The organism is Sideroxydans sp., assembly GCF_054604835.1.
Genome location: NZ_JBTSFG010000002.1, coordinates 57672 through 114219, shown reverse-complemented (window position 1 = coordinate 114219; position 56548 = coordinate 57672). Strand labels below are relative to the sequence as shown.

General features: G+C 58.8%; 53 protein-coding genes, 1 pseudogene and 1 riboswitch (1 of these 55 running past the window's edge). Of the genes and pseudogenes, 40 read left to right on the top strand and 14 right to left on the bottom strand.

All coding sequences use genetic code 11. The features are described 5' to 3' along the window. Window positions 1-118, top strand: the final stretch of a protein-coding gene (locus tag ACYCZ5_RS03875; protein ID WP_461543464.1) for a serine/threonine-protein kinase. It extends 860 nt beyond the left edge of the window; the window shows 118 of its 978 coding nt (coding positions 861-978); the start codon falls outside the window, past its left edge; the stop codon is at window positions 116-118. Window positions 119-602: 484 nt separating this feature from the next. On the opposite strand, the gene ACYCZ5_RS03870 is transcribed toward ACYCZ5_RS03875, so the two are convergent. Further along, window positions 603-1526, bottom strand: coding sequence for a hypothetical protein (locus tag ACYCZ5_RS03870; protein ID WP_461543463.1), 924 nt, complete (start codon window positions 1524-1526; stop codon window positions 603-605). Between the two features lie 565 nt (window positions 1527-2091). Continuing rightward, window positions 2092-2204, top strand: a riboswitch (guanidine-I (ykkC/yxkD leader). Window positions 2205-2260: 56 nt separating this feature from the next. On the opposite strand from ACYCZ5_RS03870, the gene ACYCZ5_RS03865 reads away from it, so the two are divergent. The 12 genes from ACYCZ5_RS03865 to ACYCZ5_RS03810 all read left to right on the top strand — a co-directional run bounded on the left by ACYCZ5_RS03865 (window position 2261) and on the right by ACYCZ5_RS03810 (window position 16208). Then, window positions 2261-3079, top strand: coding sequence for an ABC transporter permease (locus ACYCZ5_RS03865; RefSeq protein WP_461543462.1), 819 nt, complete (start codon window positions 2261-2263; stop codon window positions 3077-3079). Window positions 3080-3084: 5 nt separating this feature from the next. After that, window positions 3085-3939, top strand: coding sequence for an ABC transporter ATP-binding protein (locus ACYCZ5_RS03860; protein WP_461543461.1), 855 nt, complete (start codon window positions 3085-3087; stop codon window positions 3937-3939). Window positions 3940-3950: 11 nt separating this feature from the next. Beyond that, complete coding sequence (locus tag ACYCZ5_RS03855; protein WP_461543460.1) at window positions 3951-4679, top strand: urea amidolyase associated protein UAAP1; 729 nt, start codon at window positions 3951-3953, stop codon at window positions 4677-4679. 14 nt (window positions 4680-4693) lie between these two features. Beyond that, window positions 4694-5341, top strand: a complete 648-nt coding sequence (locus tag ACYCZ5_RS03850) for an urea amidolyase associated protein UAAP2 (RefSeq protein WP_461543459.1) — start codon at window positions 4694-4696, stop codon at window positions 5339-5341. A gap of 71 nt (window positions 5342-5412) precedes the next feature. Continuing rightward, a complete protein-coding gene (gene uca, locus ACYCZ5_RS03845) occupies window positions 5413-9036 on the top strand; it encodes an urea carboxylase (protein ID WP_461543458.1) in 3624 nt (1207 codons plus the stop codon). 1 nt (window position 9037) lies between these two features. After that, complete coding sequence (gene atzF / locus ACYCZ5_RS03840; RefSeq protein ID WP_461543457.1) at window positions 9038-10801, top strand: allophanate hydrolase; 1764 nt, start codon at window positions 9038-9040, stop codon at window positions 10799-10801. A 1-nt stretch (window position 10802) separates the two neighbouring features. Then, window positions 10803-11648 carry a sugar phosphate isomerase/epimerase family protein gene (locus tag ACYCZ5_RS03835; protein ID WP_461543456.1) on the top strand — a complete coding sequence of 282 codons (846 nt, stop codon included), beginning with the start codon at window positions 10803-10805 and terminating at the stop codon, window positions 11646-11648. Between the two features lie 199 nt (window positions 11649-11847). Next, on the top strand, window positions 11848-12828 hold the full coding sequence (locus tag ACYCZ5_RS03830) for an ABC transporter substrate-binding protein (protein ID WP_461543455.1): 981 nt from the start codon (window positions 11848-11850) through the stop codon (window positions 12826-12828). A gap of 61 nt (window positions 12829-12889) precedes the next feature. Next, complete coding sequence (locus tag ACYCZ5_RS03825) at window positions 12890-13900, top strand: fatty acid desaturase (protein WP_461543454.1); 1011 nt, start codon at window positions 12890-12892, stop codon at window positions 13898-13900. 7 nt (window positions 13901-13907) lie between these two features. Next, complete coding sequence (locus ACYCZ5_RS03820) at window positions 13908-14807, top strand: DMT family transporter (protein ID WP_461543453.1); 900 nt, start codon at window positions 13908-13910, stop codon at window positions 14805-14807. Next, a complete protein-coding gene (locus ACYCZ5_RS03815) occupies window positions 14791-15429 on the top strand; it encodes a cysteine hydrolase family protein (RefSeq protein WP_461543452.1) in 639 nt (212 codons plus the stop codon). Before ACYCZ5_RS03820 ends, ACYCZ5_RS03815 begins: the two co-directional genes overlap by 17 nt. Continuing rightward, entirely contained in the window at window positions 15426-16208 is a 783-nt protein-coding gene (locus tag ACYCZ5_RS03810) for an N-acyl homoserine lactonase family protein (protein WP_461543451.1), read from the top strand. Before ACYCZ5_RS03815 ends, ACYCZ5_RS03810 begins: the two co-directional genes overlap by 4 nt. A 75-nt stretch (window positions 16209-16283) precedes the next feature. On the opposite strand, the gene ACYCZ5_RS03805 is transcribed toward ACYCZ5_RS03810, so the two are convergent. The 4 genes from ACYCZ5_RS03805 to ACYCZ5_RS03790 form a co-directional block, all read right to left on the bottom strand. Beyond that, on the bottom strand, window positions 16284-16559 hold the full coding sequence (locus ACYCZ5_RS03805; protein WP_461543450.1) for a hypothetical protein: 276 nt from the start codon (window positions 16557-16559) through the stop codon (window positions 16284-16286). A gap of 92 nt (window positions 16560-16651) precedes the next feature. Beyond that, window positions 16652-18034 (bottom strand): ammonium transporter, encoded by a 1383-nt coding sequence (locus ACYCZ5_RS03800; RefSeq protein WP_461543449.1) that lies wholly within the window; start codon window positions 18032-18034, stop codon window positions 16652-16654. A gap of 10 nt (window positions 18035-18044) precedes the next feature. Continuing rightward, the gene (gene glnK / locus ACYCZ5_RS03795; RefSeq protein WP_459722455.1) at window positions 18045-18383 is read right to left on the bottom strand and encodes a P-II family nitrogen regulator; all 339 of its coding nucleotides are present in this window, start codon (window positions 18381-18383) and stop codon (window positions 18045-18047) included. A gap of 44 nt (window positions 18384-18427) precedes the next feature. After that, complete coding sequence (locus ACYCZ5_RS03790) at window positions 18428-19174, bottom strand: TorF family putative porin (RefSeq protein ID WP_461543448.1); 747 nt, start codon at window positions 19172-19174, stop codon at window positions 18428-18430. 232 nt (window positions 19175-19406) lie between these two features. Between ACYCZ5_RS03790 and ACYCZ5_RS03785 the strand changes: the two genes are divergently transcribed. Together ACYCZ5_RS03785 and ACYCZ5_RS03780 are read left to right on the top strand one after the other, a co-directional pair. Then, the gene (locus ACYCZ5_RS03785) at window positions 19407-19619 is read left to right on the top strand and encodes an accessory factor UbiK family protein (RefSeq protein WP_461543447.1); all 213 of its coding nucleotides are present in this window, start codon (window positions 19407-19409) and stop codon (window positions 19617-19619) included. A 6-nt stretch (window positions 19620-19625) separates the two neighbouring features. Continuing rightward, window positions 19626-21122 (top strand): YifB family Mg chelatase-like AAA ATPase, encoded by a 1497-nt coding sequence (locus tag ACYCZ5_RS03780; RefSeq protein WP_461543446.1) that lies wholly within the window; start codon window positions 19626-19628, stop codon window positions 21120-21122. Window positions 21123-21155: 33 nt separating this feature from the next. Here ACYCZ5_RS03780 and ACYCZ5_RS03775 read toward each other — a convergent pair whose 3' ends face one another. Together ACYCZ5_RS03775 and ACYCZ5_RS03770 are read right to left on the bottom strand one after the other, a co-directional pair. After that, entirely contained in the window at window positions 21156-21557 is a 402-nt protein-coding gene (locus ACYCZ5_RS03775; RefSeq protein ID WP_461543445.1) for a bacteriohemerythrin, read from the bottom strand. A 42-nt stretch (window positions 21558-21599) separates the two neighbouring features. Further along, window positions 21600-22055, bottom strand: coding sequence for a bacteriohemerythrin (locus ACYCZ5_RS03770; protein WP_461543444.1), 456 nt, complete (start codon window positions 22053-22055; stop codon window positions 21600-21602). 192 nt (window positions 22056-22247) lie between these two features. On the opposite strand from ACYCZ5_RS03770, the gene metH reads away from it, so the two are divergent. From metH to mpl, 11 genes and pseudogenes are all read left to right on the top strand, one after another. After that, window positions 22248-25925 (top strand): methionine synthase, encoded by a 3678-nt coding sequence (gene metH, locus ACYCZ5_RS03765; RefSeq protein WP_461543443.1) that lies wholly within the window; start codon window positions 22248-22250, stop codon window positions 25923-25925. 3 nt (window positions 25926-25928) lie between these two features. Next, window positions 25929-26204 (top strand): GIY-YIG nuclease family protein, encoded by a 276-nt coding sequence (locus ACYCZ5_RS03760; RefSeq protein WP_461543810.1) that lies wholly within the window; start codon window positions 25929-25931, stop codon window positions 26202-26204. Between the two features lie 26 nt (window positions 26205-26230). After that, window positions 26231-26554 (top strand): annotated as a pseudogene (locus ACYCZ5_RS03755) (FKBP-type peptidyl-prolyl cis-trans isomerase); the annotation flags it as partial. Between the two features lie 30 nt (window positions 26555-26584). Continuing rightward, window positions 26585-26917, top strand: a complete 333-nt coding sequence (locus tag ACYCZ5_RS03750; protein ID WP_461543809.1) for an FKBP-type peptidyl-prolyl cis-trans isomerase — start codon at window positions 26585-26587, stop codon at window positions 26915-26917. Then, a complete protein-coding gene (locus tag ACYCZ5_RS03745) occupies window positions 26918-27370 on the top strand; it encodes an FKBP-type peptidyl-prolyl cis-trans isomerase (RefSeq protein WP_461543442.1) in 453 nt (150 codons plus the stop codon). A 61-nt stretch (window positions 27371-27431) separates the two neighbouring features. Further along, a complete protein-coding gene (locus ACYCZ5_RS03740; RefSeq protein ID WP_461543441.1) occupies window positions 27432-28013 on the top strand; it encodes a 2-oxoacid:acceptor oxidoreductase family protein in 582 nt (193 codons plus the stop codon). Beyond that, entirely contained in the window at window positions 28006-29262 is a 1257-nt protein-coding gene (gene porA, locus ACYCZ5_RS03735; RefSeq protein ID WP_461543440.1) for a pyruvate ferredoxin oxidoreductase, read from the top strand. The genes ACYCZ5_RS03740 and porA overlap by 8 nt, the downstream gene beginning before the upstream one ends. Before the next feature lie 10 nt (window positions 29263-29272). Further along, window positions 29273-30280, top strand: a complete 1008-nt coding sequence (locus ACYCZ5_RS03730) for a thiamine pyrophosphate-dependent enzyme (protein ID WP_461543439.1) — start codon at window positions 29273-29275, stop codon at window positions 30278-30280. Next, window positions 30273-31898, top strand: a complete 1626-nt coding sequence (locus ACYCZ5_RS03725) for an NAD(P)-binding protein (RefSeq protein WP_461543438.1) — start codon at window positions 30273-30275, stop codon at window positions 31896-31898. Before ACYCZ5_RS03730 ends, ACYCZ5_RS03725 begins: the two co-directional genes overlap by 8 nt. Before the next feature lie 12 nt (window positions 31899-31910). Next, window positions 31911-32264: a DMT family protein gene (locus ACYCZ5_RS03720; RefSeq protein ID WP_461543437.1), complete on the top strand. Its 354-nt coding sequence runs from the start codon at window positions 31911-31913 to the stop codon at window positions 32262-32264. Between the two features lie 3 nt (window positions 32265-32267). Continuing rightward, entirely contained in the window at window positions 32268-33605 is a 1338-nt protein-coding gene (gene mpl / locus ACYCZ5_RS03715; protein WP_461543436.1) for a UDP-N-acetylmuramate:L-alanyl-gamma-D-glutamyl-meso-diaminopimelate ligase, read from the top strand. A gap of 4 nt (window positions 33606-33609) precedes the next feature. Here the strand turns inward: mpl and ACYCZ5_RS03710 are convergent, their stop codons facing one another. From ACYCZ5_RS03710 to ACYCZ5_RS03690, 5 genes are read right to left on the bottom strand one after another with little or no spacing between them, the layout of a single operon-like run. After that, a complete protein-coding gene (locus ACYCZ5_RS03710; protein ID WP_461543435.1) occupies window positions 33610-34506 on the bottom strand; it encodes an adenylate/guanylate cyclase domain-containing protein in 897 nt (298 codons plus the stop codon). After that, on the bottom strand, window positions 34506-35663 hold the full coding sequence (locus ACYCZ5_RS03705; protein WP_461543434.1) for an FAD-dependent monooxygenase: 1158 nt from the start codon (window positions 35661-35663) through the stop codon (window positions 34506-34508). Before ACYCZ5_RS03705 ends, ACYCZ5_RS03710 begins: the two co-directional genes overlap by 1 nt. Continuing rightward, entirely contained in the window at window positions 35656-36960 is a 1305-nt protein-coding gene (locus tag ACYCZ5_RS03700) for an aminopeptidase P N-terminal domain-containing protein (protein WP_461543433.1), read from the bottom strand. The genes ACYCZ5_RS03705 and ACYCZ5_RS03700 overlap by 8 nt, the downstream gene beginning before the upstream one ends. Further along, the gene (gene murU / locus ACYCZ5_RS03695; RefSeq protein ID WP_461543432.1) at window positions 36953-37666 is read right to left on the bottom strand and encodes an N-acetylmuramate alpha-1-phosphate uridylyltransferase MurU; all 714 of its coding nucleotides are present in this window, start codon (window positions 37664-37666) and stop codon (window positions 36953-36955) included. The genes ACYCZ5_RS03700 and murU overlap by 8 nt, the downstream gene beginning before the upstream one ends. 3 nt (window positions 37667-37669) lie before the next feature. Next, entirely contained in the window at window positions 37670-38653 is a 984-nt protein-coding gene (locus tag ACYCZ5_RS03690; RefSeq protein WP_461543431.1) for an aminoglycoside phosphotransferase family protein, read from the bottom strand. Window positions 38654-38712: 59 nt separating this feature from the next. Here ACYCZ5_RS03690 and ACYCZ5_RS03685 point away from each other — a divergent pair, with 59 nt between their 5' ends. The 9 genes from ACYCZ5_RS03685 to hemB all read left to right on the top strand — a co-directional run bounded on the left by ACYCZ5_RS03685 (window position 38713) and on the right by hemB (window position 48564). Then, window positions 38713-40923: an LPS-assembly protein LptD gene (locus ACYCZ5_RS03685; protein WP_461543430.1), complete on the top strand. Its 2211-nt coding sequence runs from the start codon at window positions 38713-38715 to the stop codon at window positions 40921-40923. Window positions 40924-40945: 22 nt separating this feature from the next. Continuing rightward, window positions 40946-42238, top strand: a complete 1293-nt coding sequence (locus ACYCZ5_RS03680; RefSeq protein WP_461543429.1) for a peptidylprolyl isomerase — start codon at window positions 40946-40948, stop codon at window positions 42236-42238. Between the two features lies 1 nt (window position 42239). Then, complete coding sequence (pdxA, locus tag ACYCZ5_RS03675; RefSeq protein WP_461543428.1) at window positions 42240-43211, top strand: 4-hydroxythreonine-4-phosphate dehydrogenase PdxA; 972 nt, start codon at window positions 42240-42242, stop codon at window positions 43209-43211. After that, window positions 43198-43986, top strand: a complete 789-nt coding sequence (gene rsmA, locus ACYCZ5_RS03670) for a 16S rRNA (adenine(1518)-N(6)/adenine(1519)-N(6))-dimethyltransferase RsmA (RefSeq protein ID WP_461543427.1) — start codon at window positions 43198-43200, stop codon at window positions 43984-43986. Before pdxA ends, rsmA begins: the two co-directional genes overlap by 14 nt. 66 nt (window positions 43987-44052) lie before the next feature. Further along, on the top strand, window positions 44053-44889 hold the full coding sequence (gene thiD / locus ACYCZ5_RS03665) for a bifunctional hydroxymethylpyrimidine kinase/phosphomethylpyrimidine kinase (RefSeq protein ID WP_461543426.1): 837 nt from the start codon (window positions 44053-44055) through the stop codon (window positions 44887-44889). Beyond that, entirely contained in the window at window positions 44861-45508 is a 648-nt protein-coding gene (gene thiE / locus ACYCZ5_RS03660) for a thiamine phosphate synthase (RefSeq protein WP_461543425.1), read from the top strand. Before thiD ends, thiE begins: the two co-directional genes overlap by 29 nt. Next, window positions 45505-46788: a glutamate-1-semialdehyde 2,1-aminomutase gene (gene hemL, locus ACYCZ5_RS03655; RefSeq protein WP_461543424.1), complete on the top strand. Its 1284-nt coding sequence runs from the start codon at window positions 45505-45507 to the stop codon at window positions 46786-46788. Before thiE ends, hemL begins: the two co-directional genes overlap by 4 nt. After that, a complete protein-coding gene (gene yihA / locus ACYCZ5_RS03650; protein WP_461543423.1) occupies window positions 46788-47381 on the top strand; it encodes a ribosome biogenesis GTP-binding protein YihA/YsxC in 594 nt (197 codons plus the stop codon). Before hemL ends, yihA begins: the two co-directional genes overlap by 1 nt. A 175-nt stretch (window positions 47382-47556) precedes the next feature. Beyond that, window positions 47557-48564, top strand: coding sequence for a porphobilinogen synthase (hemB, locus tag ACYCZ5_RS03645; protein WP_461543422.1), 1008 nt, complete (start codon window positions 47557-47559; stop codon window positions 48562-48564). Here hemB and ACYCZ5_RS03640 read toward each other — a convergent pair. Together ACYCZ5_RS03640 and ACYCZ5_RS03635 are read right to left on the bottom strand one after the other, a co-directional pair. Beyond that, window positions 48553-49113 (bottom strand): hypothetical protein, encoded by a 561-nt coding sequence (locus ACYCZ5_RS03640; protein WP_461543421.1) that lies wholly within the window; start codon window positions 49111-49113, stop codon window positions 48553-48555. The two genes, hemB and ACYCZ5_RS03640, sit on opposite strands and share 12 nt — an antisense overlap. 32 nt (window positions 49114-49145) lie before the next feature. After that, window positions 49146-51458 carry a penicillin-binding protein 1A gene (locus tag ACYCZ5_RS03635; RefSeq protein ID WP_461543420.1) on the bottom strand — a complete coding sequence of 771 codons (2313 nt, stop codon included), beginning with the start codon at window positions 51456-51458 and terminating at the stop codon, window positions 49146-49148. A gap of 140 nt (window positions 51459-51598) precedes the next feature. Between ACYCZ5_RS03635 and ACYCZ5_RS03630 the strand changes: the two genes are divergently transcribed. From ACYCZ5_RS03630 to pilQ, 5 genes are read left to right on the top strand one after another with little or no spacing between them, the layout of a single operon-like run. Further along, a complete protein-coding gene (locus ACYCZ5_RS03630) occupies window positions 51599-52699 on the top strand; it encodes a pilus assembly protein PilM (RefSeq protein WP_461543419.1) in 1101 nt (366 codons plus the stop codon). Beyond that, complete coding sequence (locus ACYCZ5_RS03625; RefSeq protein WP_461543418.1) at window positions 52696-53277, top strand: PilN domain-containing protein; 582 nt, start codon at window positions 52696-52698, stop codon at window positions 53275-53277. Before ACYCZ5_RS03630 ends, ACYCZ5_RS03625 begins: the two co-directional genes overlap by 4 nt. A gap of 7 nt (window positions 53278-53284) precedes the next feature. Beyond that, complete coding sequence (locus tag ACYCZ5_RS03620) at window positions 53285-53920, top strand: type IV pilus inner membrane component PilO (RefSeq protein WP_461543808.1); 636 nt, start codon at window positions 53285-53287, stop codon at window positions 53918-53920. Next, on the top strand, window positions 53917-54429 hold the full coding sequence (locus ACYCZ5_RS03615) for a pilus assembly protein PilP (RefSeq protein ID WP_461543417.1): 513 nt from the start codon (window positions 53917-53919) through the stop codon (window positions 54427-54429). Before ACYCZ5_RS03620 ends, ACYCZ5_RS03615 begins: the two co-directional genes overlap by 4 nt. Before the next feature lie 13 nt (window positions 54430-54442). After that, window positions 54443-56506, top strand: a complete 2064-nt coding sequence (gene pilQ / locus ACYCZ5_RS03610) for a type IV pilus secretin PilQ (protein WP_461543416.1) — start codon at window positions 54443-54445, stop codon at window positions 56504-56506. The last annotated feature ends 42 nt before the right edge of the window (window positions 56507-56548 follow it).

Here is a 56548-nt window from a genome sequence, read left to right as displayed (position 1 = left end):
GCAGACACAGGCCGAGCTGTCGAACTACATGTCACAGTCCAGAGTGTTCTCGCGCAGTGTGTTTTCGAGGAGCGGGTTTTCCAGGAGTACGGTGCCGGATACTTATGGGGGCGGGTAGAGCGTTATGCGCATCCGTTCGTGCTTTCGACGTGTTACTAATGCCCGTTCGTCCTGAGTAGGCCGAAGGCCGTATCGAAGGATGAATGGGTTCAGCAGGCGTAGGATGGGTGGAGCGTAGCGATACCCATCAATCAAAATCAACTTCAAAACCGTCGGGGGTTGCCCGACAGCAAGTTACTTTTCTTGTCTTGCCAAGAAAAGTAACCAAAAGAAGGCGCCCCCGGTTTACCGCCCCTTCGGGGTTCCCTGCGTTGCTCGACTGGTCAGGCGGCTGCGGAACTCGCGCTCCGCGCTCAGACAGTCCTCGCCGAAATCCCCTGACCAGCCTGCGCTACTCGGCGGCGCACAGGGGAATCAAAAGCTGAACTTCAAAAACACATGGTGGGCGTTGCCCACCATGTGCCTACTTCAAAAAGCGATGCTGTGACATAAACGTGCTCCGAGGAGTAGGTGCCGGATTCGTATGTGGGGTAGCGTTACGCTCAGGGGCGTGCGGCTTCTTGCGCGTCTACTGCGGCATCGGGTTGGTGAGCATCAAAATATAGGAGAAGATGCGAGTACCTAAAAGCCAGTTTTGAATTGACAGCTTGTTGATGCACATGCAGTTGCTCCTCAACAAATTCCCGCGCCTTCAAGTAAAGCTCTTTGTGATGCGATTGAGTAACAGCCTGTCTGAACTGGTCCCCTAGATAATGCAGGATCCAAATGCCATCGGCGTCCTGAGCAAGCATTCCTAAACACAGCTCGGCTAAGCCTCGATTGTTCGAGGAATATGCGTCTTGCTCTTGGTTGTTTTTGTGGGCTTGAAGGAAGCCGATGACCCGCTGACTGACGACGATTCGCGGATACTGTGCGTACATGCTCTCCAATTCGTATGCGCGGGCTACAGCTGCACCATAGAGTTCGCCAGGGCGTATTTCGACACCCCATGCGACATCAATTGCGCCTCGGATGGGATGTCGAGTCGCAAGGCCCATGAAACAAAGGCTTCCAGCGGAACCGAAGATATTGAATATGCCATTGAGTGGGCACTTGATGTCCTTGTCTCCCAAACAAACGAAGGACACCAATCCATCAGACCATCTCTGGGTCGTGACGCGGGCGCGAAGCATCTCATCCCATAGCGCTTTTTGGTCGGGAGATAACGATGCCCGGAAAGGTGATTCTGGCGATTCACGCTGCCCCTCGCGCAGCATGTCATCTGTGCGGTCTTGCAATTTCAGTATTGCCCCGACGCTGTCTTTGAGTGTGCCGATGAATTTCTTGTGATCTTCTTCTGTTTTGAATACCGGCAGCAACCCCTGCCCCTTTAGTGCGTCGCTTTGGCCAAGGAGGTCAATGAAACTGATGAGGTAGTTATAGGCAGTCCACTGCTCGGAGGGCTTACTGGAATCGGCGGTCGTCATGTGCTTGTTTAGGCCCTACGTAAATTTGACGCCAAAAGAGTCTAATAATCTGGGTACTCAAATGTACCGGAGTCGAATTGTTTTGACTATGGTGGGCAGCTTGCTGCCCACCATCGGATTTTGACCTTTGCTTTTGCTTCCCCTGTGCGCCGCCGAGTAGCGCAGACTGGTCAGGGGATTTCGGCGAGGACTGTCTGAGCGCGTAGCGCGAGTTCCGCAGCCGCCTGACCAGTCGAGCAACGCAGGGAACCCACGAAGTGGGCGGCAAACCGGGGTCGCCTTTTCTTTGGCTACTTTCTTTTGGCGAAGCAAAAGAAAGTAGCTTGCTGTCGGGCAACAACCCCCGACGGTTTTGCTTTTAATTGATGGGCATCACCACGATCAACCCATCCTCCCACCTAAGCAACACGCCCCGCCCACTTCTGGTGCGCAGCCCCTTCCCATGCACTGCTATCAGGCAACCCAAAATCCAGCCCCGACGTAACCCGCTGTATCTACAAGCATGAAGAAGCTGGCACACATCCTGCTGTATAGCCATCGAGGGTGCTGATCATGTCGATCAGTCACTTGTGAGAACTAGGGTTCCGATCGCCGAGTTGTAAAACGGTGATGTCTGGTCCGAGAGTTCTCGGTCTTGTCGGAGACAAGGCTCCACGGAGGGATAAAAGCCCGGGAGGATGTGACCACGTTACGGTTGGCACCCTCCCGGGCTTTGTTATTTTCAGGAGTGTGTCATGTCGTCACGTAACAAGATTCTCGCCAAGTGGGACAGCATCTGGGTGATACGCGGGGAGTTGAGCCGCCGCACCTATCTGCTGTTCGCGCTGTTCGGCATGCTGGTGCCGCTGGCCGCATGGTGGGGGCTATCCGTCAGCGGCTGGATGGACAAGGTGTTCATGCCGGGGCCGATGGATGTGTTGTCCCGCGCCTATACCTGGCTCATGGAAGACGAGCTGTCGCACGACATCTGGATCAGCACCTATCGCGTCATGGCCGGCTTCGCCCTGTCTGCCGTGCTGGCCATCCCCATCGGTTTGATGATCGGCACTTACCGTCCGGTGCAGGCCATGCTGGAACCGCTCACCGATTTCATCCGCTACATGCCGGCCGTTGCGTTCATCCCGCTTGTGATGCTGTGGGTCGGCATCGACGAGAGTTCCAAGATCGCCATCATCTTCATCGGTACCTTCTTCCAGATGATCCTGATGGTGGCAGAAGACGTGCGCCGTGTGCCCATCACCCAGATCGAGGCCGCGCAGACCATGGGCGCGAGCCGCGGTGAGATCGTGTCGCTGGTGATCGTGCCGTCGGCCAAGCCCGCCTTGCTCGACACCTTGCGCGTGACCATGGGCTGGGCGTGGACCTATCTGGTGGTGGCTGAGCTGGTCGCCGCCAACTCCGGCCTCGGCTATTCCATCCTGCGCGCACAGCGCTTCATGCAGACCGACAAGATCTTCGCCGGCATCATTTTGATCGGCCTTATCGGTCTGACCATCGACCAGTTGTTCCGCTGGCTGCACCGCAGGAACTTCCCCTGGATGTACAAGAAATAAGGCGAATGATGACGACCAAGATCAACATACAGGCAGCACACAAGACCTTCGGCAGCGGCGACAAGGCCATCGTCGCTCTGCAGGAAGTGAACCTCGAGATCGGCAGCAACGAGTTCGTCACTTTCGTCGGCGCATCGGGCTGCGGCAAGTCCACGCTGCTGCGCTGCATCGGCGGACTGGAGAGCTTGTCTTCCGGCAGCATCAAGGTGGATGGCATGGACATCAACGGGCCCGGCGTGGACCGCGCCATGGTGTTCCAGCACTACAGCCTGTACCCGTGGCTGACGGTGACGGAGAATATCAAGTTCAGCCGACAGTTGCGTGCCGGGCGCGAGAACCTCACTTCATCGGATGTCGAAGCCGCCTCCGGGCGTGCTGATGCCCTGATCAATCTGATGGGCCTCAACCATGTGCGCGACGCCTATCCCAACCAACTCTCCGGCGGTATGCAGCAGCGCGTCGCCATCGCGCGTGCCCTGCTGCCGCGTCCGCAGATCCTGTTGATGGACGAGCCGTTCGGTGCACTCGACGCGCAGACGCGCGAAGTGATGCACGACATGATCCTGCACGTCTCCAAGCTGGAGAAGACCACCATCGTATTCGTCACCCATGACGTGGAAGAAGCCATCTATCTGGGACAGCGTGTGGTGGTGATGGCGCCGCGTCCGGGCCGGGTCGACAGCATCTATGAAGTCGATCTGCCGGCGCAGCGCGACCAGGACATGAAGCTGGCGCCCGGCTTCCTGCAACAGAAGAAAGCCATCCTGACCCGCATCCGCGAGACCGCCGGCATGCGCACCGACCTCGAACTGCTGGAACGTATGACCCAGCAGGCCGCACAACAGAACGACATGCAATGAGGAATGAAGAAATGACCGAACCCTTATCCAAAACCAATCTGCTGTGGGAAGAGACGCTTCCCGGCGGTGCGCATTGGTCCTTCGTGATGAAGCGCGGCACCGCGCTGCGCCTCACCGACGTGGAAGGCGGTGCCAACCTGAGCGCACTGTTCTACAACAAGGACGAGAAACTGGAACGCTACAACATGCCGGACACGCTGAAGGCGCAGCACACCGCGCACCTCACCACCGGCTTCGTGCTGTATTCCGACATGGGGCGCGTGCTGGCTTCGGTCATCGGCGACAGCGTGGGCTGGCACGACACCATCAGCGGCATGAGCAATGCTGCGCTGGTGGAGAAGAAATATGGCAAGGCTACTTACCAGCAGGCGCGCAACGACATGCATCGCAATGCGCGCGACAGCATGCTGATCGAACTGGGCAAGTGGGGATTGGGCAAGTGCGACATCGTGCCCAACGCGAATTTCTTCAGCAAGGTGAGTGCCGACGATGCGGGTGCCATGCACTACGCAGTGAACCACTCCCCAGCGGGCGGCTACGTCGAGTTGCGTTTCGAGATGGACGTACTGGTGGTGTTGAGCGCGACCCAGCATCCGCTCGACCCGAACCCCGAATACGCCCCCAAGCCGGTGTTGCTGCAGGCATGGCGCTGCGGCACGCCGGACGAACAAGACCTGTGCCGCAACTTCCGTCCCGAGAACGTGCGCGGCTTCTATAACACCGAACTGTTGTTCCGTTGAGCGCAGGAGAGAACATGAGCATCGTTGAAAGCAAACTGAACCCGCAACAGGCCAGCTATGACCTGGTGCTGCCCGCCGGCGAATCCTGGTTGCATGAAGTGAAGCGCGGACAGGTGTTCCGCATCCTCGACCTGGAAGGCAATCAGGCCGTGGACACCCTGTTCTACAGCGCACGCGAACCGGAAGAGCGCTACAGCGCAGTGGACACCATCCGCGAGCAGGGCAACCTCTACCTCACTGCCGGCACCAAGCTGATGTCCACCGAAGGCAATGTGCTGATGACCATCGTCGCCGACACCTGTGGTCGTCACGACACGCTGGGTGGTGCCTGCGCGGCCGAGAGCAACTCGGTGCGTTACGCCATCGACAAGAAATACATGCACAGCTGCCGCGACAGTTTCCTGCACGCGCTGGGCCATTGCGATTGCGGCATGGACAAGCGCGACCTCACCGCCAACGTGAATTTCTTCATGAACGTGCCGGTGACACCGCAGGGCGAGCTGACCTTCGCCGACGGCATCTCCGCAGCCGGCAAGTATGTCGAGATGCGCGCCGAGATGGATGTGTTCGTGCTGATCTCCAACTGCCCGCAACTGAACAACCCGTGCAACGCCTACAACCCGACGCCGGTGCAGCTGCTGATCTGGGACGCCGCTGCTTGATGAATCCGCGCATCCGGACGACCGGATGCCTGACCAACACGCAGGACGACCTGCGACTCAGGTGAGTAACCATGTTCGATAAAGTCTTGATAGCCAATCGCGGCGCGATCGCCTGCCGCATCATCCGCACCCTGAACAAGATGGGTGTCCGTTCCGTGGCGGTTTACTCGGAAGCCGATGCGCGTTCACTGCATGTGCAGATGGCGGACGAAGCCGTATGCATCGGTACCGCGGCAGCGGCCGACAGTTATCTGCGCGGCGAACACATCCTCGAAGTCGCGCTGAAGACCGGTGCGCAGGCCATCCATCCCGGTTACGGCTTCCTGTCCGAGAACGCGGGTTTCGCCGAACAGTGCGCACAAGCAGGCGTAACGTTCATCGGCCCGACACCGGACCAGATGCGCCGTTTCGGTCTGAAACACACCGCACGCGAGATCGCCGAACAGAACGGCGTGCCCTTGCTGCCCGGCAGCGGACTGCTGAGCGATGTTGGCCATGCACATGCCGAGGCTTCGCGCATCGGCTATCCGGTGATGATCAAGAGCACCGCGGGCGGCGGCGGCATCGGCATGCGTCTGTGCTGGAGCGCGGACGAACTGAGCGAGGCCTTTCAGTCGGTGGAACGTCTGGCACGCGCCAACTTCAAGGACGCCGGTATCTATCTGGAGAAATACGTCGAGCATGCACGCCATATCGAAGTGCAGTTGTTCGGTGACGGCAAAGGCGGCGTGATCGCGCTGGGTGAGCGCGACTGTTCGGTGCAGCGCCGTAACCAGAAAGTGATCGAAGAGACCCCCGCACCCAACATCACGCCCGAAGTCAGAAAGCATCTGCTGGATACCGCCGTGCGTTTGGGCAAAGCTGTGGGCTACCAGTCGGCAGGTACGGTGGAGTTCGTGTTCGATGCCTTGAGCGGCGAGTTCTACTTCCTCGAAGTGAACACGCGCTTGCAGGTGGAGCACGGCGTTACCGAGGAAGTGACCGGCGTCGATCTGGTCGAGTGGATGGTGTTGCAGGCCGCGGGCGAGCTGCCTGCACTGGACAGTGTCGAGATCAAGCCCAAGGGTTCGTCCATCCAGGTGCGCCTGTATGCGGAAGACCCGAATAAGAACTTCCAGCCTTCCAGCGGCGTGTTGAGCGGGGTCGAGTTCTCCGCCAATGCACGCAACGAGACCTGGGTGGAACGCGGCAGCGAAGTGCCGCCCTACTACGACCCGATGATCGCCAAGATCATCGTCAAGGCGATGAACCGCGAATCCGCGCTGGAGAAGATGAGTGCGGTACTGGCCGAGACGCGCGTGGACGGCATCGAGACCAATCTCGATTACCTGCGCCAGATCGTGGCCGATCAGGTGTTCGCCGAAGGTCGCCAGACCACGCGCTACCTGAACGGCTTCCACTATCTGCCGCATAGCATCGACGTGCTGGAGCCCGGTGTGCAGAGCAGCATACAAGACCATCCCGGCCGTCTCGGTTACTGGAACATCGGCGTCCCGCCTTCGGGCCCGATGGATGCGCTGGCGTTCCGTTTGAGCAATCAACTGGTGGGCAACGCTGCCGACGCAGCCGGACTGGAACTGACCGTATCCGGCCCGACGCTGAGATTCAACAAGGACACAGTCATTGCGCTGGCTGGTGCGGATATGAAAGCCGAACTGGACGGCGCGCCGCTGGCGTTCTGGCAGAGCCACGCAGTAAAGGCCGGCAGCGTGCTGCGTCTGGGCGCGGTGCAGGGCGGCGGTTGTCGCAGCTATCTGGCGGTGGCGGGTGGCTTCGATGTGCCGGACTATCTGGGCAGCAAATCAACCTTCACCCTGGGTCAATTCGGCGGTCACGGCGGGCGCACTTTACGCACCGGTGACGTGCTGCATCTGGGTGCGAGCACTGAAAAGTATGTGGCGCGTGCGCTACCGTCCGAGCTGTTGCCGACCTACAGCAAGCAATGGGAGATCGGCGTGTTGTACGGGCCGCATGGTGCGCCTGATTTCTTCACCCCGGCTGACATCGAGACCTTCTTCGCCACCGACTGGGAAGTGCATTACAACTCCAGCCGTACCGGCGTGCGCTTGATCGGTCCTAAACCGGAATGGGCGCGGCAGGATGGCGGCGAGGCGGGTCTGCATCCGTCCAACATCCACGACAACGCCTATGCCATCGGCGCGGTGGATTTCACCGGTGACATGCCGGTCATCCTCGGGCCGGACGGCCCCAGCTTGGGCGGCTTCGTGTGCCCGGTCACCATCGTGCATGCCGAGTTGTGGAAGATGGGTCAACTGCGTCCGGGCGACACGGTGCGTTTCCGCTTCATGTCTTTGGAGCAAGCCAACCATCTGGAGCAATTGCAGGACGCGACCATCGCGCAATTGAGATTGCCGCAGAAGCAGGCGGCCTATCCCGCCGCGCAGGAGATGGGCAGCCCCATCGTGCACACCGTCCCAGCCAAGGGCGAGCAGGTGCAAGTGGTGTATCGCCAATCCGGCGACCGCAATCTGCTCATCGAATACGGCCCGTTGGTGCTCGATCTTAATCTGCGTTTCCGCGTGCATGCATTGATGGAATGGGTGCAAGGCGCGGTGAGCGACGGCAAGTTGCCCGGCATCCTAGATCTGACACCGGGCATCCGTTCGCTGCAGATCCATTTCGACAGCCGCGAACTGGCGCGCGATGCGCTGGTGAAGATGTTGATCAAGGCCGAGAAAAAACTGCCACCTATCGAGGACATGCGCGTGCCGACCCGCATCGTGCATCTGCCGCTCTCCTGGGACGATCCATCCACCAAGCTGGCGATCGAGAAATACATGCAGTCGGTGCGCAAGGATGCGCCTTGGTGCCCGAGCAACATCGAGTTCATCCGCCGCATCAACGGTATCGAGGACATCGAGACTGTGAAGAACATCGTGTTCGAAGCCAGCTATCTGGTGATGGGTCTGGGCGATGTGTACCTCGGCGCACCGGTGGCGACACCGCTCGATCCGCGCCATCGTCTGGTCACCACCAAATACAACCCGGCCCGTACCTGGACGCCGGAGAACGCGGTCGGCATCGGCGGCGCTTACATGTGCGTGTACGGGATGGAAGGCCCCGGCGGTTACCAGTTCGTCGGCCGCACCATCCAGATGTGGAACCGCTACAAGCAGACGCGGGACTTCAAGGAAGGCAAGCCCTGGCTGCTGCGCTTCTTCGACCAGATCCGTTTCTATCCGGTGTCGGAGCAGGAGTTGCTCAAGATGCGCGAGGATTTCATCGCGGGCCGTTTCCAGCTCAAGGTGGAAGAGAGCACTTTCAGCCTGAAGGATTACAACCAGTATCTGCAGGACAACGATAAAGAGATCAGCGCGTTCCGCGACACGCAGCGTGCGGCGTTCGCCGCCGAGCGCGAGATGTGGAAGGCTAACGGTCAGGCCGAGTATGCGAGCGACAGCAATGTGGCAGAGGCAGGGGCCGACAGCGAACTCGACCTGCCACCCGGCAGCCGTGCCGTCGCCGCGCATGTGGCCGGCAACGTGTGGGCGATCCCGGCGGAAGTCGGCAGCAAGGTGAAGGCGGGCGACACGCTGGTGGTGATCGAGTCGATGAAGATGGAGATCGCGGTGGTCGCGCCGTGTGACGGCGAAGTGATCCAGATGAGTTGCCGCACCGGCGGTCAGGTATCTGCCGGGCAAGACCTGCTGGTGATCCAAAGCGAGGAGGGCTGAGATGAGACTCGACTTGAACATCGCCACCCTGCGCCGCCGCTATCTGGCCGGCGAACTGCAAGTGATGCAACTGATGCAGGACATCGTCGCGCGCATCGGTGATGATCCGCACCATGTGTGGATCCATCGTCTGCCGTTGGAAGAGATTGAAAAGTATGTGACCGCATTGCAGGACAAAGACCCTGCTGAACTTCCGCTGTACGGCATCCCGTTCGCGATCAAGGACAATATCGATCTGGCCGGTGCGCCGACCACGGCGGGCTGTGACGAGTATGCCTATCATCCGCAACGTCATGCGACGGTGGTGCGCGAGCTGATCAACGCAGGTGCCATTCCCATCGGCAAGACCAATCTCGACCAGTTCGCCACCGGCTTGAACGGCACGCGTTCACCGCATGGCGCATGTCGCAATGCCATTAACCCCGACTACATCTCTGGCGGTTCCAGCTCCGGTTCGGCGGTGGCGGTCGCTTTGGGACAGGTGAGTTTCAGTCTGGGAACGGACACCGCCGGTTCGGGCCGCGTACCGGCCGCATTCAATAATCTGGTCGGCGTGAAGCCTACGCGCGGCTGGCTTTCCACGCGCGGTGTGGTGCCAGCCTGTCGTTCACTGGATTGTGTGTCCATCTTTGCCTTGAACACAGAAGATGCATCCACCGTGTTGTCGGTCGCAACGATGCTGGACGAACAGGATGCGTATTCGCGTCAGGCGCTCACCTATGGTTTCGATTTTGGCCGTGCCGAATCCTTCTGCTTTGGTGTGCCGCGTGAGGATCAATTGCAGTTCTTCGGCAATCCGGACGCGGCAGCACTGTTCCAGAAAAGTGTCGCGGCGATGGAGGCTATCGGCGGGCAGAAAGTGGAGATCGACTTCCTGCCCTTCCTGAAATCTGCGCGGTTGTTGTACGAGGGCCCCTGGGTGGCAGAACGCTATGCCGCGATTCGTGAATTCTTCGATGCGCATGCCGATGCGATCAATCCGGTGGTGCGCGAGATCATCGCAGGCGCAAAGAAGTTCTCCGCTGCCGACACCTTTGACGGCATGTACAAACTGGAAGCCTTGCGCGCAGAAGCCGCCATGACTTGGGGCAAGATCGACTGTCTGCTGACGCCGACCGCGGGCACCATTTATCGCATAGAAGAGATGGAAGCGGACCCGATCAAGCTGAACGCGAATCTGGGTTACTACACCAACTTCATGAACCTGCTCGATTGCGCGGCGGTCGCGGTGCCCGCCGGTTTCCAGCAAGATGGTTTACCGTTCGGTATCACCTTGGTAGCCCCTGCGCATCAGGACATCCCATTACTGCATCTGGCAGAACGTTTGAGCCACGGTGCAACTAGCGAGGTGACTATGCCTCAGGCCCAAGGCAGCCGTGTGCGCGTCGCAGTGTGCGGCGCACACCTGGCAGGTCTACCGCTCAATCATCAACTCACCAGTCGCGGTGCACATCTGGTGGCACGCACGCACAGCAGCCCGGATTACAAATTCTATGCCTTGCCCGGCGGCCCGCCGTATCGGCCCGGCATGGTGCGCGTGCCGCAGGGCGGCAAGGCCATCGAAGTGGAAGTGTGGGAGATGGCAGACCGCGAATTCGGTTCTTTCGTGGCGGGCATCCCTGTCCCGCTCGGCATCGGCACGCTTAAGTTGGCGGATGGCTCATCCGTGACTGGTTTCATCTGTGAGCAGTATGCCGTGCAAGACGCGGAAGACATCACCCACTTCGGCGGCTGGCGCGCCTATATGGCACAGCGCGGAGCCTGAGATGGAACTGCAACTGTTCAAGACACTGTGGGGGCATCAGGGCGCGCTGGATGAGTCGGCGCGTCAAGCGCTCGACGCAGGCTTCGTCGGTCTGGAAGGCAATGCCGACAATCTGCCGCGCGATGAATTGCGTGCAGTGTTGCAATCGCGCAACCTCGCTTACATCCAGGAGATCGTCACCGGCGGCAACTATGTGCCGCGTCGGCATGACACGGTGCTGGAGCACATCGCCGATGTGGAACGACAGTTGCAACTGGGAAGTTCACTCGACCCGCAATGGGTGACGGTGATCGGCGGCTGCGATGCTTGGACGCTGGAACAGAGCGTGCGTTTCTTCGGTGAATCGCAGGAGATCGCGGCGCGCATGGGCATCGCCTGCAGCTTTGAGACACATCGTAGTCGCTCGCTGTTCAATCCGTGGATCACCTTGTCGGTGTTGCAGCAATTGCCGGAATTGAAGCTCACCTGCGACTTCAGTCATTGGGTGGTGGTGATGGAACGGCAACTGGATGACGACTGGGATGCCGTGCTCGAAGTCGCCAAGCATGCCCATCACATCCACGCGCGCGTCGGTTATGACCAGGGGCCGCAAGTGCCGCATCCGGCTGCGCCGGAATATGCAGGCGCACTGGCTTCGCACCAACGCTATTGGGAAGCGATCTGGGCTGCACAGCAAGCCAGCGGCAGAACGCATTCCACCATGACACCCGAGTTCGGACCGGACGGGTATCTGCATACCTTGCCTTTCACGTACCAACCAGTCGCGGATCTGTGGGAGGTAAATGCGTGGATGGGCAACACGGAACGGGAACATTTCCAAACATGGGAAAGGGGTATCACACCTTAGAAGTCCAACATCGTGCATAGGCCGGAAAGATGCCCGAAGTGGGTGCACGAATAGCAGTTTCAGGAAGTGGCAGTACCGGCGAAACAGGCCAGAACGCCGCACAGCAAGGTTGGCATGCAATCTGCTGTGAAAGGTATGTAGTTCAGTAGGGGAATCAACGCCCTTGCGTAACGGTTGGTTAATTTTAATAGGAGATCAAATGATGGATATCAAGAAACTCGTCGCAGCTGTGGCATTGCTGGTTGCTTCATTCTCGGCAGGTGCAGCGACACCGGTCAAGATCGCTTTGACTACCTGGATCGGTTACTCGCCGTTCTATGTGGCCGAAGGCATGGACATGTACAAGAAGCAGGGACTAAAAGTCACACTGCAAACTTTTGCAGATCCGGCCATGCTGCCTTCAGCAGTTGCCGGCAAGGCCGTGGATGGCGCATTGATGACTTATGACCAAGTGATCGGTGCTGCTGCACAAGGTCAGGCGTTCAAGGTGGTGATGCCGATCGACTACTCCAACGGCGGCGATGCTGTGCTGGCAGATATGTCGATCAACAAGATCACCGACCTGCGCGGCAAGAAGGTCGCTTATGCACCGTTGTCTCCTTCCGACTTCCTGATCTCTTATGCACTGAAGATCAACGGCATGAGCGACAAGGACATCAGCCCCATCAACATGACACCGGAAGCGATCCCTTCCGCGATGGCTTCCAAGGCGGTGCCGGCCGGTACGACCTATGAGCCGAACGTATCGCAGATCCTCGGTATGGGTGACGGCAAGCAGTTCCACGTGATCTATTCCTCGAAAGAAGCGCCCGGTCTGATCGCCGACGTGCTGGTGTTCGACGAGGCTTACATCAAGAAGAACGGCAAGCAGATCACTTCGCTGATCAAAGCCTATCTGGACGGTCTGGCCTACATGAAGTCGCATCCGAAAGAAGCTTCCGAGATCATTGGCAAAGCTATCGGTGTGTCGGGCAAGGAAGTGCTGGAGCAACTGGAAGGCGTGTACAACATCCCGCTGAAAGAGATGGCGCTGCCGTTCAAGCCGGGCAAAGACACCAAGTCTTATTTCGTCAGCGGTGAAGTGATCAACGAGATCCTGATGAAGAGCGGTCAGATCAAGAAGCCGGTCGCGATCGCTACCACCATCGACGACACCTTCGTTAAAGCAGTGATGAAGTAATGAAGTGAATCGCCCTTCCTTCCGTCTGCGGCAGGAAGGGTGTTTATGCAAAGGAGCACTCATGCGTTCGCGCATCTTTCGCCATGCAGATGGTGTTATTCCAAATTCGATCGCCATCACGTATGCCCTGATCGGCTACGGGGTCGGCTTGTGGTTGATGACGAGCAGCAACTTGGCAGTGGCATCGTTGGCCACGCTGTGGTTCGCCCACGCGCTCATCATCTCCGCATATCTGTTTCATGAGTTCGCCCACGACACGATATTTGCGCGCCACGACGCGAATTCATGGGGGGGTGTGTTGATGACTTGGCTCACCGGCAGCTGCTATGCGCGCTATGAGCATCTGCGTCACAAACACGTGCGCCATCATGTCGATCGCGCCGACGTCATCAGTCTGGATACCAAGGCGCTGATCCAGTCTCTGCCTGCTTCACTCCGCCGCTTCATGTTGTTGCTGGAGTGGCTGTACATCCCGGCAGTCGAGTTGCTGATGCACGCCTTCGTAATCGCTCTGCCGTTCCTGCGCGAAGAACGGCGCGCGGACCGCAGGCGCGTCGCGCTCATCTTGCTGCTGCGCGGCATCGCGTTCGCTGCGCTGGCGTATCACTCGATGCAGGCGCTGCTGCTGTATGTGCTCGCCTACCTGATCATGGTCACCGTGCTGCGTTTCGCCGATGCCTTCCAGCATACCTATGACGCGTATGCCATTCTGGAGAGCGACAAGGTGCCGGACGACAAGCTGCGCGACAAACCCTACGAGCAGGGCAACACCTATTCCAATCTGGTCAGCGTGCGCTGGCCGTGGCTGAACCTGCTGATCCTCAATTTCCCCTACCACAATGCACACCACGAACAGCTGGCCGTGCCCTGGTACCGTCTGCCCGCCCTGCACCAGAAGTTGTACGGCGACAGCAACGGACAAGTGATCCCGATGGCGAAGCTGCTGCTGCCGTTCCATCGGCATCGCGTGACGCGTGTGCTGTCCGACGATTACGGCGTGGTCGATACCACTGCCGGCAAGGCGGACGGTTTCATCGGCGCGGTATCGGTCTCCTTTCTGACTGCGGTGTGAGATCGCGATGACCGCATTACAAACGCCACGCGAGGGCCTGGCGATCAGCTCGCTATTGGTCGGCGCGCTGTTCTGGGGCATGTTGTGGTGGCCGCTGAAAGCGCTGGACGTGATCGGCGTCGCTGGCAGCATCGTGCAGGTGTTCGCCTATGGACTCGCCGCCCTGCTGCTGTTGCCGTTCGCCTTGCGCAGCTATGCACAATGGCGCGACCAGCTCGGGCTGCTGGCGATCATCCTGCTGATGGGCGGCTGGGCCAACGCCTCGCTGGTCACCTCGCTCACCGAAGGCAGCGTGGTGCGCGTGATGCTGCTGTTCTTCCTCGCGCCGGTGTGGACCATCATCGCGGCGCGCATCTTTCTCGGCGAGGCGTTCACGCGTCTGCGCCTCCTCTCGCTGGCACTGGCGCTGGCCGGCTTGGTGGCGACGCTGGGCGGACCGGAACTGTTCTCCGCGCCACTGTCGATGATCGACCTGCTGGCGCTTTCGTCCGGATTGGCGTTCGCGCTCAACAACGTGGCAGTGCGGGTCGCTCATCATCTGACCGACTCGGTACGGGCGAGCGCGATGATAGGCGGCTGCGCGCTGATCGCATTGGGCTTCCTGACATTTGGCGGGAAACCGTTGCACACACTCGACGGCCAGCAGGTCGGGGCGATGCTGGCGCTTGGCCTGCTGTGGATATTGCCCGGCACGCTGGTCACGTTCTACGGCGTGGCGCGGCTGGATGCCGGCCGTGCCGCCATCCTGTTGCTGGGCGAGCTGGTGGTGGCGGTGATCTCGGCGGTGCTGATCGGCGGTGAACATCTGTCCTGGCGCGAAGCGGTCGGTGGGGCATTGATCCTCTCCGCCGCCGTCATCGAGGCACGCACTGAATCCAGCGAGGTCGCACATGAACAGCCGGCATGACGCGCTGATCGTGATCGACATGCAGCGGGATTTCCTCGATCCCGGCGGCTATGCGGCCACGGCGGGCATGGATGTCAGCGCCCTGCGCCAGCCCATACCCTTCGTCCGTACGCTGCTCGATCACGCCCGCCGCCACGGCATGCTGGTGGTGCACACGCGCGAAGGGCATAGACCCGACCTGAGCGACTGTCCACCGGCCAAACTGGCGCGTAGTCGCCAGGCCGGTGCCGAGATCGGCAGTCAGGGCCCGCTCGGGCGTCTGCTGGTACGCGGCGAGTACGGACATGATTTCATCGATGAGTTGCAACCGCTGTCCGGTGAACCGGTGGTGGATAAGCCCGGATACGGCGCTTTTCACCAGACGGACTTGGCGCAGATATTGGCAGCGCGTGATATCAGCCGACTGTATATCTGTGGTGTCACCACCGAGGTGTGCGTGCATTCCACGCTGCGCGAAGCGTCAGACCGCGGGTTTGAATGCGTGCTGGTGGCGGATGCCTGTGGCTCCGCTCACCCTCACCTGCATGCCGCCGCATTGCAGATGGTCGCCGTCGAGGGCGGCATCTTTGGGCGCGTCGCGGAGGCACAAACAGTCATCTCAGAATTGGAGGCAGCACAATGAGTCAGGTACTAAAACTGTGGCCACTACTGACCGCTACCCATCGTTACGACAAATCGCTGTCGACCCGCAATCAAGGACAAGGGCAGATCATCGAAGCCCCCATTCTGGCGTATCTGATCGAGACCACGAACGGACGCATCCTGTTCGACGTAGGTTGCGACTACGGCAAGATCGCCAATCCGCGGCAGCGTGCCAAACACTACGACGCAGAGACATTCGCATTTGGAGCACCAGACATGCAGGAGGAGCAGCGCCTGCCCAACCATCTGGCCAAGATGGGTCTGACGCCTGCCGATGTGGATGTGGTGTTCCTCAGCCATCTGCATTTCGACCATGCGGGTGGGTTGTGCGATGTGTGCGGCAAGGAAGTGCATGTGCAGCACGATGAGCTGCAAGCGGCACGTACCGACCTGGACCCGGCCTACTTCAGCGACGATTTCGCCGGCGACTATCCATGGAAGGTGCAGCAAGGCGAGTACGATCTGGTACCGGGAGTGCGGGCGGTCTCTACACCCGGGCATACCGCGGGTCATATGTCGTTGTGGATCGAGCTGCCGAAAGGCTCTCCGGTCGTGTTGTGCGGTGACGCGGCCGACTTGTCCGAGAATCTGGCCAAGGAGATCGCGCCGGGATTGTGCTGGCAGGATCGCGAAGACCTTGCGCTGGACAGTATTCGCAAATTGAAAAATCTGCAGCAGGCAGAGCATGCCCAGTTGTGGCCGAACCACGACATCGAATTCTTCCGCACGCTGCAGAAGTTCCCGAAGTTCCACGAGTAGCAGGATTCACTGCCACTGAAACACGAAGGGCACCGCGAGGTGCCCTTCGTGTTTGTTGAGATGAGTTGCTGAGGCTCAGCGCAGGCTGGCGACGTATTTCGCCTCGGCCTTCACGGGTATCGGCACTTCGATACGCTGTGGCTTGGGCAACAGCGGATGCACAGCTTCGACGCGTTCAGCCAGTGCAAGCAGTTCTTCCGATTCCGCCGAGCGTGCTAGCTTGATCACTTCTTTTGCGTAACATTCATCGGTGCACATCCATTCGACGTCGATGATGCGGTTGTGTTCGCGTCGCAACAGGACGTGGATGCGTCCGGCCAGAGCGAACAGTTTTTCCATCTCTCCTGCCATTGATTGCTCCTTGTTATCTTGTCATCCCAGAAAAAAAGGGCACCTTCGCAGGTGCCCTTGAAATGGAGCCGGGAGGCTCCAGGGAGGAGAGGTTACACGTTGTATGCGCGCTCGCCGTGAGTCGCAGTGTCCAGACCTTCGCGCTCGTCTTCTTCCGAGACGCGCAGACCCATGACCATGTCGACCAACTTGAAGCATACGAAGGCGACCACACCAGACCAGACGATGGTGATCAGCACGCCGGTGGCTTGCGTGATCACTTGTGCGCCCATCTCGTAGCCGTCGATGCCCACGCCGCCCAGTGCAGGCGATACGAAGATACCGGTGCCGATCGCGCCGATGATGCCGCCGACTGCGTGGATGCCGAACACGTCGAGCGAGTCGTCATAGCCCAGCGACTTCTTCAGGCCGGAAACAGCCCACAAGCAGACCGGACCGACGATCAGGCCGAGGATGATGGCGCCCATCGGGCCGACCAGACCGGCAGCCGGTGTGACGGCGACCAGACCGGCAACTGCACCGGAAGCGATACCCAGCATCGAAGCTTTACCGCGCATCATCTTCTCAGCGCCCATCCAGGCCAGTGCCGCAGCTGCGGTAGCGACGATGGTGTTCAGGAAGGCCAGTGCTGCACCGCCGGTGGCTTCCAGGTTGGAACCGGCGTTGAAACCGAACCAGCCCACCCACAGCAGGGATGCACCGATCATGGTCATCGGCAGGTTGTGCGGAGCCATCGGCTCTTTACCGTAACCGATACGCTTGCCGATCACGATCGCGCCCACCAGTGCCGCGATACCGGCATTGATGTGCACCACAGTGCCGCCGGCGAAGTCCAGCGCGCCCTTCTCGAACAGGTAGCCACCGGTTGCCCACACCATGTGTGCGATAGGCAGGTAAGAGAAAGTGAACCACAGTGCGGAGAACACCATCAGCGAACCGAACTTGATGCGCTCTGCGAAGCCGCCGATGATCAGCGCGGTGGTGATCGCCGCGAAGGTCAGTTGGAAGGCCACGAAGGTGAACTCGGGGATCACCACGCCGTCGGTGAAGGTGGCAGCGGTGCTGTCACCGGTCATGCCGGCCAGGAACAGCTTGCTCAGGTCGCCGATCATCCAGTTCATCGAGCCGCCGTCACCGAAGGCCAGCGAGTAGCCGTACACCACCCACAGGATGGAGATCAGCGCGAAGATGCCGAAGACTTGGCTCAGAACGGACAGCATGTTCTTGGCGCGCACCAGGCCACCGTAGAACAGGGACAGGCCCGGCACGATCATCAGGATCACCAGCAGCGTGGACAGCATCATCCAGGTGGTGTCACCTTTATCGGGAACCGGTGCGGGGGCGGCTTCGGCAGCGGGTGCCTCGGTCGTCGCCATTACTGCTTCTGCGGCAGGTGCCGCTTCCTCGGCGAACGAGGGGCTGACTGCGCCGAACAACACGGCCAGCAGCATGAAAGATGCGAGTACTTTTTTCATCATGCTCTCCTTAAAGGGCTTCCGGACCGACTTCGCCGGTGCGGATACGGATCACTTGCTCGAGGTCGGATACGAAGATCTTGCCGTCGCCGATCTTGCCGGTCTGGGCTGCCTTCTCGATGGCTTCCAGCACGCGATCCAACTGGTCGTCCTTGATAGCGGCTTCCAGTTTGATCTTGGGCAGGAAATCCACCACATATTCAGCACCGCGATACAGTTCGGTGTGACCCTTCTGGCGGCCGAAACCTTTAACTTCGGTGACGGTGATGCCTTGCACGTCCATGGCGGACAGCGCTTCACGCACTTCGTCCAGCTTGAACGGCTTGATGATTGCAGTGACCATTTTCATCATGACTCTCCTTGAGAACGGGGCGGCGTGCCGCCCCGGTGTGATTACATCGCGTGCGATACGGATACGGCCAGAACGCCCTTGCCCCATTTACCGCCAACGGCTTCGCCATAGGTCCATGCAGAACCGGCATTCGTGCTGGTGTATGCCACGCCTACCACGTAGCCAGCCAGATCCTTGGATGCGCCCAGCTTGTAGTCGGTGTAGGAGTAGATGTCAGCAGATGAAGGCTTGAACGTTTGCTTGCCGGCATGTGCGGACAGGGTGACACCTGCATCTTCAAGGGTGTAGCTCGCATTCAGTTCGAGGTAGCTGGAACCCTTGCCGTTGACAACAGTCAGGAAGTCGCCGAGGCTGTAAGAATATTTGGCGCTCAGGAACTGGTAGCTTACGGAACCGTAGATTTCCTGAGTGTCAGCCTTGGCAAAACCGCTTGCGGCAGTGTAGTCGCCCAGGTAGTTGTAGCGAACGAAGCCAACATCGTAGCCAACATCGGAGGCAGTTCCGCGATAGCCGACATAGGTATCCAATTCCATTGTGACGCTACCCGATGCCACAGCACCGCTGTCGGCGATCCAGCTGACGTTGGAACCCCATGCACCAACATACAGGCCGCTGTCGTGGGAGTAATCGATACCGCCTTGCACTGCAGGATTGTGAGAATTCTGCGTGATGCCGCGGAAGATGTAGTCACTGACAAAGCCTACGTTGGAAGAGATGGAGGATTCTGCAGCAGCAGGCAGGGCAAAAGAAGCAGCCAGAGCAGCAACGAGCAGTTTTTTCTTCAACATGGTATTTCCTTTCGTTTAGTTTCAAAGCGGGACAAGAGTATCCACGCTTTCCATACAGCAGCAACCGTGCCAGCCCTTTAAAACCCAATAACGGCGGGCTTTGAGAGGAAACTCATGGAAGCCGTGCACGCGGATGGTGCACCGAGTAAGCGCGGATTTCGGGGTCGGCGCACAGTGTTGGTGCGGCAGTTTTTGGTACACTGCGCCCACACGATTAACAGGGAGAAGCACCATGCTGAACGCGAAGTTCTTTGAAGATATGTCGTCCAAACTGAACGAAGCCGTGGCCAACAGCCCCGCCAAGGATTTCGAGAAGAACGCACGGGCTTTGCTGGCACAGGGTTTCTCCAAGCTCGATCTGGTGACGCGCGAGGAATACGAGGTGCTGGCGCAACGCGTGGACAAGCTGGAAGCGCGCCTCGCTGCGCTGGAGTCGAACAAGTAATCCATCATGAGCCTTGCTGTTCTTTACAGTAGAGGTCTGTCGGGCATGGAGGCCGCGCTGGTCACGGTCGAAGTGCACCTTGCGAACGGGTTGCCGCAATTCACCATCGTCGGCCTGCCCGAGGCGGAAGTTAAAGAGAGCAAGGACCGCGTGCGCGCAGCGCTGCAGAACTGTCAGTTCGAATTCCCCGCACGCCGCATCACCGTCAATCTAGCGCCTGCCGACCTGCCCAAGGAGAGCGGGCGCTTCGATCTGCCGATTGCGCTGGGCATACTCGCGGCCTCGGGGCAGATCCCCGCCGACAAGCTGAATGAATATGAATTCGCCGGTGAGCTGGCGCTGACTGGCGAGCTGCGCCCGATACGCGGCGCGCTGGCAATGACCTACCGCGCGGCGAACAGCGGTCGCGCCTTTGTGCTGCCGGAAGCGAATGCCGCCGAAGCGGCGCTGGTGGAGGATGCGGTGGTGTATCCCGCACGCTCCTTGTTGCAGGTCGCCGCGCATCTGGCAGGTCGCGAACCGATCGCCCGTTTCATCCCGCAGACGGAAAGTATTCCTCCGCTTTACCCCGACATGAAGGAAGTGAAAGGCCAAACAGCCTCCAAACGCGCTTTGGAGATCGCGGCGGCGGGTTCCCATTCCGTGCTGATGAGCGGCCCGCCCGGTACCGGCAAGAGCATGCTGGCCGCGCGCTTCCCCGGCATCCTGCCTGCGATGACACAGGAAGAAGCCTTGGAAAGCGCGGCGATGCAATCGCTGGGCGGGGCATTCGAGTTGAGCCGCTGGAAGACGCGCCCATACCGCTCGCCCCATCACACCGCCAGCGCCGTGGCATTGGTGGGCGGCGGCAGCAATCCGCGTCCGGGCGAGATCTCGGTGGCGATGCATGGCGTGTTGTTCCTCGATGAGTTGCCGGAATTCGACCGCAGCGTTTTGGAAGTGCTGCGCGAGCCGCTGGAGAGCGGGCGCATCACCATCTCGCGTGCGGCACGTCGTGCCGACTTCAAGGCGCAGTTCCAGTTGGTCGCGGCGATGAACCCCTGCCCGTGCGGCTACCTCGGCCACTACAACGGCAAGTGTCGTTGCACGCCGGATCAGGTGTCGCGTTATCGCGGCAAGATCTCCGGCCCCTTGCTGGACCGTATCGACATCCAGATCGAAGTACCGGCAGTGCCGCAGGAAGACCTGATGAAGCAGTCGGATAGCGAAGATAGCGCAGCCATTCAGCAACGTGTCGAAGCAGCCCGGCAGCGCCAGCTTGCGCGGCAGGGTAAGCCGAATGCCCAACTCTCCGTGACCGAGATCGACGCACATTGCACACCGGATACTTCAGGCGAAGCGTTGCTGCGGCAGGCCATCACCAAACTGAACCTGTCCGCGCGCGCTTACCATCGCATCCTTAAAGTGGCGCGCAGCATCGCCGATCTGGCGGCGAGCAAAAACATACAGACCGCGCACATCGCCGAGGCGGTGCAGTACCGGAGGATGGATAAGGCGAACTGAGCGTCCGCTCGCTAGTGGGCGCTCGGGCGGGGATCAGTGCACAGACTTGGGTACGAACGGTACGTACTTGGCATCCTCGTGCAGGATGTGGTTGAACAGCCAGGTCACCATCAGGTTGTTCAGCTCGACCGACGCATCCTCGCTGGAATCGAAGCGATCCCGCAGTTCGCGTACTTGCGCGGCGAACTGTTCGTGTAGCGCCTTGTGCGCGTTGAGTTGGGCATAGTCGTATTCATCCAGCATGCCTTCTTCGAAGGCGAAATGCGTCATGGTGTAGTCGACCAGCTCATCGATGACATCCCTTACCGCAGTTTTATCGGCCTTGTTGCTGAGGGCGCCGTAGAGATTGTTGATATATTCGACGATGCGCTTGTGCTGGTTGTCGATGACGTCGATGCCGGTGTTCAGGTTGTCCGTCCAGATCAGATTCTTCATGTTGCCTCCAAAATATCGGCCGATTACGGCAAGTGGTTATTGTTATCCGAACAGTCTGGCGAATAGTCCGCGTTTGCGTTCGACGAAGTCCTGTTTCTGCGCCAGATAAGTCTTAACGGATTCAACGTAATCGTTGTCATCACGTTTGATGTGGTTGAACAGCCAGGTCACCAGCAGGCTGTTCAGGCCCTTGACGACATCCTCGCCCTGTTCGGCGCGCTTCTGAAAATCGGCGATGCGCTTGGTGAACAGTTCGTGGACTTTCTTGTGCGAGGTCAGGAAAGGATATTTAGCCTCTTCCTGCAGACTTTCCTCGAAACCGAAATGGGAGATGGTGTAATCGACCAAGTCATTGAGTAACCAGGAGATCTCGTCGTTCGACATACCGCTCGAGCGGGCGTCGTCCAGTTGGTTGATGTACTCGACGATACGGCGATGTTGCTGGTCTATGACATCGATCCCGACGTTGAGCTGATCGGTCCATACGAACTTAGCCATGATGCTCCAATGTGCGACAGGCACTGTAATATAGTCACATGAATAGTAGTGGTATTAACGGAGGGCAGCAAGCCATCAGTCTTCACAGAACGACATACGGCATGACTAAAACGATGAGCGGCAGGGTGCCCGCCAAACGAAGCAAGTAAGGCTGCATGGTAGAATCCGTGATCGATTCAAGAGCCGATTCCCATGAAACACAACATTCAAGACCTGCTGCAAAAGCGCATCCTCATCCTCGACGGCGCCATGGGCACCATGGTGCAGCGCTATAAGCTGACCGAGGCGGACTATCGCGGTGAGCGTTTCGCGGACTGGCATCGCGACCTCAAGGGTAACAACGACCTGCTGGTCATCACCAAGCCGGAAGTCATCAAGGCCATCCATTGCGAATACCTGGCGGCGGGCGCGGACATCATCGAGACCGACACCTTCGGCGCCAATGCCACCACGCTCAAAGCATATGGCATGGAGGCGCTGAACTACGAACTGAACAAGGCCGGAGCCAAACTGGCGCGCGAGGCCTGCGACGAATACGCCACTGCTGACAAGCCGCGCTTCGTCGCGGGCGTGCTCGGCCCCACCGACAAGACCGCGACCATCTCACCCGACGTGAACGATCCGGCGGCGCGCAACATCAGCTTCGACCAATTGGTGAGCGATTACTCCGATGCGACGCGTGGCCTGATGGACGGCGGCGCTGATCTGATTTTGATCGAAACCATCTTCGATACGCTCAACGCCAAGGCGGCGATCTTCGCGGTGCAGTCGGTATTCGAAGAGCGCGGTACGTCCTTGCCGATCATGATCTCCGGCACCATCACCGACGCCTCCGGCCGCACGCTGACCGGTCAGGTCACCGAAGCTTTCTACAACTCGCTGGCCCACGCCAAGCCGATCTCCATCGGCCTGAACTGCGCGCTGGGCGCGGAAGAATTGCGCCAATATGTGGAAGAGCTGTCGCGCGTCGCCAACTGTTATGTGAGCGCCCACCCCAATGCTGGTCTGCCCAATCCATTGGCCGAGACCGGCTATGACGACACGCCCGAGAATATGGCGGGCCACATCAAGGAATGGGCCGAGAGCGGCTTCTTGAACATCATCGGCGGTTGCTGCGGTACTTCGCCGGACTTCATCAAGGCGATCGCCGAGACGGTGAAAGACATCGCACCGCGCAAGATCCCGCAGAATCCGGTCGAATGCCGCCTGTCCGGTCTGGAGCCGTTCAACATCGGCGCGGATTCTCTGTTCGTGAACGTGGGCGAGCGCTGTAACGTGGCAGGTTCGGCCAAGTTCAAGCGTCTGATCATGGAAGGCCAGTACGAAGAAGCACTGGAGATCTGCAAGCAGCAGGTCGAGACCGGCGCGCAGGTGATCGACATCAACATGGACGACGCCATGCTGGACGGTCAGGCCGCGATGGTGAAGTTCCTCAAGCTGATCGCCTCCGAACCGGACATCTCACGTGTGCCGGTGATGATCGACTCCTCCAAGTGGGAGATCATCGAAGCGGGCCTGAAATGCGTGCAGGGCAAGAGCATCGTCAACTCCATCTCGCTCAAGGAAGGCGAAGAGAACTTCGTCAAATACGCCACGCTTGTGAAGAAGTACGGCGCGGCAGCCGTGGTGATGGCGTTTGACGAAGCGGGCCAGGCCGACACCTATGCGCGCAAGACTGAGATCTGCAAACGCAGCTACGACATCCTGGTGAACAAGGTCGGCTTCCCGCCCGAAGACATCATCTTTGACCCGAATATCTTCGCCATCGCGACGGGCATCGAAGAGCACGACAACTATGCCGTGGACTTCATCGAAGCCACCGCGTGGATACACAACAACCTGCCCTACGCCAAAATCAGCGGCGGCGTGTCCAACGTGTCGTTCTCCTTCCGCGGTAACGAGCCGGTGCGCGAGGCGATCCATACCGTGTTCCTGTACCACGCCGTCAAGGCCGGCATGAACATGGGCATCGTCAACGCGGGTCAGTTGGGCGTGTACGAAGAACTGCCGAAGGACTTGCGTGCAGCGGTCGAAGACGTGGTGCTGAACCGCCATCCTGACGCGGGCGAGAAACTTGTCACGCTGGCCGAGAACTTCAAGGGTGGCGGCAAGGCGCAGGTGGAAGACTTGGAATGGCGCAAAGGCACGGTGCAGGAAAGACTGACCCACGCACTGGTGCGCGGCATCACCACCTACATCGTGGAAGACACCGAAGAAGCACGACTCGAAGCCAAGTTCCCGGTCGAAGTGATCGAAGGCCCGCTGATGACCGGCATGAACGTGGTCGGCGACCTGTTCGGCGCGGGCAAGATGTTCCTGCCGCAGGTGGTGAAGTCGGCACGCGTGATGAAGCAGGCCGTGGCGCATCTGATCCCCTACATCGAAGCGGAGAAACTGCGTTCCGGCGACACCAAGCCCAAGGGCAAGATATTGATGGCGACCGTGAAGGGCGACGTGCACGACATCGGCAAGAACATCGTCACCGTGGTGTTGCAGTGCAACAACTTTGAAGTTATCAACATGGGTGTGATGGTGCCCTGCCAGCAGATCCTCGACACCGCGCGCGAACATAACGTGGACATCATCGGCCTGTCCGGCCTCATCACGCCTTCGCTGGAAGAGATGGCACATGTGGCGAAAGAGATGGAGCGTCAGGGCTTCAAAGTGCCGCTGCTGATCGGCGGCGCGACCACCTCGCGCGTACATACCGCCGTGAAGATCGAACCCAATTATCCGAGCGGCACCGTGGTGTATGTCACAGATGCCTCGCGCGCTGTGGGCGTGTGCAGCAACCTGCTCTCCTCTACCCTGCGCGACGGCTATGTAGCCGAACTCAAGGCCGACTATCAGGCCGCGCGCGAGCAGCACGAAGGCAAGAAGAGCAAGGCGACTTATGTGTCGCTGCAGGAAGCGCGCACACATGGCCTGAAGACCGACTGGAAGAAATATTCACCGCCCAAGCCCAAGCTGCTCGGCGTGCAGAAGCTGGAGAACTACCCGCTGGATGCGCTGGTGGAATTCATCGACTGGACACCGTTCTTTCAGGCATGGGAACTGGCCGGTCGCTATCCGAAGATATTGCAGGACGAAGTGGTCGGTGTGGAAGCCACCAAGCTGTTCGCCGATGCGCAGGCAATGCTGAAGAAGCTGGTCAAAGAGAAATGGCTCACCGCTAACGCCGTGTTCGGCCTGTTCCCGGCCAATGCAGTGAACAGCGACGACATCGAGATCTACGCCGACGACAAGCGCAAGAAGGTGCAGATGACCTGGCACAACCTGCGCCAGCAGACCAAGAAGCCCGCCGACATCCCCAACTACTGCCTGGCCGACTACATCGCCCCCAAGGCAAGCGGTGTGAAAGACTACATCGGCGGCTTCGCCGTCACCGCGGGCATCGGCATCGAAAAGAAGATGCAGGAATTCGAAAAGGCCAACGACGACTACAGCGCCATCATGCTGCAGGCATTGGCCGACCGCCTCGCCGAAGCCTTCGCCGAACATCTGCACCTGCGCGTGCGCCGTGAGTTCTGGGCTTATGCGGCAGATGAAGGTCTGAGCAACGACGACATCATCGCCGAGAAATACCGCGGCATCCGCCCCGCGCCCGGCTATCCCGCCTGCCCAGAGCACAGCGAAAAAGGCCCGCTGTTCGAACTGCTGCAAGCACCGCAGAATGCAGGCATCACCCTCACCGAGAGCTTCGCCATGCTGCCCACCGCCGCAGTCAGCGGTTTCTACTTCTCGCATCCCGAAGCGAAATATTTCGCCACCGGCAAGGTGGACAAGGATCAGGTCGCGGACTATGCACAGCGCAAGGGCTGGACGGTGGACGAGGCCGAACGGTGGTTGGCGCCGGTGCTGAGCTATTGAGTGATGAAGGTCATCTACAAAATCACTTATCCGAATGGAAAGATTTATATTGGGAAAGACCTGACGGGCACGCTTACATATTTTGGCAGCGTGAATAGTGAACTAGTAGAAAAAGATTTTTCGGAAGATCAGCGAAGAGATTTCTCAATTAGAAAAGAGATACTGATGGAGTCCGAAGATGCCGCAGAAATTAACAGCAGCGAATCCAAGTTCATTTTGGAGTATCAATCAAATAACCCGGTTATTGGCTACAACCAATGGCCGAAGTTCAGAGGCTAACAATTAACCACTAAGGAAATCGCAACATGACCACCCTCATCAAAACCGACACCAAACTCGGAGAAGGCGCGGAAGCGCAAGCCGGACAAACCGTCATCGTGCATTACACCGGCTGGCTGTTCGACGAAAACGCAGCAGACAACAAGGGCACGAAGTTCGACAGTTCGTTGGACCGTAACGAGCCGTTCGATTTTCCGCTCGGCGGCGGGCGTGTCATCAAGGGTTGGGACGAGGGCGTGGCGGGCATGAAGGAAGGCGGTACGCGCACTTTGGTGATCCCGCCCGAGATGGGCTATGGCCCGCGCGGTGCGGGTGGCGTGATCCCGCCGAATGCGACGCTGGTGTTCGACGTGAAGCTGTTGAAGGTGATCCGCACCGAGATGGTGGACACCAAGGTCGGCGAGGGCGACGAGGCGCATGCGGGGCAGCATGTGACCGTGCATTACACCGGCTGGTTGTTCGATAAGCATGCGGAAGGTAACAAGGGCACGAAGTTCGACAGCTCGCGCGACCGCGACGAGCCGTTCGAATTCCCGCTGGGTATGGGCCATGTGATCCAGGGGTGGGACATGGGCGTACAGGGCATGAAGGTAGGCGGTCAGCGCACGCTGACCATCCCGCCGGAGATGGGTTATGGCCCGCGCGGCGCGGGCGGCGTGATTCCCGGCAATGCGACGCTGGTGTTCGAAGTAGAACTGCTGGGCGTGAACTAAATGAAGCGTTTCACTTTCGTTCCGCTCGCCGCCCTGCTCGGCGCGAGCAGTCTGTTGTTCAGTGCCTGTTCCCAAGCCGAGTTGCCGGCGGCCAAGGCCAGCAAGGTGACCGAGTTGATGCAGATCGAGGGCAAAGCGGGCGCGGGTGCGGTCGCCAGCGCCGGTCAGACTGTTTCGGTGCATTACACTGGTTGGCTGTATGACGAGGCCGCGCCGCAGCACAAGGGCAGCAAGTTCGACAGCTCGCGCGATCGCAATCGCCCGTTCGATTTCCCGCTCGGTGCGGGCCAAGTCATCAAGGGCTGGGATGTCGGTGTGCAAGGCATGAAAGTGGGCGGCCAGCGCACGTTGGTCATTCCCCCGGAATTCGGCTACGGTGCCCGTGGTGCGGGCGGCGTGATCCCGCCTAACGCAACGCTGGTATTCGATGTGGAGTTGCTCGAAGTCAAATGAACATGCTGGTTAAACTGGCGTAACATTCCAATGTGACAGTACGCAAGTAAAGGAGCGGCAGATGTTCCAGATTCGAGTACACGGACGGGGTGGTCAGGGCGTGGTGACCGCTACCGAGATGCTGTCTGTCGCCGCCTTCGAAGAAGGTCGCCATGCGCAGGCTTTCCCCAGTTTCGGTTCGGAGCGCACGGGCGCGCCGGTGGTGGCGTTCTGCCGCCTCGACGACAAAGAGATCCGTCTGCGCGAACCCATCATGGAGCCGGACGCGCTCATCATCCAGGACCCTACCCTGTTGCATCAGATCGATGTGTTCGCCGGATTGAAGCCGGATGGTTACGTGCTGCTCAATTCCGCGCATAGCTTCGAGCAGATCGGGCTGGGTGAGCTGGTGAAGCAGCGTGGCCATGCCAAATTGTCCACTTTGCCCGCGACCGAGTTGGGTCTGAAGCATGTCGGCCGTCCTATCCCCAATGTGCCGTTGATCGCCGGTTTCGCCGCGCTGTCCGGCATGTTCAAACTCGAATCCGTGATCAAGGCGATCAACGAGAAGTTCTCGGGCAAGGTCGCGGAAGGCAATATCGCGGCGGCGACGGAAGCCTATGAGTTGGTGAAAAAGCAGATGGAGGAGCGCGCCCATGCTTAAACAGATTGAAGGTTCGAAAGCAGTCGCCGAGGCCATCGCGCTATGCCGCCCCGAAGTGATCTGCGCCTACCCGATCTCGCCGCAGACGCATATCGTCGAGGCACTGGGCGAGATGGTGAAGTCGGGTGAACTGACGCCGTGCGAATTCATCAACGTGGAGAGCGAGTTCGCCGCGATGTCGGTGGCCATCGGTTCTTCCGCAGCCGGTGCGCGTTCCTATACGGCGACCGCCTCGCAGGGATTGCTGTTCATGGTGGAAGCGGTCTACAACGCCGCCGGACTCGGCCTGCCCATCGTGATGACCGTGGCCAACCGCGCCATCGGCGCGCCCATCAATATCTGGAACGACCACTCCGATTCGCTCTCGCAACGCGATTCCGGCTGGATGCAACTGTTCGCCGAAACCAATCAGGAAGCGGTCGATCTGCACATCCAGGCGTTCAAACTTGCCGAAGAACTCTCCATGCCCATCATGGTGTGCATGGACGGCTTCATCCTCACCCATGCCTTCGAGCGCGTGGACATCCCGACCCAGGAGCAGGTGGATGGTTACTTGCCTCCGTTCGATCCGCGCCAGATGCTGGACCCGGCGGAGCCGGTCTCCATCGGTGCCATGGTGGGGCCGGAAGCGTTCATGGAGGTCAAGTATCTGGCGCACGCCAAGCAGATGCAGGCGCTGGAATTGATCCCTCAACTGGCGGCGGAATTCAAACAACAGTTCGGGCGCGACAGCGGCGGACTGGTGCGCACCTATCGCGCCGACGATGCGGAAACGATGGTCGTGGCGATGGGTTCGGTGCTGGGCACGGTGAAAGATACAGTGGACGAGCTGCGCGAACAGGGACACAAGATCGGCGTACTGGGCATCATCAGCTATCGCCCCTTCCCGCTACAGGAAGTGCGCGCCGCGCTGGTGAACTGCAAACGCTTCGTGGTGCTGGAGAAGAGCCTTGCGGTCGGCATGGGCGGCATCGTCGCCACCGACGTGCGTATGGCGGTGAGCGGCACCGGATTGAAGGGCTTTACCGCCATCGCTGGACTGGGCGGCCGCAACATCACCAAGGCGTCGCTGCATAAACTGTTCCTCGAAGCGGAGCAGGAGCAGCTGCCGCCGGTGACCTTCGTCGACCTCGACTGGGACGTTGTCAACAAACAACTGGAGCGCGAGAAACAGAACCGCCACTCCGGTCCGATCGCCGAGAACATCCTGTATGACAAAGGGATGTCTTCGTCTGCCAAGTTCGGTTGAGGAGAGCACGATGAGTTTTCAACCTGTGAAGTTCTACCAGACCGGCACCTACACCGTGGGCAATCGTTTGCTCGCACCGGACGCGCGCAGCGTGCAGGCCGGTGAGCTGCGCAGCAACTCGATCAACTCCGGCCACCGCGCCTGTCAGGGCTGCGGCGAGGCGCTCGGTGCGCGTTATGCCATCGATGCCGCAATGGCGGAGAGCAACAACCAGCTGATCGCGGTGAACGCGACGGGCTGTCTGGAAGTGTTCTCCACGCCCTATCCAGAATCATCCTGGCAGGTGCCGTGGATACACTCGCTGTTCGGCAACGCACCGGCGGTGGCGACCGGCGTGGCCGCCGCGATGAAGGTGAAGGGCAAGAACAATGTGCGCGTGGTGGCGCAGGGCGGCGACGGCGGCACCACCGACATCGGCTTCGGCTGCCTGTCCGGCATGTTCGAGCGCAACGACGACGTGCTCTATATCTGTTACGACAACGAGGCCTACATGAACACCGGCGTGCAGCGTTCGTCCGCCACGCCGCCGACGGCGCGCACCGCGACCACCATGCCGGTAGGGCCGGAGCCGGGCAACGTGTTCGGCCAGGGAAAGAACGTGCCGGAGATCGCCATGGCACACGGCATCCCCTATGTGGCGACCGCGACCGTGGCCGACTTGCGCGACTTGGAATACAAGGTGCGCAAGGCGATGAAGATGCACGGCGCGCGTTACATCCAGATATTCGTGCCCTGCCCGCTGGGCTGGGGTTCGGCCTCGCACGACACCATCCGTTTGGCGCGGCTGGCGAAGGAGACTGGCATGTTCCCGGTGTTCGAGGCCGAGCATGGCGAGGTCACCGGCGTGCTGAAGATCCGCAACAAGCAGCCTATCGAGGACTACCTCAAGCCGCAGAAACGCTTCGCGCACCTGTTCGGCAAGCATGCGCATCCGGAGATGGTGGCGCACCTGCAAGCCATCGCCGACCGCAACATCCGCAAGTACGGTCTGCTCGATGAGGAGAAGGCCCATGGCTAACAAACCTTTTGCCATCACGCTGAAACCGGGCACTTCGCTGGCCAACCTGACCGGCTCCTGGCGCTCGTCGCGGCCGGTGTATCTCAACCGTCTGCCGCCGTGCAACAACGCCTGTCCGGCGGGCGAGAATATCCAAGGTTGGCTGTTCCATGCCGAGTCGGGGGACTACGAGCAGGCTTGGCGCGTGCTGGTGCGCGACAACCCGTTGCCGTCGGTGATGGGGCGTGTGTGCTACCACCCCTGCGAAACCTCATGCAACCGCGGCCAGCTTGATGAAGCGGTCGGTATCAATTCGGTGGAACGTTTCCTCGGTGACGAGGCGATCAAGCGCGGCTGGAAATTCGACGCACCTGCGGCCGCAACCGGCAAGAAGGTGCTGGTGGTGGGCGCTGGTCCGTCGGGCCTGTCTGCCGCCTATCATCTGGCGCGCATGGGCCATCAGGTCGAGATCCAGGAAGCCGGCCCGCTGGCCGGCGGCATGATGCGTTTCGGCATCCCGAAATACCGGCTGCCGCGCGACGTGCTGGACGCCGAGGTGCAGCGCATCCTCGATCTCGGCGTGACGCTCAAGCTGAATACCAAGGTCGAGAACATCGAGCAGAGCATGCAGCTCGGTGTTTTTGATGCGGCCTTCCTCGCTGTCGGCGCGCACATCGGCAAACGCGCCATGATTCCGGCGGGTGACGCTTCGCACATCGTGGATGCGGTGTCGGTGCTGCGTTCGATGGAGGGCGAAGACAAGCCGATGCTGGGCCGCAAGGTGGTGGTGTACGGCGGCGGCAACACGGCTATCGATGTGGCGCGCACGGTGAAACGCATGGGCGGCGAGCCGCTCATCGTCTATCGCCGCACGCGCGACAAGGCACCTGCACATGATTTTGAGATCGAGGAAGCGCTGCAGGAAGGCGTGATGATCAAGTGGCTGTCGACCATCAAGCAGGCGGAAGCGGGCGAGATTACAGTGGAACGCATGGTGCTGGACGATAAGGGTTTCCCGCAGCCGACCGGCGAGTTCGAGAAGCTGGAAGCGGATTCTGTGGTGCTGGCGCTGGGGCAGGATGTCGACCTTTCCCTGCTGCAAGGCGTGCCGGGGCTGGATGTGAAAGATGGCGTGGTGCAGGTCACGCCCAACATGATGACCGGCTTCCCCGGCATCTTCGCCGGTGGCGACATGGTGCCGTCGGAGCGCACGGTCACAGTGGGTGTGGGCCACGGCAAGAAGGCGGCGCGCAACATCGATGCCTGGCTGCGCGGCATCACCTACGTGCCGGAGCCTAAGCACGAGATCGCCACCTTCGACAAACTCAACCCGTGGTACTACTCCGACGCCGACAAGACGGTGCGCCCGATGCTGGACATCATCCGCCGCCAGACCAGCTTCGACGAGGTGCAGGGCGGACTGGACGAGACGAATGCTTTGTTCGAGGCAAGGCGCTGCCTGTCTTGTGGCAACTGCTTCGAGTGCGACAACTGCTATGGGGTATGCCCCGACAACGCGGTGATCAAGCTCGGCCCCGGCAAGGGCTTCGAGTTCAACTACGACTACTGCAAGGGGTGTGGCATCTGCGAGGCCGAGTGCCCGTGCGGTTCGATCAAGATGGTGCCGGAAGACATCTGACCTGACTCCGCTATGAACCATCTTTCCAACCCGTTGCTCATCACGGCGATGATGCTCGCCGTGTCCAATCTGTTCATGACCTTCGCCTGGTACGGCCATCTGAAGAACATGGCGACCTCGCCTTGGTATGTGGCAGCGTTGGTGAGCTGGGGCATCGCCCTTTTTGAGTATCTGCTGCAGGTGCCAGCCAACCGCATCGGCTACACTCAGCTCAGTCTGGGGCAGTTGAAGATATTGCAGGAAGTCATCACGCTGACCATCTTCGTACCGTTCGCGGTGATGTATATGAACCAGCCTTTGAAGCTGGATTATCTGTGGGCGGGACTGTGCCTGGTGGGCGCGGTGTATTTTATTTTCAGAACGTAATCCATGAGCAAACACATCCACATCCTCGGCATCTGCGGCACCTTCATGGGCGGCATCGCCGCCATCGCCAAGCAATCGGGCTATCGCGTCACTGGTTGCGATGCCAACGTCTATCCGCCGATGAGCACGCAGCTGATCGAACAAGGCATCGAGCTGATCGAGGGTTTTGGCATCGAGCAGCTTGAGCTGAAGCCGGACGTGTTCGTCATCGGCAACGTGGTGTCGCGCGGCAATGCGCTGATGGAAGAGATATTGAATCGCGGACTGCCTTACGTTTCCGGCCCGCAGTGGCTGGCGGATACTTTGCTGCGCGACAAGTGGGTGCTGGGTGTGGCGGGCACGCACGGCAAGACCACCACCACGTCCATGCTGGCCTGGATACTGGAATATGCGGGACTGAATCCCGGCTTCCTCATCGGAGGCGTGCCGCAGAACTTCGGCATCTCGGCGCGCATCACCGAGTCGCCGTTCTTCGTGATCGAGGCGGACGAGTACGACACGGCTTTCTTCGACAAGCGCTCCAAGTTCGTGCATTACCGTCCGCGCACGGCCATCCTCAACAACCTCGAATTCGACCACGCCGACATCTTCGCAGACCTCGCTGCTATCGAGACGCAGTTCCACCATCTGGTGCGCACCGTGCCGGGTAGCGGGCTGGTGGTGAGCAACGGCCGCGAAGAATCATTGCAGCGCGTGATCAAGCGCGGTTGCTGGACGCCGGTGGAGAAGTTTGGTTCTGAGGACGGCTGGAACATCGACGCGAACGAGCAGGTATCGCTCAACGGCAAGGTGCAAGGAAAGCTGCAATGGGACTTGATGGGCGAGCATAACCGCATGAACGCGCTGGCCGCGCTGGCCGCGGCGCGGCATGCCGGTGTGCCGGTCGCGCAAGGCTTGGCGGCCTTGGGAGAATTCAAGAACGTGAAGCGCCGCATGGAAGTGCGTGGTACGGTCAACGGCATCACCGTGTACGACGATTTCGCGCATCACCCCACTGCCATCGACACCACCGTTGCCGGTCTGCGCCGCAAGGTGGGCAAGGCGCGCATCCTGGCTGTGCTGGAGCCGCGCTCCAACACCATGAAGCTGGGCGTGATGAAAGATGCGCTGCCCGGCAGTCTGAAAGATGCCGACCTGACTTTCTGCTATGCGGGAAATCTGGGTTGGGATGCGCGCGGTGCGCTGGCACCGCTGGGCGACAAGGCACTGGTGAAGGACGACCTCAACGAACTCATCGATGCCATCGCCAGCGCGGCGAAGTCAGGCGACCAGATACTGGTGATGAGCAACGGAGGGTTCGGCGGGATACACGAAAAACTGTTGCTTCGGCTGCAGAGCTGACCGCCTACTGCACCAGATACTCGATCACATCCCCGCCGGCCTCTTCGAAATTCCGTCCCAGACTGATGGCACCAGCGCCGTGCAGCACGATCTGCTGGTGGTTCAGCTCGATCACCTGACCGTCGCTGAAGCGCACGAAAGTGCCGTTCGCGCTGTGGTCGGTGAGCAGGAACTTGCCGAAATTGAATTCTATACGGGCGTGCTGGCGCGAGGCGAGGTTGTCGAGTATCACCAGATCCGAATCCTCCGAGCGGCCCAGTATGGCGCTGCGGCGCTGCTCGCCGAGGGTGCACACATTGGTCTCGTAGCGCAGCATCAATTCGTTGCGGGACAGTGCGGGTTTACGGTACGACTGAGTGCCGATGCGTGTGCTGGTCGTGTCTTCCTGTTCCCACAACACTTGAAACACATCGAACGATTCCTGCTTGCCGCGGAACGCCGTGCGCTGCAAGGGGCGCGTGTATTTGAGCAGTTTGTCCGGGAGTTCAACTATCACGGCCTGTGAAGTGAGTATCTGGCGCGCGCGGGTGATGGCGGTGATGCGTGCCGCCAGATTGACGGTGTCGCCGAAAGCATCGTTGCGTTCCAGCAGGACCTCGCCGTAGTGCAGGCCGATGCGGACATAGATGGGATGGTCGCCGCCGGGGCGCTGGTGTTCGACTTCCAGTTGCATGGCACGGGCGGCATCGACGGCGCTCACGGCATCCGGGAAGGAGCACATGACCTCATCGCCTATGGTCTTGATCAGCTTGCCCTGATGTTCGAGCGCTACCCGGGTGAGGATGGTCAGCGTGCGGGTGACCATGTGCAGCGCGACTTCGTTACCCAGTTTGTCATACAGCGCGGTACTGCCGCTGATATCGGCGAACAGAATGGCGAGCGGCAGCTGCTGGCTGCTCATCAGCCGTTGGCACCGAACATCATGCGTCTGGCCACGAACTTCTTGGCGGGCGGAATGTGGTCGAGCAGGTTGAGTGCGGCAGAGCGCATGGGGCCCAGCAGCGGCAGGTCGTTGGAGAACAGACGCACCAGCCCGTCGGTGAAGCGTATGCCAGCGTTGCGGTCGATGCGGCGTGATTTGCGATACTCGGTGCACATGGCGGCGGAGCCGATGCCGTCGGGTGCATGGTCGAGGATGGTCTGCGCCAGTTCCCATGCGTCGCGAATGCCCATGTTGAAGCCCTGACCCGCAACTGGATGCAGTGTCTGCGCGGCATTGCCGATCAGCACGGTATGCGGGAAGGTGATGTCGGGCGCGCGCTTCAGGCGCAAGGGGTAACTGCTACGCTTTCCAATGGCGGTGAAGTTGCCGACGCGGTCGCCGAAGTGGCCTTGCAGGTATTGCAGGAAGGTGGCGTCGTCCCAGCCCAGCATGGTCTGTACTTGTTCGTGCGCGGCAGTCAGTACCAGTTCGTAACCGTCCATGTAGGGCAGTAGTGCCATCGGGCCCTGCGCGGTGAAACGCTCGAAGGCGACACCATTGTCAGGGCAGTCGGTGGTAAGGTGCGCGATGATGCCGCTCTGTCCGTAGTCGGTGATCTGTGGCGGGTGCTTGGCTTCCAGCAGTTTGCCGCCGTCGGCGACCACGGCGAGTTTTGCAGTGAGCGTGTGTTGAGCGCCTTTGTGTTGGTAGAGGATGGTCGACTGTTCTCGGCTAGCGGACAGGTCGCTGACGGCAGCGCCATACAGACAATCGACATCGGACTGATGCAATGCCTGTTGCAGGGCCGCATGCAGCGCGGTGTAGGGCAGCACATAACCCATGTCCGGCACGTTCAGATCATCGGCACGCAAAGTTGTATGGCCGGAGCTGTCCTTCTGCGTGACTTCGATCACCTTGATGCCGCTGACGTTCTGCAGTGTCTGCCATGCGCCCAGTCTTTGCAGCAACAGGCGCGAACCATAGGAAAGTGCCAGCGCGCGCGGGTCGGTGGTATTGATCTCCGATTCACGTTCTTCAAGCAATGCCACTTTGAGGTCGTTGTCGCGCAAGGCCAGTGCCAGCGCGATGCCGACCGGACCGCCGCCGATGATGGCGACATCGTAATGCTCATTCATGGCGCATCTCCTCCTCAATCTGTTCTACAGTCTTGGGCGCTTGCTGGGTCAGTACCTCGTTGCCGTCCGGCGTAATCAATACATCGTCCTCTATGCGAATGCCGATGTTCCACAGTTCCTGCGGCACATTGTCGGCGGGGCGGATGTAGCAGCCGGGCTCGACCGTCAGCGTCATGCCGCTTTGCAGCGGACGCCAATTCCCGTCGAGTTTGTATTCGCCGACATCATGCACGTCCATGCCCAGCCAGTGGCCGGTGCGGTGCATATAGAACTGTTTGTAGCATTCGCTCTCGAGAACTGATTCCACCGAACCCTGACAGAGCTTGAGGTCGATGAAACCTTGTGACAGCACGCGTAACGCCGCCTGATGTGGCGCATCCCACGTATTGCCGGGGCGCGCGGCAGAGATGGCAGCCTCTTGCGAGGCGAGCACGATCTGATACACATCCTTTTGCGCGGGGGAGAACTTGCCGTTGACGGGGAAAGTACGCGTGATGTCGGATGCGTAACCGCCCAGTTCGCAACCCGCGTCGATCAGCAGCAGTTCGCCATCGTTCAAGCGCGCATCGTTGCCCACGTAATGCAGGGTGCAGGCATTGGCACCGCCGGCGACGATGCTGGTGTAAGCCGGATGACGGGCGCCATGACTGCAGAATTCGTGCAACAGTTCGGCTTCCACCTCGTATTCAAACTGGCCGGGTCGCGTGAAGCGCATGGCGCGGCGGTGGGCCTCGCAGGAGATGGTGGCGGCGGTGCGCATGATGCCCTGTTCGAGGTAGTCCTTGATCAGGCGCATCTCGTTCAACAACTCCTGCACGTCGCGCAGATGGGACGGTGCCTGGATGCCGCTACGAGCCTTTGCTTTGACATCTTCACGCACTTTGAGCAGGCGCGCGTCCCAATCGCTGCTCGCGCCCATCGGGTAAAACAGGGTCGCTTGGTCGGCCATCAGCTCGGCCAGCTTCTCATCCAGTTGCGCGATGGGGTAGGCGGCATCGAAACCGAAATGTTCGGCGGCGGCATCCGGGCCGTAACGGAAACCGTCCCAGATCTCGCGTTCTGGATTCTTCTCGCGACAGAACAGGATGGACTGCATCGCCTTGCCGGCGATCAGCACCAGTACCGCTTCCGGCTCGGCAAAGCCACTGAGGTAATAGAAGTGGCTGTCGTGGCGGTAGTCATAGTGTGCATCGGCATTGCGCGCGACTTCGGGCGCGGTCGGAATGACGGCGATACCCTGTCCCATCCTTTCGGAAAGGCGGCGGCGACGTTGCTGGAAATGGGCGAGATCAGGCATGGCCCGCATTCTGCGACGCATGCAATTGCTTGTCGAGTTCATCCAGCCGTTGCGGGGTGCCGATGTCCATCCACAGACCGCGATGATGTTCGCCGCTTATCCTGTTCAGCGCGATCTGCTCGCGCAGCAGCGGTGCCAGCGGAGCTGTGCTGCCGCGTGGGATGTTGGCGAACAGGGCGGGTTGGTACAGGCCGATACCGGAGAAGGTCAGGGCAGAGTGCTGAGTGCCTATTGCCGAGCCTGTCAGGCGGCCTTCATGGAGAAAGAAGTCACCCTTGGGGTTGTGCCCGGGGTTATCCACCAGCACCAGATGCGCCATGTCGCCGCTGGCGGAAAGTGCGGCGGCACGGGCGGGCAGCGCGCCGAAGTCGTAATCGCACCAGATGTCGCCGTTGACCACGGCGAACGGGCCGTCGCCTAGCAGAGGCAGGGCGAACGCGATGCCGCCCGCCGTTTCCAGCGCGCTACCTTCATCCGAATATGCGATGTGTGCGCCGAATTGCGAACCGTCGCCCAGCGCCTGCTCGATCTGTTTGCCGAGATGGGCGTGGTTGATGACCAGATCGGTGATGCCCGCGCTTACCAACCGCTCGATGTGCCACACGATGAGCGGTTTGCCGCCCGCCTGCAGCAGCGGCTTGGGGGTGTGGTCGGTGAGCGGGCGCATGCGCTCGCCGCGACCGGCAGCCAGGATCATGGCACGCATGGATCAGGCCTTCTCGACCTGCATATTGAGTTCGAGCAGGATGTTCAGCAGCGGTTTGAGGTCGATGTAGCGTTCGCAGGCTTTGTGCAGGTATTCCATCACCAGCGGCATGTCCTTCAGGTAGCCGTCTTTGCCGTCGCGGTGATAAAGGCGGGCGAAGATACCCAGCACCTTGATGTGACGTTGCACGCCCATCATCTCGTAGTCGCGGTAGAAGTCACCGAAGTCCTCGCGCACCGGCAATCCTGCCTTGCGCGCCTTTTCCCAGTACTGGATCAGCCAGTCGATGATGTCCGCCTCCTCCCATTTGACATAGGCATCCTTGAACAGCGAGGCGAGGTCATAGGTGATGGGGCCGTACACGGCGTCCTGGAAATCCAATATTCCCGGATTCGGCTCGGAGAACATCAGGTTGCGCGAATGGTAGTCGCGGTGCACATAGACGCAGGGCTGTGCAAGGTTGTTGGCGAGGATGCGCTGGAACACTTCCTCCAGTTTGGCCTTTTGCTTGTCGTTGAGCGTCACACCCAGATGTTTGCCGATGTACCACTCGGGAAACAGGTCGAGCTCGCGACGAAGCAGCGCTTGGTCGTAGGGTGGCAGCTCGTCCGGCTTCGAGGCGAGTTGTATCTTGATCAGGGCATCGGTTGCCGCAGCGTAAAGTTGCTTGGGACTTTCAGTCTGCAAAGCTTGCAGGTAGGTAGTGTTGCCGAGGTCGGACAACAACAGGAAACCCTGTGCCAGGTCTTGCGCATACACATGAGGAACATGGGTGCCGGCCTGCTCGAACAGCTTGCCGATGTGCAGGAACGGTTCGCAGTTCTCATGCTGTGGCGGGGCATCCATCACCACTCTGGTCGAGCCATCGCCAAAGGTAGCACGGAAGTAGCGGCGGAAGCTGGCGTCGGCGGAGGCGGGTGCGAGGGTGAAAGGTTGTGAGGGGAAAAGACTGGAAAGCCAGTCGGTAAGCTGTTGTTGACGCTGCATTTGATTGCCTTAATGAGGGTTTTGTGCGATTTTAGCACCTTAATTTGACCGACCCGCCCATGCTTTTCCGTTCGCGCCTGTTCGCACTTTCCTTGTTGTTCACCCTGACCTGTCCGGCGGTCGCCGAGACCTTGCCGCTCAAATTGGATCGCACTTTCAAACGACTGCCTGCGCAGGATGAGCCGGGCGTGGCATTCATCAGCGCGGAGCGTATTGAAGCGCGGCAGGGCAACCAAATGGAAGCCAGCGGCAAGGTGGAGCTGCGCCAGGAGGGCCGCGTCGTGAAGGCCGATCACCTGCTCTATGAACAGGAGAAGCAGAATGTGTACGCCGACGGGAACGTGAGCATCGTGCAGGGTGAAACGGTGATGAGCGGCCCCAAACTGAAGATGAACCTTGATCTTGATGTCGGCGAGATGGCGCAGCCGGAGTTCTTCATCGGTGAGAACGATGCCCGCGGCACCGCAGCGTTGTTGAATATGGAAGGCCGTAACCACCAGACCTTCCGCTCCGCCGTTTACACGACCTGCCCTGCCGGGAATGACGATTGGCTGATCCGCATGAGCACGCTGGAACTCGACCGCGACAGACAGGTCGGCGTCGCATACAACGCCAGAGTCGAATTCAAGAGCGTGCCCTTTCTTTACACCCCGTGGATGGATTTCGCGCTGAACGATGACAAGCGTTCAGGATTTCTGGGGCCTGTTTTCGGCAGTACCAGTTCTGGTGGCAGCGAGATCACGCTGCCCTATTTCTGGAATATCGCACCCAATTTCGATGCGACTTTCTCACCGCGATATATCAGCAAGCGCGGCACGCATTTCAATAACGAGTTCCGCTATCTGCAGCCGCGTTACCGCGGCGAGATCCGTGCCGATGTGCTCCCCGGTGACAAGGTGAGCAATCTTGATCGTTCCCATTATGGGGTCACACATCAGCACGATCTGGGCAGTGGCTTCGCAGCCTCGGTGGATGCGAATGTGGTGTCCGACGATGCCTATTACCGCGATCTGGCGGGCGCGATCAGCGGCACGTCGCAAGCCAACTTGTTGCGCGAAGGCGTCGTGTCTTACGCGGGATACGGCTGGAACGCATCGGCCAGGGTGCAGCGCTACCAGACTTTGCAGGATCCGTTGGCACCGGTGGCGATACCGTATCGGCGCCAACCGCAACTGACTTTGAGTACGAGCCGCCAGGTTGCGAAAAGCACGCTGAATTTCACGAGTGAATATGTGGACTACCGTCATCCGAGCTTGGTGAACGGACAGCGCTTGGTGCTCAATCCCTCGATCAGCTATCCACTGCTTAGCGAGCCCGGCTATTTCTTGACGCCAAAGCTGGGCTTGCACTACAGCAGCTATGTGCTGGATGCCAATAACACGAGCAACGTTCCGAACACGCAACGTTCTTTACCGATCTTCAGTCTGGATAGCGGGCTGATATTTGAGCGCAACGACTCGTTCCTGGGGAATGCCTATATGCAGACGCTGGAGCCGCGCGCGTTCTATGTGCGAATCCCCTATCGAGACCAGTCGCGATTGCCCAATTTCGACACCGCACTGGCACCCTTCAGTTTCAGTCAGATATTCACCGAGAACCGCTTCCTCGGCAGTGACCGTGTGGGCGATGCAGACATGATCACTTTGGCACTGACCACGCGAGTGATCGACGGGGATGATGGAACCGAGCGTTTGCGCGTGGCGGTGGCGGAGCGTTTCACATTCGAAACACCGCAAGTGAATCTTGGTAGTCCGGCGGATAGCAACAGCCGTTCGGACATACTATTGATGCTGGGCGGCAGGATGACGCGAACCTGGACTTTGGACAGCCAGTTGCAGTACAACCCGAACCTGAGCCATACGCAAACCTATAGTGCCGCGGCACGCTACATTCCCGAACCAGGCAAGCTGCTGAACCTCGGCTATCGCTATACCCGCGATTCATTGCGCCAGATGGATATTTCGGGTCAGTGGCCTTTGTTCGGACGCTGGTATGGCGTGGGGCGCATGAACTATTCATTGCTCGACGACCGTGTTCTGGAGGCGCTGGGCGGGCTTGAGTATAATGCCGCGTGCTGGTCGGCGAGGGTGGTGCTGCAAAGTTTTGCGACTGCCACGGCGGAGCGGACCACCGGCATCTTTGCCCAGCTCGAATTGAGCGACCTGATCCGCGTCGGTTCCGACCCGCTGGAGGCACTGCGTATCAGCGTTCCCGGCTATATCAAGCTGAACGAATTACCATCCGACAAGCCGGAGCAAGGCTTGCATTGATTCCCTTTTACGAAAGAAACACATGCTGAAGATCCGAATCGCGCTCACGCTGTTGCTGCTTGCCAGCCCTGTTGCTGTGGCTGAGCTTGCCCAGAGCGCCAAGCTTATCGATGACATTCGAGTCGTCGTGAATGAAGAGGTGATCACGCGTCTGGAGCTTGACCAGCGCATGCAGGTGGTCATTAGCCAACTGCAGCGGCAGGGCACCCGACTGCCGGACAGAGCCATTCTCGAGAAGCAGGTGCTGGAGCGCATGATCATGGAGAAACTGCAGAAGCAGTTCGCCAAGGAGACGGGCGTACAGGTGGACGATGTGCAGCTGGAAGGCGCGTTGCAGCGTATCGCCATGCAGAACAAATTTCCGTCGCTGTCCGCTTTCCGCGCCAAGCTGGAAAAAGAAGGGGTGGATTTTGCCAAGTTCCGGGAAGAGATCCGCGGCGAGATGCTCACCGGTCGTTTGCGCGAGCGCGAAGTGGATAGCAAGTTGGTCATCAGCGAGGCCGACATCGAAGCATTCCTGGCCACACAGGAGACACAAGGCAACAAAGGTGAAGAGCTGAAACTGGCCCATATATTGGTCGTGGTGCCGGAGCAGGCGACCGCAACCAGCATCCGCAATTACCAGCGCAAGGCCGAAGAGGCGCTCGCCAAACTGCAAAGCGGCGCGCCCTTTTCGCAAGTGGCTGCGGGATATTCTGATGCAGGGGATGCCTTGCAGGGTGGTGAGCTGGGTTGGCGTCCGGCCAACCAGTTACCTGCGTTGTTCAGCGGGCCGCTGGCGGAAATGAAGCCGGGCGAACTCAGCCCCTTGTTGCGTAGTCCTGCAGGATTTCACATCATCAAGCTGCTGGAGCGTCGCAGCTCGGATACGCCGGTGTTCATCACCCAGACGCATGCGCGCCATATCCTGATCAAGACCAGCGAACTGGTGCCGGAGAACGAAGCGAAAGCGCGCTTGCAGGAGATCAAACGCCTTGTCGACAAGGGCGCGGATTTCGCCGAGCAGGCGCGTCTGCATTCCGAAGACGGTAGTGCGGCCCAGGGCGGCGATCTGAATTGGATATCGCCAGGAGAGACCGTGCCGCAATTCGAGCAGGCGATGGACGCGCTCAAAGTCGGCCAAGTCAGCGGACTGGTGCAATCCGGCTTCGGCTGGCACCTGATCCAGGTTCTGGAACGCAGGAACACCGACATCAGCGCCGAGCAGAAGAAACAGCAGGCGCGTCAGGCCATCCGCACATACAAATCGGATGACGCTTATCAGGATTGGCTGCGCCAGTTGCGCGACCGCGCATTCATCGAATATCGCGAATAAGGTGGGCGCACCCCTCGTCATCACCAGCGGCGAACCGGCAGGCATCGGCCCAGATCTTTGCCTGCAACTCGTACAGGCAACCCAGCCGCTGGTAGTGGTCGCAGATAAAGCGTTGCTACAGCGTCGCGCTGAGCAGCTCGGCATCAAGGTGGAGCTTCATGAATATTCCTCCGCCGAACCGTTAGCGAGTGGCAAGCTGAGTGTGCTGCATGTGCCACTTGCGAGTCCCGTTACAGCGGGTCAACTCGACAGCGCGAACGCATCCTACGTGCTGGAGATGTTGAGCCGCGCGGCACAGGGCTGTCTGTCCGGCGAGTTCTCCGGCATGGTCACCGCCCCAGTTCATAAAGGTGTCATCAATGATGCCGGCATCCCTTTCACTGGGCACACTGAATTCCTCGCTGAACAAACAAAGACGCCTTTGGTGGTGATGATGCTCGCCGGCGGCGGCATGCGCGTGGCGCTGGCCACGACCCATCTGCCTTTGCGCGAAGTGGCGGACGCGATCACGTCCGACTTGCTGGAAAGAATCCTGCGCATCTTGTACCGCGATCTGCAAAACAGGTTCGGTATCGCGCAACCGCGCATCCTGGTGGCAGGCTTGAATCCGCATGCAGGCGAAGGCGGCCACCTGGGTCGCGAAGAGATCGAGGTGATCATCCCGGTATTGGACAAACTGCGTGCTGAAGGGATGGATCTGAGCCCGCCGCTGCCGGCCGACACGTTGTTCGCCGCACATCGTCTGCGCGAGTGCGACGCCGTGCTGGCGATGTATCACGATCAGGGTCTGCCGGTGCTCAAGCATGCCAGCTTCGGCGAGGGCGTGAATATCACATTGGGCATGCCCATCATCCGCACTTCGGTCGATCATGGCACGGCGCTGGAGCTGGCGGGAACAGGCAAGGCTCAAGTTGGAAGTCTGCTGGAAGCGATCAAGGTTGCAAGGGAAATGGCACAACATGAACGGACATAAAGCAAAGAAGTCCTTTGGACAGAATTTCCTCATTGATCAAAATATCATCGCCGACATCGTGCGTTGCATCCGCCCGGTGCCGGACGACAACATGGTGGAGATAGGCCCAGGTTTGGGTGCGCTGACGCGGCCGCTGCTGAAGACGCTGAACACCTTGCATGTGGTCGAGATCGACCGCGACATCATCGCGCGCTTGAAGACCGACTATCCGCAGGACAAGATCGTCATCCACGAGGGCGATGCGCTGAAGTTCGACTTCGCCACGCTGGGCGCGCCGCTGCGCATCGTCGGCAACCTGCCGTACAACATCTCTTCGCCATTGCTTTTTCATTTCGCCAAATATGCCGAAAGCATCACGGATATGCACTTCATGCTGCAGAATGAGGTGGTGGAACGCATGGTGGCGGAGCCTTCCACTGCGGCCTATGGGCGTTTGTCGGTGATGCTGCAGTACCGCTTCCATATGGAGAAGTTGCTGGATGTGCCGCCGCAGTCGTTCCGCCCAGCGCCCAAGGTGGATTCGGCCATCGTGCGCATGATCCCGATGCCCGCGCAGCAGATCGCAGTCAAGGACGAAGCCTTGTACGCCAAGGTCGTGGCTTCTGCTTTCGGCCAGCGCCGCAAGACGCTGCGTAATACGCTCAGGGATTTTCTTGCGGAAAGCGACTTCGCCCAACTGGACATCAACCCCCAGCTGCGGGCCGAGAACCTGAGCGTGGCGGAATATACGCGCATCGCCAATTTCCTCTGCGCGCGCGCCGTTCCTTCCCCTTGAGCCGCTGAACAGCTGCCTTTCGGGTAGAATCGCACCTCATTCATCACCACCAGACGGCGCTTCTTCATGTCCGACATTCCACCTATCGTATTGACCTTTGCTGCCAGCGATCCCAGCGGCGGCGCGGGGATGCAGGCCGACATCCTGACCATCGCCAGCATGGGCTGCCATCCTTTGTCGGTGATCACCGGCATCACGGTGCAGGACACCAGCGGGGTGGAGGAGATACAGCCGGTGGACGCCGATCTGGTGATCGACCAAGCGCGCACGCTGCTGGAAGACATGCCGGTCGCGGCTTTCAAGATCGGATTACTGGGCAGTGTCGACAACATCGCGGCAATTGCCGAAGTCATCTCCGATTATCCCGATATCCCGCTGGTGTTCGATCCGGTGCTGGCCTCCGGGCGCGGCGATGAGCTGGCCAATGAGGACATGCTGGATGCGCTGCGTGAACTGCTGTTGCCGCAGACAACGATCCTTACACCCAATAGCATGGAAGCGCGCCGTTTGGTGATAGACGATGACAATGAATACGATGATCCGAGCCTGTCCGAATGCGCCAAGCGTATCCTGGGGATGGGCTGCGAATATGTGCTGATCACCGGTACGCATGAACACACGCCCAAGGTAGTGAACACCCTGTATGGTGAGCGCGGGCTGTTGCGCAGTGATGATTGGCCGCGCCTGCCGGGCATCTATCATGGTTCCGGCTGCACGCTGGCCTCGGCCATCGCCGCTTTGCTCGCCAACGGCTTGAGCATGGAAGATGCCGTGCGCGAGGCGCAGGAATACACCTGGGAAGCGCTGAAGTACGGCTTCCGTCCCGGCATGGGGCAGCACATCCCGGATCGTTTGTTCTGGGCGCGAGACGAAGATGACGCAGGCGAGGAGACGCGTCATTAAAGGCTTGTATGCCATAACCCCGGACGAGCTGGATACGCCGAAACTGTTACAACAAGTGGCACAGGCTTTGCGTGGTGGTGCGGGCATCCTGCAATATCGAAACAAGCTTGCCGATGCACCCTTGCGGCTGGAACAGGCTGCGGCCCTGCGCGAAATGACGCGAGAATTCGGCGCGATTTTCATCGTCAATGACGATGTGCAGCTGGCTTTTCAAGTGTCCGCCGATGGTGTGCACCTGGGCGCGGAAGATGGCGATATTGCCGCCGTGCGGGCAGTTTTGGGGTGCGGCAGCTTGATTGGCGCCTCTTGCTATAATCGCGCGCCGCTGGCGGTCGAAGCTGTGCGGCAAGGTGCAGACTATGTGGCGTTCGGTGCGTTCTTCCCGTCGAGTGTGAAACCGGGGGCGGTAGCGGCCGAAGTTGCCATGTTGCAAAGCGCGCGTCGCGAGCTGAAAGTGCCCATCGTCGCGATAGGCGGCATCACGGTTGAAAACGGCAAGCAACTGGTCACGGCAGGCGCGGATGCGCTGGCTGTGATCTCGGCGCTGTGGCAGGCGTCGAATATCGAACAAGCAGCAAAAGAATTCTCCCAATTATTTGAGCAAGGTAATCCAGCATGACTTCGCATAACCAGGAACTGTTCGACGAGTCCCAGAAAATCATCCCCGGTGGCGTGAACTCGCCGGTGCGCGCATTCAAATCGGTCGGCGGCACGCCGCTTTTCTTCAAGCGCGGCAAGGGTGCGTATGTGTGGGATGCGGACGACAAGCGTTACATCGATTACGTGAATTCCTGGGGGCCGATGATTGTCGGTCATTGCCATCCGGAAGTTGTGAAGGCGGTGCAGGATGCGGCTGCCGAAGGGCTGGGTTTCGGTGCGCCGACTGCCAGCGAACTGGAGATCGCAGAGCTGCTGTGCAAGATCCTGCCGTCGCTTGAGATGGTGCGTCTGGTCAGTTCCGGCACCGAAGCGACGATGACGGCGATCCGTCTGGCGCGCGGTTTCACCGGCCGCAGCCGCATCATCAAATTCGAAGGTTGCTACCACGGCCATTCTGACGGCCTGCTGGTCAAGGCCGGTTCGGGTGCGCTGACCTTCGGCCAGCCGAGCTCTTCCGGCGTACCCGCCGAAATCGCCGCGCTGACTACCGTGCTGGACTACAACGATGCGGCCGGTCTGGAGAAGGCCTTCGCCGAATACGGCGACGAGATCGCCGCAGTGATTGTCGAGCCGGTCGCCGGCAACATGAACCTGATCCTGCCCAAGCGCGAGTTCCTCGATGCGATGCGCAGTTTGTGCACCAAGCATGGCGCCGTGCTGATTCTGGACGAAGTGATGTCCGGCTTCCGCGTCGGTCTGCAGGGCGCGCATGGACATTTCGGTATCAAGCCGGACCTGATCACGCTGGGCAAGGTGATGGGCGGCGGCCTGCCCGCGGCCGCGTTCGGCGGCCGCCGCGATATCATGGAATGCCTCGCCCCGCTGGGCGCGGTGTATCAGGCGGGTACGCTGTCCGGCAATCCGGTGGCCGTTGCCGCCGGTTTGACCACGTTGAAACTGGTGCAGGCTCCCGGCTTCTACGAACATTTGACGAAGATCGCCAAGGACATGACCGAGGGCATCGCAGCCAGCGCCAAGAAGCACGGCATCCCGTTCAGCGCGCAGTCCATCGGTAGCATGTTCGGTCTGTATTTCAGCGAAAAGGCACCGACTTCTTATACCGAGGTGATGGCCAGCGACAAGGCGGCATTCAACCGTTTCTTCCACGCGATGCTGGCAGAGGGCGTGTACCTCGCACCGTCGGCGTTCGAGGCGGGTTTTGTGTCGGCAGCGCATAGCGATGCCGATATCGCGGCGACCATCGCTGCTGCAGACAAAGTTTTCGCGGCTTGGAAATAATGGGACTCTTCTCCCGGGCGGTGTTCTTCACCACCGTCAACCATATGAAAGACCTGCCGCTGCATGGCGGCAAGGAAGTCGCGTTCGTCGGACGTTCCAATGCTGGCAAGTCCAGCGCGATCAATACGCTGGCAAACCATGTGCGTCTGGCCTATACCAGCAAGACGCCCGGACGCACCCAGCATCTCAATTATTTCGACCTCGGCGACAACCGTTTCCTGGTCGACCTGCCCGGATACGGCTATGCCAAAGTCCCCTCGGATATCCAGGCGCATTGGGAACATCTGTTAGGTCAGTACTTGCAAACACGCTCAGAACTGGCCGGACTGGTAGTGATCATGGATTCCCGGCATCCACTGACAGAGCGGGACCAAGGGATGCTGGACTGGTTCGCGCCGACGGGGAAGCCGATCCATATTTTGCTGACCAAGTCCGATAAATTGAGCCGCCAAGAGGCGACCAAGACACTGCGCGAGGTGAAGGAATTTCTGGCCGAACACTTTCCGCAATGTACGGTACAGCTGTTTTCCAGTCTGAAAAAGACGGGCACTGAGGAAGCGGAAGCCGTGATCGCGGGTTGGCTGCAAGACTGACAGGCAAAAAAATGCCCCTGAACCAAAGGGGAAAGATTCAGGGGCAGAAGGTCTTTACAGGGTAAAGACGCCCGCTCAGGGAGGAGAAACGGGAAGCAGCTCTCGCTACTCGCCTGCTCTGACGGAGCTATGCGAAAATAGTTCCATTACACCACTAAAATTATCGGGAATAGCCATGCAAATACTCGGGAAGTATCCTCAATCCAGAATGCGCCGCATGCGTCGGGACCAATTTTCGCGGGACCTGATGCGCGAGCATGTACTCACACCGGCGGATTTCATCTATCCGGTGTTTGTGCTGGAAGGTAGCAACAAGACCGAGGATGTGAAGTCCATGCCGGGCGTGCAGCGCAAGACGCTGGATCTGCTCCTCAAGGATGCCGAGCAATGCATGAAGTTGGGCGTGCCGGTGATGGCGATCTTCCCGGTAATCGATGCTGTGAAAAAGAGCTTGGGTGCAGAAGAGGCCTACAATCCGGACGGATTGGTGCCGCGCGTGGTAGCCGAGCTGAAGAAGAACTTCCCGGATCTGGGCGTGATGACCGACGTCGCACTGGATCCCTACACCAGTCACGGTCAGGATGGCCTGATCGACGACAGCGGTTATGTGCTCAACGACGAGACCATCGCAGTGCTGACGCGGCAGGCGCAGACCCATGCGGCGGCAGGGGCCGACATCGTTGCGCCTTCTGACATGATGGACGGCCGCATCGGTGCGATACGCGCCGCGCTGGATGAGCACAAGCACATCCACACCCGCATCATGGCTTACTCCGCCAAATATGCCTCCAGCTTCTATGGTCCGTTCCGCGATGCAGTGGGTTCCAGCGGCAATCTGGGCAAGAGCAACAAATACACTTACCAGATGGATCCGGCCAATTCAGACGAGGCGCTGTGGGAAGTCGGCCTCGATTTGCAGGAAGGTGCGGACATGGTGATGGTCAAACCCGGCATGCCCTATCTCGATATCGTGCGCCGCGTGAAGGATGAATACAAAGCACCGACCTTCGTCTATCAGGTGAGCGGCGAGTACGCGATGCTGAAAGCAGCGGCCCAGAACGGCTGGCTCAATGAGGAGGCTTGTGTGCTGGAAGCATTGCTGGCGTTCAAGCGTGCGGGGGCGGACGGCATTCTGACGTACTTTGCGCTGGATGCGGCGCGCTGGCTGAAGTCAGACGGCTAGTAGCGCTTCGACTGCCGCGACGTCGGCATGCGTTTTGGGGTGGCGACTGCCACTGAAGCGTGCGCTTTCCGGTAGTACTACGATGTGTGTCTGGATCCCGGACTCAGCGGTCAATGTGTAGCTGGGGACTGTCTCTTCGTGGCCACTGATCCGCAGCCGCCATTCGCCACTCTCGAATTCGATCTTGTTCTTGAGTAAAAACAGCAGCACGGCTTTGGCATCATCCGAAAAGAGCATCAGATTGATGTCTGAATTGATGCCAGCTGAACCGCTCAGTACGGATCCGGTCAGGTAGGGCTGGAACTGAGACAGTTGCAGCATATTGTTCAGGGCTTCCTGACGCAGACTGCGCAGGATGGCTGGATGTTCAGCAGGCTGGTACAACGCGCGATACTGCTGCAACGCCAGATCGATCTCTTCATTGCTGGGCAGATGGTGCGTGTCGTCGGCACCGAACTGACGTGCGGCTTTGCGTTTGGCAAAAGCGTGGTCGGTGATGCTGCCATCCGCCATCAGTTTAGCTGCCTGATGCGCGAGTCGCTCGCGCATCAGATCCCGATGCTGTGACAATGGCTTGCGCATCAGAACAGTTGATCAGACCCTGATTCGGTCGGTTTGAATATTTCCAGCAGACGTGAGCTCTGCTCGGCAGGAACGTTCTCCTCATAGAAATACTCGATGTGCGTACCATCCGGATCACGCAAGCCTTGATCGTTGATACGGGCGGCCACCATGTTGGGTGGTACGGTGTACTCGATCTGCGGGGTGTCCTTCAGCATCTCACCCATGTAGTCCATCCAGATCGGCAGGGCGGCGCCACCACCGGTTTCCTTTTCACCCAAACTGTGAGGGTTGTCATAGCCCAGCCAAGTGACAGCAACCAATGTCGGATGGAATCCGCAGAACCAGGCGTCCATCGATTCGCTGGTGGTGCCGGTCTTGCCGGCGAGATCTTGGCGGCCAAGCTGCATGGCGCGTATCGCAGTGCCATGTTTGACGACATCCTGCATCATGTTGACCATGGTGAAGGTGTTGCGGATATCGAGGATCTGCTCGGCATCCTTGCCTGCCTCGACCGGAATTGTCTGGCTGATGAGGTTGCCTTGCCCGTCCTCTATGCGCTGGATCAGATGGGGCGTGACGCGATACCCGCCATTTGCAAAGACTGAATACCCACCCAGCATCTGCCAGGGAGTCGCTGAAACTGCACCCAGTGCCATGGTCAGATACGGACCGACCTTCTCGCGATCGAAGCCAAATTTGGTGACATAGTCCTGCGCATATTCGAGGCCAATGGATTGCAGGATGCGAATCGAGACCAGGTTCTTGGATTTGATGAGACCCTGTCGCAAGCGCATCGGTCCTTCGAAGCGGCCTTCATAATTCTTCGGCTCCCAAAGCTCTCCTCCGGTATCGGTCAAATTGACCACGAGAGGGGCGTCATTGATGACAGAGGCTGGAGTGAATCCCTTCTCAAGTGCAGCTGAATAGATGAAAGGCTTGAAACTGGAGCCGGGCTGACGCCATGCTTGGGTGACATGGTTGAATTGCTTGCGGTTGAAGTCAAATCCGCCAACCAGTGCATAGACGGCACCAGTGCGGGGATCCGCAGAAACAAACGCAGCCTCGGCTTCGGGCACCTGAGTGATCTCCCAAGTGTCGGCGTTCGTCTTGCTTACACGTATCAGCGCGCCCTTTTTGATGCGGCGATGCAAAACCCAGCGCCCGTCAACCAGATGCTGGGCGAAACGAAGGCCATCCCCCTGAATCTCTATCGTCAGCCCCCCTTTTACGCGCGCGGAGATCCCTTTGCGGCTAACAGCCAATACAACGGCCGGAATGAGTTCGTCACTACTGGAGACGTCTTGCAGCGCCTTGTCGAGCAGCGCTTCAGTGTCGTTCTTATTAAGGTCGACAAAGCCTTCGGGACCGCGATAGTCGTGCCTGTGATCGTAGTCCAGAACACCTTTTCGTAAAGACGCATAAGCTGCGGCTTGATCCCTGACGCGAATGGTAGTGTGAACGTTGTAGCCTTGGGTGTAGATGTCTTCTTGGAAGCGTTCGTACATCTCTTGACGCACCAGTTCTGATGCGAAACTGGCATTCACCGAAAATTCCTGATGATAAGCAGATTGTTTGGTTTGGATCGGCTCGGCTAGGGCGAGAGTGTATTCCGCCTCATCGATATAGCCAAGGTCGCGCATGCGTCTCAGAATGTACTCTTGGCGGAGTTTGGCGCGCGAGGGATTAACGACCGGGTTGTAAGCGCCGGGCGCTTTCGGCAAGCCGGCTAGCATGGCCATCTCTGCGGTGTTCAATTCAACGATGGGCTTTGAATAGTAAGCCTGTGCTGCGGCGCCAAAACCATAGGCGCGTTGCCCCAGATAGATGTGGTTGATATAAAGCTCAAGGATCTCGTCCTTGCTAAGGTTGTGTTCGATCTTGAAAGCAAGCAGCATCTCGTTGAATTTGCGGCTGAGCGTTTTCTCCTTGGACAAGAAGAAGTTCCGAGCCACCTGCATGGTGATGGTACTTGCACCTTGTTTGACGCCGCCGGAAGAAAAATTGGAATATGCGGCGCGCAAGACGCCAACGTAATCGACACCGCCATGCTCATAGAATCGATCATCTTCAGCGGCAAGAATGGCAAGTTTCATGCGCTCAGGGACTTCGTTGATCTTCACAAGCTCACGTCGCTCCTCGCCGAATTCACCGATCAGCACCCCTTCGGCACTGTAGATGCGCAAAGGCATCTTGGGGCGGTAATCGGTCAGCGCCTCAAGCGAAGGAAGCGTGGGATAGGTAAGGATCGCTGCAAACAGCAGCAACAGGAATGGCAAAAGCGGGAGCATCAAAATGCCGACCGCAGGATAGAACCACCAGCGTGAAGTCATGACTATCAATTCAATATATAAGTTAAGTCTTGATTATATCGTCCAAGGAGCACAAAGGACGCACATAGAAAAAACTTTACACACGCGGGAGTTATTGCTAGGATTTAAACCAGTTTATACGGAAGTGCGCTAACTATCCTATGATTAAAGGAAATTTTGACATCCCGTTAGATTTTCTGCAAACCTCCACGCCTCCGATGATAGGCGTGGATATCAGTTCGTCTTCAGTCAAGATGCTGGAACTGAGTGAGGCCCCGAAAAAGAACGGATTTGTCGTGGAAAGGTATGCGATAGAACCTTTGCCGTCAGATGCCGTAAGTGACGGCAACATCAATAATCTGGAAGCGGTATCCGAAGCTCTGCAACGTGCATGGAAACGTATGGGGACGCGCATCAGAAATGTGAGCCTTGCGTTACCAGCTGCTGCGGTAATCAGCAAAAAGATCATGTTGCCGGCTGGATTGCGCGAGGATGACTTGGAGTATCAGGTTGAATCTGAGGCAAACCAATACATCCCGTTTGCATTGGATGAGGTCAATCTGGATTTCCAGGTTCTTGGTCCCTCACCAAACAATCCGGAGGAAATTGAAGTATTGCTGGCGGCTTCACGCAAGGCGAACGTCGAAGACAGGGTCGCTGCAGCCCAGACGGCCGGGCTGAAGGCAGTGGTTATGGACGTTGAGCCGTATGCCGCGGAAGCTGCCTTTGATCAGATCAGCTCTCAGCTACCTGCCGGAGCCGAAGATCAATGCATCGCGGTTGTTGATATCGGCGCCAGCGTGATGAACGTAAACGTATTGCGGAATGGGCAATCTGTTTATACACGCGACCAGCAGGTGGGTGGCAATCAGCTTACGCAGCAAATCCAGGCGGCTTTCGGTCTGACGGCAGAAGAGGCTGAAGCGGCAAAGCGAAACGGCGGATTGCCGGAAAACTACGAAAGCGATGTGTTGGCTCCATTCCGTGAGAACGTGGCGATGGAAGTGGCGCGTGCATTGCAGTTCTTCTTTACTTCGACGCAGTACAACGAGGTGAGCTACGTCGTGCTGTCGGGCGGTTGCGCCGCCTTGTTGGGCTTGGATGAGGCAGTAGCTACCCGCACCCAGGTAAGCACTCTTGTGGCAAATCCCTTCGAACTGATGACGCTTTCATCACGAATCAAGCCGCGACAACTGCAGACAGACGCGCCGGCTTTGATGATCGCATGCGGTTTGGCGATGCGGAGGTTCGATCCATCATGATAAGAATCAATCTATTGCCGCACCGCGCAGAGAAGCGGCGCGCCAAACAGCTGCAGTTCATCGTTCTTAGTATCATATCCATCGTGCTGGGTGCGTTCCTGGTCGGGCTGGTACATGTGGCCATAGGTACGCAGATCTCCTACCAGGAGAGGAGGAACGAATACCTGAAGCAGGAGACGGCTGTATTGGACAGGCAGATCGCCGAGATCAAGAAGCTGCGCCAGCAGACACAATCATTGCTGGCCAGAAAGAATGTCGTCGAGAACCTGCAGTCCACACGTTCAGATGTGGTGCATCTGTTGGATCAGATGCTGAGGATCCTGCCGGAAGGTGTTCATCTGAAGTCTCTCAAACAGTCTGGGCAGAGGATCAGTCTTGTTGGTTACGCACAATCCAATGCGCGCGTCTCTACCCTGATGCGAGCCATAGACGACTCTCCATGGCTTGACTCACCTGCATTGGTAGAGATTCATGCGGCCGATGTCGGCGGCTCGCGTCTGAACGAATTCTCCTTGAACTTTAATCTGACTAAGCAGGCGGACTCTACGGGCGCTGCAAGTTCAGCCAAGGGGAGTTGAGATGACCATGAATTTTATTGAAGAACTTAAAAATATTGACCCCCAGAAACCGGGGAATTGGCCTTGGCTGGTCAAGCTGGCAGCGTTCGTATCCATGTTCCTTGTGGTGGTGGCGGCGGGCGGTTTCTTCGACTGGCAAGACCAGTACGAGAACTTGAAGCGCATCAAGAACGAAGAGGCCAGCCTTAAGGAAACGTTCCTCGTGAAAAAGCGAGAAGCTATCAATCTCGATATCATCAAGAAGCAATTGATCGATACGCAGCAATCCTTTGGCGCACTGCTAAAGCAGTTGCCAAGTAAATCCGAGATGGACGCCTTGCTTACCGATATCAATCAGGCGGGTCTGGGGCGCGGTTTGCAGTTCGAGTTGTTCCGTCCTGGGGCAGAGGTCGCGACGGGTGTGTTCACCGAACAACCGATCGCGCTGAAGGTTACAGGTAGCTACGACGACTTGGGGAATTTCGCGAGCGACATTTCGCAGCTACCGCGTATCGTGACATTAAACGACATTCGCGTTACGCCCATTGCGGGCGGTGCTATGTTGAGTATGGAGTCCACTGCGAAAACCTATCGCTATCTGGATGAGACAGAATTGGAAGCTCAGAAACGAGCAGCGCTGGCAGCCAAGAGGAAGACGAGATGAGCGCGCGATTATTGTCTGTTCTGCTAGCGATGATGCTGGCCGGTTGTGGTGGTGAGGAATTCCAGGATTTGAGGGATTTCGTGAGCAATGCCGGTGCGGATATGCGCGGTAAGGTCGACCCGCCTCCAGACATAAAGCCCTATGAACCGTTCGCTTACGACAACGCGACATCCCTGCCGGATCCATTCAAGCCGCGGAAGACGAAAACAGGCGGGTCAGGGCGAGGAGGTCTCAACCAGCCGGATTTCGATCGTCCTAAGGAAGAGTTGGAAGATTACCCACTGGAGAGCTTGAAGATGGTCGGATTCCTTTCCCAAAAAGGGGTTGGGCATGCGGTTCTGCGCTCGTCGGAAGGAAAGATTCATCAGGTTAAGGTTGGAAATTACATAGGTCTGAATTTCGGTCAGATCACGTCGATCTCGGAGACCGAACTTCAGGTCAAAGAAATGGTTCAGGATAGTGCTGGCGACTGGACGGAGCGAGAAAGTAGCTTGCAATTGATTGAATGATTAGGAGTGAAAAATGAAACTGCTTGATATGACGGCAAACAAAATATCCCGAGTGATTGCGATGGCAGTTGCTCTGTGCACCTTCAGCGCCATGGCTCTGGATAGCTCCGATTCAACAAATAGCATAGAGTCGATCAGCGCAAGCAGTGAGACTGGAAAACTCGTTGTGAAGGTGGCCTTGAAGTCACCGCCGCAAGGTCAGCCTGCAGCCTTTACGATCAATACGCCGCCTCGCATCGCCTTCGACTTTCCCAATACTGAAAATGGACTGGGAACCTCCATGCAGACTTTCAGTGAGGGAGATTTACGCAGTGCCAACATCGTTCAAGCAGGAAACCGAACACGGTTAGTGATCAATCTTGCGCAAATGGTCGGCTACGACACTAGAGTAGAGGGCAACGACGTATTGATAACGCTGCAACCGAAGGGTGTCGGAGGTGGTGCTGAGCCGGTTCCTGCAGCACATTTTGCGGATGCATCATCCAGTGCGCAGCTGCATAGCTTGCGTGACATCGACTTCCGCAGGGGAAAGAATGGCGAAAGTCGAATTCAGATCGACCTGTCTGATGCGGATATCGGCATTGATATCAAGCAGCAGGGGCGTGCATTGATAGTGGACTTCCAGCGCGCTGTACTGCCACGAAATCTGCAGCGAAAGCTGGACGTGTCTGATTTCGCGACCCCGGTACAAATGATCGATGCGTTTGTTCAGGGCGGCAATGCGCGTCTGTCAATCGAACCGAAAGGTCTTTGGGAATATTCCGCATATCAAACGGACAACAAGTTCATCGTGGAGGTGAAGGAAGTGGCCGAGGACCCGAACAAACTGGTAAAGGGCAATGCACCAGGCTATTCCGGTGAAAAGCTCACGCTGAATTTCCAGAATATTTCGACTCGCGAGGCGCTGAGTGTAATTGCCGACTTTACGGGTCTGAATATGGTGATCAGTGACACGGTCTCGGGCAGCCTGACGCTGCGTTTGAAAGACGTCCCATGGGATCAGGCCTTTGAGATCATCCTGCAAAGTCGCGGTTTGGATATGCGCAAGAATGGCAATGTCATCCAGGTTGCGCCGCGTGAGGAGATCGCAGCCAAAGAGAAGATCGAATTCTCATCACGTCAGGAAATCACTGAGCTTGAGCCGCTGCGCACGGAAAACTTCGAACTTGCTTACGCAAAAGCGGCTGACGTAGTTCAACTGATTTCAAACGACAAGCAAAAGATCCTGTCGAGTCGTGGCAGTGCTAACTTTGATTTGCGCACGAACCTGCTGTTCGTCAAGGATGTCCCTTCCAGTCTGGAAGAAGTCCGCAAGCTGATCAAGCTGGTTGACGTGCCTGTACGCCAAGTGTTGATCGAGGCACGCTTTGTGGAGGCGGGTGAATCCTTCAACCATACGCTGGGCGGTCGTTTGGGTTACACCGGTCAAACGCAGGCGCAAGGAGGGGGCTTTGCAGTTGGCAATGCGGGCAGAGGCAGTATTGCCGGGGGCAGTTTGAATCTGCCCGGTGCAGCCTCGGGATTGGGTGGATTGACCATGACGCTGTTCAATGCGGCCGCGACAAAGACGCTTACGCTGGAATTGAACGCGTCCGCCATTGACGGCACGACCAAAAACATCGCCAGCCCACGTGTGGTTACAGGAGACAAGACTGCCGCAACGATCGAATCTGGCGTCGAAGTCCCCTACCTGCAGGCAAGTAGCAGTGGCGCAACAAATGTGGCATTTAAAAAGGCGGTGTTGGGTTTGACTGTAACACCCCAAATCACACCCGACGATAGTGTGACCATGAAGATCACCGTAAGTCAGGATTCCGTGGGTAACATCTACTCCGGTGTACCAAGTATCAATACAAAGAGGGTTGATACGCAAGTGCTGGTTGACAATGGCGGCACGGTGGTAATCGGCGGGGTGTACACCCAAGACGATTCGGATTCCACCTCTGCAGTGCCGGGATTGGCGGATATTCCGGTGCTTGGCTGGCTGTTCAAAACCAATACTGTCGTGAAGAGCAAGAAAGAACTTCTGGTATTCATCACACCGAAAATCCTGAAAGATACGCTTGGGACGAATTAACAAGGCAATTTCTTTTTAAAACAAAAGCCCGGCCATGCCGGG

Bases quoted from the DNA above. Each gene is read 5' to 3' on its own strand.
- ACYCZ5_RS03870 (WP_461543463.1), bottom strand. From the start codon at position 1,526: ATGACGACCGCCGATTCCAGTAAGCCCTCCGAGCAGTGGACTGCCTAT.
- ACYCZ5_RS03865 (WP_461543462.1), top strand. From the start codon at position 2,261: ATGTCGTCACGTAACAAGATTCTCGCCAAGTGGGACAGCATCTGGGTG.
- ACYCZ5_RS03860 (WP_461543461.1), top strand. From the start codon at position 3,085: ATGATGACGACCAAGATCAACATACAGGCAGCACACAAGACCTTCGGC.
- ACYCZ5_RS03855 (WP_461543460.1), top strand. From the start codon at position 3,951: ATGACCGAACCCTTATCCAAAACCAATCTGCTGTGGGAAGAGACGCTT.
- ACYCZ5_RS03850 (WP_461543459.1), top strand. From the start codon at position 4,694: ATGAGCATCGTTGAAAGCAAACTGAACCCGCAACAGGCCAGCTATGAC.
- uca (WP_461543458.1), top strand. From the start codon at position 5,413: ATGTTCGATAAAGTCTTGATAGCCAATCGCGGCGCGATCGCCTGCCGC.
- atzF (WP_461543457.1), top strand. From the start codon at position 9,038: ATGAGACTCGACTTGAACATCGCCACCCTGCGCCGCCGCTATCTGGCC.
- ACYCZ5_RS03835 (WP_461543456.1), top strand. From the start codon at position 10,803: ATGGAACTGCAACTGTTCAAGACACTGTGGGGGCATCAGGGCGCGCTG.
- ACYCZ5_RS03830 (WP_461543455.1), top strand. From the start codon at position 11,848: ATGATGGATATCAAGAAACTCGTCGCAGCTGTGGCATTGCTGGTTGCT.
- ACYCZ5_RS03825 (WP_461543454.1), top strand. From the start codon at position 12,890: ATGCGTTCGCGCATCTTTCGCCATGCAGATGGTGTTATTCCAAATTCG.
- ACYCZ5_RS03820 (WP_461543453.1), top strand. From the start codon at position 13,908: ATGACCGCATTACAAACGCCACGCGAGGGCCTGGCGATCAGCTCGCTA.
- ACYCZ5_RS03815 (WP_461543452.1), top strand. From the start codon at position 14,791: ATGAACAGCCGGCATGACGCGCTGATCGTGATCGACATGCAGCGGGAT.
- ACYCZ5_RS03810 (WP_461543451.1), top strand. From the start codon at position 15,426: ATGAGTCAGGTACTAAAACTGTGGCCACTACTGACCGCTACCCATCGT.
- ACYCZ5_RS03805 (WP_461543450.1), bottom strand. From the start codon at position 16,559: ATGGCAGGAGAGATGGAAAAACTGTTCGCTCTGGCCGGACGCATCCAC.
- ACYCZ5_RS03800 (WP_461543449.1), bottom strand. From the start codon at position 18,034: ATGAAAAAAGTACTCGCATCTTTCATGCTGCTGGCCGTGTTGTTCGGC.
- glnK (WP_459722455.1), bottom strand. From the start codon at position 18,383: ATGAAAATGGTCACTGCAATCATCAAGCCGTTCAAGCTGGACGAAGTG.
- ACYCZ5_RS03790 (WP_461543448.1), bottom strand. From the start codon at position 19,174: ATGTTGAAGAAAAAACTGCTCGTTGCTGCTCTGGCTGCTTCTTTTGCC.
- ACYCZ5_RS03785 (WP_461543447.1), top strand. From the start codon at position 19,407: ATGCTGAACGCGAAGTTCTTTGAAGATATGTCGTCCAAACTGAACGAA.
- ACYCZ5_RS03780 (WP_461543446.1), top strand. From the start codon at position 19,626: ATGAGCCTTGCTGTTCTTTACAGTAGAGGTCTGTCGGGCATGGAGGCC.
- ACYCZ5_RS03775 (WP_461543445.1), bottom strand. From the start codon at position 21,557: ATGAAGAATCTGATCTGGACGGACAACCTGAACACCGGCATCGACGTC.
- ACYCZ5_RS03770 (WP_461543444.1), bottom strand. From the start codon at position 22,055: ATGGCTAAGTTCGTATGGACCGATCAGCTCAACGTCGGGATCGATGTC.
- metH (WP_461543443.1), top strand. From the start codon at position 22,248: ATGAAACACAACATTCAAGACCTGCTGCAAAAGCGCATCCTCATCCTC.
- ACYCZ5_RS03760 (WP_461543810.1), top strand. From the start codon at position 25,929: ATGAAGGTCATCTACAAAATCACTTATCCGAATGGAAAGATTTATATT.
- ACYCZ5_RS03750 (WP_461543809.1), top strand. From the start codon at position 26,585: ATGGTGGACACCAAGGTCGGCGAGGGCGACGAGGCGCATGCGGGGCAG.
- ACYCZ5_RS03745 (WP_461543442.1), top strand. From the start codon at position 26,918: ATGAAGCGTTTCACTTTCGTTCCGCTCGCCGCCCTGCTCGGCGCGAGC.
- ACYCZ5_RS03740 (WP_461543441.1), top strand. From the start codon at position 27,432: ATGTTCCAGATTCGAGTACACGGACGGGGTGGTCAGGGCGTGGTGACC.
- porA (WP_461543440.1), top strand. From the start codon at position 28,006: ATGCTTAAACAGATTGAAGGTTCGAAAGCAGTCGCCGAGGCCATCGCG.
- ACYCZ5_RS03730 (WP_461543439.1), top strand. From the start codon at position 29,273: ATGAGTTTTCAACCTGTGAAGTTCTACCAGACCGGCACCTACACCGTG.
- ACYCZ5_RS03725 (WP_461543438.1), top strand. From the start codon at position 30,273: ATGGCTAACAAACCTTTTGCCATCACGCTGAAACCGGGCACTTCGCTG.
- ACYCZ5_RS03720 (WP_461543437.1), top strand. From the start codon at position 31,911: ATGAACCATCTTTCCAACCCGTTGCTCATCACGGCGATGATGCTCGCC.
- mpl (WP_461543436.1), top strand. From the start codon at position 32,268: ATGAGCAAACACATCCACATCCTCGGCATCTGCGGCACCTTCATGGGC.
- ACYCZ5_RS03710 (WP_461543435.1), bottom strand. From the start codon at position 34,506: ATGAGCAGCCAGCAGCTGCCGCTCGCCATTCTGTTCGCCGATATCAGC.
- ACYCZ5_RS03705 (WP_461543434.1), bottom strand. From the start codon at position 35,663: ATGAATGAGCATTACGATGTCGCCATCATCGGCGGCGGTCCGGTCGGC.
- ACYCZ5_RS03700 (WP_461543433.1), bottom strand. From the start codon at position 36,960: ATGCCTGATCTCGCCCATTTCCAGCAACGTCGCCGCCGCCTTTCCGAA.
- murU (WP_461543432.1), bottom strand. From the start codon at position 37,666: ATGCGTGCCATGATCCTGGCTGCCGGTCGCGGCGAGCGCATGCGCCCG.
- ACYCZ5_RS03690 (WP_461543431.1), bottom strand. From the start codon at position 38,653: ATGCAGCGTCAACAACAGCTTACCGACTGGCTTTCCAGTCTTTTCCCC.
- ACYCZ5_RS03685 (WP_461543430.1), top strand. From the start codon at position 38,713: ATGCTTTTCCGTTCGCGCCTGTTCGCACTTTCCTTGTTGTTCACCCTG.
- ACYCZ5_RS03680 (WP_461543429.1), top strand. From the start codon at position 40,946: ATGCTGAAGATCCGAATCGCGCTCACGCTGTTGCTGCTTGCCAGCCCT.
- rsmA (WP_461543427.1), top strand. From the start codon at position 43,198: ATGAACGGACATAAAGCAAAGAAGTCCTTTGGACAGAATTTCCTCATT.
- thiD (WP_461543426.1), top strand. From the start codon at position 44,053: ATGTCCGACATTCCACCTATCGTATTGACCTTTGCTGCCAGCGATCCC.
- thiE (WP_461543425.1), top strand. From the start codon at position 44,861: ATGACGCAGGCGAGGAGACGCGTCATTAAAGGCTTGTATGCCATAACC.
- hemL (WP_461543424.1), top strand. From the start codon at position 45,505: ATGACTTCGCATAACCAGGAACTGTTCGACGAGTCCCAGAAAATCATC.
- yihA (WP_461543423.1), top strand. From the start codon at position 46,788: ATGGGACTCTTCTCCCGGGCGGTGTTCTTCACCACCGTCAACCATATG.
- hemB (WP_461543422.1), top strand. From the start codon at position 47,557: ATGCAAATACTCGGGAAGTATCCTCAATCCAGAATGCGCCGCATGCGT.
- ACYCZ5_RS03640 (WP_461543421.1), bottom strand. From the start codon at position 49,113: ATGCGCGAGCGACTCGCGCATCAGGCAGCTAAACTGATGGCGGATGGC.
- ACYCZ5_RS03635 (WP_461543420.1), bottom strand. From the start codon at position 51,458: ATGACTTCACGCTGGTGGTTCTATCCTGCGGTCGGCATTTTGATGCTC.
- ACYCZ5_RS03630 (WP_461543419.1), top strand. From the start codon at position 51,599: ATGATTAAAGGAAATTTTGACATCCCGTTAGATTTTCTGCAAACCTCC.
- ACYCZ5_RS03625 (WP_461543418.1), top strand. From the start codon at position 52,696: ATGATAAGAATCAATCTATTGCCGCACCGCGCAGAGAAGCGGCGCGCC.
- ACYCZ5_RS03620 (WP_461543808.1), top strand. From the start codon at position 53,285: ATGAATTTTATTGAAGAACTTAAAAATATTGACCCCCAGAAACCGGGG.
- ACYCZ5_RS03615 (WP_461543417.1), top strand. From the start codon at position 53,917: ATGAGCGCGCGATTATTGTCTGTTCTGCTAGCGATGATGCTGGCCGGT.
- pilQ (WP_461543416.1), top strand. From the start codon at position 54,443: ATGAAACTGCTTGATATGACGGCAAACAAAATATCCCGAGTGATTGCG.